Origin of the sequence: Streptomyces sp. NBRC 110028 (genome assembly GCF_001417735.1) — a bacterium.
GTDB lineage: Bacteria > Actinomycetota > Actinomycetes > Streptomycetales > Streptomycetaceae > Streptomyces.
The window spans coordinates 169,303-226,973 of record NZ_BBUZ01000031.1; the positions used below are offsets into that span (position 1 = coordinate 169,303).

General features: G+C 71.0%; 49 protein-coding genes (2 of these 49 only partly in view). 21 read left to right on the forward strand and 28 right to left on the reverse strand.

Annotated features, from left to right (window positions below; translation table 11 throughout):
- The 8 genes from pgk to ASC60_RS23975 form a co-directional block, all read right to left on the reverse strand.
- Positions 1–369 carry the beginning of a phosphoglycerate kinase gene (pgk, locus tag ASC60_RS23940; RefSeq protein ID WP_055554269.1) on the reverse strand. Its footprint begins 834 nt before the window's first position, so only the first 369 of its 1,203 coding nucleotides appear in the window; its start codon is at positions 367–369; its stop codon lies beyond the left edge, outside the window.
- A gap of 81 nt (positions 370–450) precedes the next feature.
- A complete protein-coding gene (gene gap, locus ASC60_RS23945; RefSeq protein ID WP_055554271.1) occupies positions 451–1,455 on the reverse strand; it encodes a type I glyceraldehyde-3-phosphate dehydrogenase in 1,005 nt (334 codons plus the stop codon).
- A 165-nt stretch (positions 1,456–1,620) separates the two neighbouring features.
- Positions 1,621–1,896, reverse strand: coding sequence for a hypothetical protein (locus ASC60_RS39565; RefSeq protein WP_199831032.1), 276 nt, complete (start codon positions 1,894–1,896; stop codon positions 1,621–1,623).
- Between the two features lie 222 nt (positions 1,897–2,118).
- Positions 2,119–3,108: a DNA-binding protein WhiA gene (whiA, locus tag ASC60_RS23955; RefSeq protein ID WP_055554275.1), complete on the reverse strand. Its 990-nt coding sequence runs from the start codon at positions 3,106–3,108 to the stop codon at positions 2,119–2,121.
- Positions 3,099–4,118, reverse strand: a complete 1,020-nt coding sequence (yvcK, locus tag ASC60_RS23960; protein ID WP_009718796.1) for a uridine diphosphate-N-acetylglucosamine-binding protein YvcK — start codon at positions 4,116–4,118, stop codon at positions 3,099–3,101. The genes whiA and yvcK overlap by 10 nt, the downstream gene beginning before the upstream one ends.
- Positions 4,115–5,050 (reverse strand): RNase adapter RapZ, encoded by a 936-nt coding sequence (gene rapZ / locus ASC60_RS23965; RefSeq protein ID WP_199831033.1) that lies wholly within the window; start codon positions 5,048–5,050, stop codon positions 4,115–4,117. Before rapZ ends, yvcK begins: the two co-directional genes overlap by 4 nt.
- Positions 5,047–7,173 carry an excinuclease ABC subunit UvrC gene (gene uvrC / locus ASC60_RS23970; RefSeq protein WP_055554439.1) on the reverse strand — a complete coding sequence of 709 codons (2,127 nt, stop codon included), beginning with the start codon at positions 7,171–7,173 and terminating at the stop codon, positions 5,047–5,049. Before uvrC ends, rapZ begins: the two co-directional genes overlap by 4 nt.
- Positions 7,174–7,213: 40 nt before the next feature.
- A complete protein-coding gene (locus ASC60_RS23975; protein ID WP_055554277.1) occupies positions 7,214–7,639 on the reverse strand; it encodes a Rieske (2Fe-2S) protein in 426 nt (141 codons plus the stop codon).
- Between the two features lie 199 nt (positions 7,640–7,838).
- Between ASC60_RS23975 and ASC60_RS23980 the strand changes: the two genes are divergently transcribed.
- The gene (locus ASC60_RS23980; protein ID WP_055554279.1) at positions 7,839–8,906 is read left to right on the forward strand and encodes a LacI family DNA-binding transcriptional regulator; all 1,068 of its coding nucleotides are present in this window, start codon (positions 7,839–7,841) and stop codon (positions 8,904–8,906) included.
- Complete coding sequence (locus tag ASC60_RS23985; RefSeq protein ID WP_055554281.1) at positions 8,903–9,868, forward strand: carbohydrate kinase; 966 nt, start codon at positions 8,903–8,905, stop codon at positions 9,866–9,868. The genes ASC60_RS23980 and ASC60_RS23985 overlap by 4 nt, the downstream gene beginning before the upstream one ends.
- A gap of 60 nt (positions 9,869–9,928) precedes the next feature.
- Here the strand turns inward: ASC60_RS23985 and uvrA are convergent, their stop codons facing one another.
- The gene (uvrA, locus tag ASC60_RS23990) at positions 9,929–12,952 is read right to left on the reverse strand and encodes an excinuclease ABC subunit UvrA (protein ID WP_055554440.1); all 3,024 of its coding nucleotides are present in this window, start codon (positions 12,950–12,952) and stop codon (positions 9,929–9,931) included.
- Between the two features lie 321 nt (positions 12,953–13,273).
- On the opposite strand from uvrA, the gene ASC60_RS23995 reads away from it, so the two are divergent.
- Positions 13,274–13,930, forward strand: a complete 657-nt coding sequence (locus ASC60_RS23995) for an MBL fold metallo-hydrolase (RefSeq protein WP_055554283.1) — start codon at positions 13,274–13,276, stop codon at positions 13,928–13,930.
- Positions 13,931–14,017: 87 nt separating this feature from the next.
- Here ASC60_RS23995 and ASC60_RS24000 read toward each other — a convergent pair whose 3' ends face one another.
- The 4 genes from ASC60_RS24000 to uvrB form a co-directional block, all read right to left on the reverse strand.
- The gene (locus ASC60_RS24000) at positions 14,018–15,022 is read right to left on the reverse strand and encodes a TerC family protein (RefSeq protein WP_055554285.1); all 1,005 of its coding nucleotides are present in this window, start codon (positions 15,020–15,022) and stop codon (positions 14,018–14,020) included.
- 293 nt (positions 15,023–15,315) lie between these two features.
- Positions 15,316–17,292 carry a TerD family protein gene (locus ASC60_RS24005; protein WP_055554287.1) on the reverse strand — a complete coding sequence of 659 codons (1,977 nt, stop codon included), beginning with the start codon at positions 17,290–17,292 and terminating at the stop codon, positions 15,316–15,318.
- Between the two features lie 128 nt (positions 17,293–17,420).
- Positions 17,421–17,999, reverse strand: a complete 579-nt coding sequence (locus ASC60_RS24010) for a TerD family protein (RefSeq protein ID WP_055554289.1) — start codon at positions 17,997–17,999, stop codon at positions 17,421–17,423.
- Positions 18,000–18,195: 196 nt separating this feature from the next.
- Positions 18,196–20,334: an excinuclease ABC subunit UvrB gene (gene uvrB / locus ASC60_RS24015; RefSeq protein WP_055554291.1), complete on the reverse strand. Its 2,139-nt coding sequence runs from the start codon at positions 20,332–20,334 to the stop codon at positions 18,196–18,198.
- Between the two features lie 216 nt (positions 20,335–20,550).
- Here uvrB and ASC60_RS24020 point away from each other — a divergent pair, with 216 nt between their 5' ends.
- The 4 genes from ASC60_RS24020 (at position 20,551) to ASC60_RS24035 (ending at position 23,696) form a co-directional block, all read left to right on the forward strand.
- Positions 20,551–21,429, forward strand: a complete 879-nt coding sequence (locus tag ASC60_RS24020; RefSeq protein WP_055554294.1) for a glycerophosphodiester phosphodiesterase family protein — start codon at positions 20,551–20,553, stop codon at positions 21,427–21,429.
- A 60-nt stretch (positions 21,430–21,489) separates the two neighbouring features.
- On the forward strand, positions 21,490–22,056 hold the full coding sequence (locus tag ASC60_RS24025) for a methylated-DNA--[protein]-cysteine S-methyltransferase (protein ID WP_055554296.1): 567 nt from the start codon (positions 21,490–21,492) through the stop codon (positions 22,054–22,056).
- A gap of 277 nt (positions 22,057–22,333) precedes the next feature.
- Positions 22,334–22,975: a DUF4360 domain-containing protein gene (locus tag ASC60_RS24030; protein WP_055554298.1), complete on the forward strand. Its 642-nt coding sequence runs from the start codon at positions 22,334–22,336 to the stop codon at positions 22,973–22,975.
- Positions 22,976–23,036: 61 nt separating this feature from the next.
- Positions 23,037–23,696: a DUF4360 domain-containing protein gene (locus ASC60_RS24035; RefSeq protein WP_055554300.1), complete on the forward strand. Its 660-nt coding sequence runs from the start codon at positions 23,037–23,039 to the stop codon at positions 23,694–23,696.
- Between the two features lie 20 nt (positions 23,697–23,716).
- Here ASC60_RS24035 and ASC60_RS24040 read toward each other — a convergent pair whose 3' ends face one another.
- On the reverse strand, positions 23,717–24,364 hold the full coding sequence (locus ASC60_RS24040) for a hypothetical protein (RefSeq protein WP_055554302.1): 648 nt from the start codon (positions 24,362–24,364) through the stop codon (positions 23,717–23,719).
- 90 nt (positions 24,365–24,454) lie between these two features.
- Here ASC60_RS24040 and ASC60_RS24045 point away from each other — a divergent pair, with 90 nt between their 5' ends.
- Entirely contained in the window at positions 24,455–24,997 is a 543-nt protein-coding gene (locus tag ASC60_RS24045) for a DUF1697 domain-containing protein (RefSeq protein WP_055554304.1), read from the forward strand.
- Between the two features lie 22 nt (positions 24,998–25,019).
- Here the strand turns inward: ASC60_RS24045 and ASC60_RS24050 are convergent, their stop codons facing one another.
- Positions 25,020–25,481 carry a type II toxin-antitoxin system PemK/MazF family toxin gene (locus ASC60_RS24050; protein ID WP_079038573.1) on the reverse strand — a complete coding sequence of 154 codons (462 nt, stop codon included), beginning with the start codon at positions 25,479–25,481 and terminating at the stop codon, positions 25,020–25,022.
- Positions 25,482–25,560: 79 nt separating this feature from the next.
- Between ASC60_RS24050 and ASC60_RS24055 the strand changes: the two genes are divergently transcribed.
- The gene (locus ASC60_RS24055) at positions 25,561–26,781 is read left to right on the forward strand and encodes an aromatic acid exporter family protein (protein WP_055554306.1); all 1,221 of its coding nucleotides are present in this window, start codon (positions 25,561–25,563) and stop codon (positions 26,779–26,781) included.
- On the opposite strand, the gene ASC60_RS24060 is transcribed toward ASC60_RS24055, so the two are convergent.
- Positions 26,766–27,899 carry an ADP-ribosylglycohydrolase family protein gene (locus ASC60_RS24060; RefSeq protein WP_055554308.1) on the reverse strand — a complete coding sequence of 378 codons (1,134 nt, stop codon included), beginning with the start codon at positions 27,897–27,899 and terminating at the stop codon, positions 26,766–26,768. The two genes, ASC60_RS24055 and ASC60_RS24060, sit on opposite strands and share 16 nt — an antisense overlap.
- A 115-nt stretch (positions 27,900–28,014) precedes the next feature.
- Here ASC60_RS24060 and ASC60_RS24065 point away from each other — a divergent pair, with 115 nt between their 5' ends.
- Positions 28,015–28,290 carry a DUF6343 family protein gene (locus tag ASC60_RS24065; protein ID WP_055554444.1) on the forward strand — a complete coding sequence of 92 codons (276 nt, stop codon included), beginning with the start codon at positions 28,015–28,017 and terminating at the stop codon, positions 28,288–28,290.
- Positions 28,291–28,512: 222 nt separating this feature from the next.
- Here ASC60_RS24065 and ASC60_RS24070 read toward each other — a convergent pair whose 3' ends face one another.
- From ASC60_RS24070 to rpsA, 4 genes are all read right to left on the reverse strand, one after another.
- Positions 28,513–28,881, reverse strand: coding sequence for a tetratricopeptide repeat protein (locus ASC60_RS24070; RefSeq protein WP_055554310.1), 369 nt, complete (start codon positions 28,879–28,881; stop codon positions 28,513–28,515).
- A 172-nt stretch (positions 28,882–29,053) separates the two neighbouring features.
- Positions 29,054–29,659 (reverse strand): dephospho-CoA kinase, encoded by a 606-nt coding sequence (coaE, locus tag ASC60_RS24075; RefSeq protein WP_055554312.1) that lies wholly within the window; start codon positions 29,657–29,659, stop codon positions 29,054–29,056.
- A gap of 26 nt (positions 29,660–29,685) precedes the next feature.
- Complete coding sequence (locus ASC60_RS24080) at positions 29,686–30,630, reverse strand: PAC2 family protein (protein ID WP_055554314.1); 945 nt, start codon at positions 30,628–30,630, stop codon at positions 29,686–29,688.
- 253 nt (positions 30,631–30,883) lie between these two features.
- Positions 30,884–32,395 carry a 30S ribosomal protein S1 gene (gene rpsA, locus ASC60_RS24085; protein WP_055554315.1) on the reverse strand — a complete coding sequence of 504 codons (1,512 nt, stop codon included), beginning with the start codon at positions 32,393–32,395 and terminating at the stop codon, positions 30,884–30,886.
- A 363-nt stretch (positions 32,396–32,758) separates the two neighbouring features.
- Here rpsA and ASC60_RS24090 point away from each other — a divergent pair, with 363 nt between their 5' ends.
- Both ASC60_RS24090 and hrpB read left to right on the forward strand, forming a co-directional pair.
- Positions 32,759–33,634: a class I SAM-dependent methyltransferase gene (locus tag ASC60_RS24090; RefSeq protein ID WP_055554317.1), complete on the forward strand. Its 876-nt coding sequence runs from the start codon at positions 32,759–32,761 to the stop codon at positions 33,632–33,634.
- A 13-nt stretch (positions 33,635–33,647) separates the two neighbouring features.
- A complete protein-coding gene (gene hrpB / locus ASC60_RS24095) occupies positions 33,648–36,230 on the forward strand; it encodes an ATP-dependent helicase HrpB (RefSeq protein ID WP_055554319.1) in 2,583 nt (860 codons plus the stop codon).
- A 15-nt stretch (positions 36,231–36,245) separates the two neighbouring features.
- On the opposite strand, the gene ASC60_RS24100 is transcribed toward hrpB, so the two are convergent.
- From ASC60_RS24100 to polA, 6 genes are all read right to left on the reverse strand, one after another.
- Positions 36,246–36,620 (reverse strand): hypothetical protein, encoded by a 375-nt coding sequence (locus ASC60_RS24100; protein WP_055554321.1) that lies wholly within the window; start codon positions 36,618–36,620, stop codon positions 36,246–36,248.
- Positions 36,617–36,835 (reverse strand): hypothetical protein, encoded by a 219-nt coding sequence (locus ASC60_RS24105; RefSeq protein WP_234357101.1) that lies wholly within the window; start codon positions 36,833–36,835, stop codon positions 36,617–36,619. Before ASC60_RS24105 ends, ASC60_RS24100 begins: the two co-directional genes overlap by 4 nt.
- Positions 36,836–36,884: 49 nt before the next feature.
- Positions 36,885–37,895, reverse strand: a complete 1,011-nt coding sequence (locus ASC60_RS24110; protein ID WP_055554325.1) for a DUF3068 domain-containing protein — start codon at positions 37,893–37,895, stop codon at positions 36,885–36,887.
- 17 nt (positions 37,896–37,912) lie between these two features.
- Positions 37,913–38,047: an SPW_0924 family protein gene (locus ASC60_RS40955; protein WP_107097146.1), complete on the reverse strand. Its 135-nt coding sequence runs from the start codon at positions 38,045–38,047 to the stop codon at positions 37,913–37,915.
- A gap of 386 nt (positions 38,048–38,433) precedes the next feature.
- The gene (locus ASC60_RS24115) at positions 38,434–40,245 is read right to left on the reverse strand and encodes a lytic transglycosylase domain-containing protein (protein WP_055554327.1); all 1,812 of its coding nucleotides are present in this window, start codon (positions 40,243–40,245) and stop codon (positions 38,434–38,436) included.
- Between the two features lie 159 nt (positions 40,246–40,404).
- Entirely contained in the window at positions 40,405–43,140 is a 2,736-nt protein-coding gene (gene polA / locus ASC60_RS24120) for a DNA polymerase I (RefSeq protein WP_055554329.1), read from the reverse strand.
- A 150-nt stretch (positions 43,141–43,290) separates the two neighbouring features.
- On the opposite strand from polA, the gene ASC60_RS24125 reads away from it, so the two are divergent.
- The 7 genes from ASC60_RS24125 to ASC60_RS24155 all read left to right on the forward strand — a co-directional run bounded on the left by ASC60_RS24125 (position 43,291) and on the right by ASC60_RS24155 (position 52,289).
- Entirely contained in the window at positions 43,291–45,585 is a 2,295-nt protein-coding gene (locus tag ASC60_RS24125) for an FdhF/YdeP family oxidoreductase (RefSeq protein ID WP_055554331.1), read from the forward strand.
- 116 nt (positions 45,586–45,701) lie between these two features.
- Positions 45,702–46,172 (forward strand): hotdog fold thioesterase, encoded by a 471-nt coding sequence (locus ASC60_RS24130; RefSeq protein ID WP_055554333.1) that lies wholly within the window; start codon positions 45,702–45,704, stop codon positions 46,170–46,172.
- A gap of 518 nt (positions 46,173–46,690) precedes the next feature.
- A complete protein-coding gene (locus ASC60_RS24135) occupies positions 46,691–47,920 on the forward strand; it encodes a branched-chain amino acid ABC transporter substrate-binding protein (RefSeq protein ID WP_055554335.1) in 1,230 nt (409 codons plus the stop codon).
- Between the two features lie 104 nt (positions 47,921–48,024).
- Positions 48,025–48,957: a branched-chain amino acid ABC transporter permease gene (locus ASC60_RS24140; protein WP_055554337.1), complete on the forward strand. Its 933-nt coding sequence runs from the start codon at positions 48,025–48,027 to the stop codon at positions 48,955–48,957.
- A gap of 13 nt (positions 48,958–48,970) precedes the next feature.
- On the forward strand, positions 48,971–50,707 hold the full coding sequence (locus tag ASC60_RS24145; RefSeq protein ID WP_055554339.1) for a branched-chain amino acid ABC transporter permease: 1,737 nt from the start codon (positions 48,971–48,973) through the stop codon (positions 50,705–50,707).
- Entirely contained in the window at positions 50,704–51,576 is an 873-nt protein-coding gene (locus ASC60_RS24150; protein WP_055554341.1) for an ABC transporter ATP-binding protein, read from the forward strand. Before ASC60_RS24145 ends, ASC60_RS24150 begins: the two co-directional genes overlap by 4 nt.
- Positions 51,573–52,289 (forward strand): ABC transporter ATP-binding protein, encoded by a 717-nt coding sequence (locus tag ASC60_RS24155; protein ID WP_055554343.1) that lies wholly within the window; start codon positions 51,573–51,575, stop codon positions 52,287–52,289. The genes ASC60_RS24150 and ASC60_RS24155 overlap by 4 nt, the downstream gene beginning before the upstream one ends.
- A 66-nt stretch (positions 52,290–52,355) precedes the next feature.
- Here ASC60_RS24155 and ASC60_RS24160 read toward each other — a convergent pair whose 3' ends face one another.
- On the reverse strand, positions 52,356–52,550 hold the full coding sequence (locus ASC60_RS24160; RefSeq protein WP_055554345.1) for a hypothetical protein: 195 nt from the start codon (positions 52,548–52,550) through the stop codon (positions 52,356–52,358).
- Between the two features lie 425 nt (positions 52,551–52,975).
- Here ASC60_RS24160 and ASC60_RS24165 point away from each other — a divergent pair, with 425 nt between their 5' ends.
- The gene (locus tag ASC60_RS24165) at positions 52,976–53,773 is read left to right on the forward strand and encodes a BTAD domain-containing putative transcriptional regulator (protein WP_055554347.1); all 798 of its coding nucleotides are present in this window, start codon (positions 52,976–52,978) and stop codon (positions 53,771–53,773) included.
- Complete coding sequence (locus ASC60_RS24170; RefSeq protein ID WP_079038575.1) at positions 53,770–57,417, forward strand: BTAD domain-containing putative transcriptional regulator; 3,648 nt, start codon at positions 53,770–53,772, stop codon at positions 57,415–57,417. Before ASC60_RS24165 ends, ASC60_RS24170 begins: the two co-directional genes overlap by 4 nt.
- Positions 57,418–57,447: 30 nt before the next feature.
- On the opposite strand, the gene ASC60_RS24175 is transcribed toward ASC60_RS24170, so the two are convergent.
- Positions 57,448–57,671, reverse strand: the end of a protein-coding gene (locus tag ASC60_RS24175; protein WP_055554349.1) for an ANTAR domain-containing response regulator. The gene runs 415 nt beyond the window's last position; the window shows 224 of its 639 coding nt (coding positions 416–639); its start codon lies off the right edge, out of view; it ends in the stop codon at positions 57,448–57,450.

The window sequence follows — 57,671 nt, forward strand, 5'->3', positions numbered from 1 at the left end:
GCTCGTCTCACCGGCGTTGAAGCGCAGGTTCTCCAGCAGCGCGACCTCGCCCGCGGCGAGCCCGTCGACGGCCGCCCGGGCGCTGTCGTCCACGGTGTCCGTCGCGAACGCGACCTGCTTGCCGAGGAGTTCGCCGAGCCGCTTGGCGACCGGGGCGAGCGAGAACTTCGGGTCGGGCTCACCCTTGGGGCGGCCGAGGTGCGAGGCGACGACCACCTTGGCGCCCCGCTCCAGGAGCGCGGCGATGGTCGGCGCGACGGCGCGGATCCGGCCGTCGTCGGTGATCGTCTCGCCGTCGAGCGGGACATTGAGGTCGGCGCGGACGAAGACCCGCTTCCCGTCGACCTGGAGATCGTCAATCGTCTTCACAGAGTGACTCCTTGATCATGGCACGGGGCCCGTTACGACGTGTGCCGTAGCGGGCCCCGTTCCTCGCTCATTGCGGCAGGTTCAGAGCTTGCCGCCGACGAAGACGGTCAGGTCGACGAGGCGGTTGGAGTAGCCCCACTCGTTGTCGTACCAGCCGACGACCTTGACCTGCTTGCCCTGGACCATGGTCAGGGAGGAGTCGAAGGTGCAGGACGCCGGCCAGTTGACGATGTCCGAGGAGACGATCGGGTCCTCGGTGTACTCCAGGACGCCCTTGAGCTGACCCTCGGCGGCCTTCTGGAAGGCGGTGTTGACCTCGTCCTTGGTGACCTCGCGGTCCAGCTCCAGCACCAGGTCGGTGACCGAGCCGGTCGGGACCGGGACGCGCATCGCGATGCCGTCCAGCTTGCCCTTCAGCTGCGGCAGGACCAGCGCGGTGGCCTTGGCGGCACCGGTGGAGGTCGGGATGATGTTCTCCGCGGCGGCGCGGGCGCGGCGCAGGTCCTTGTGCGGGAAGTCCAGGATGCGCTGGTCGTTGGTGTACGCGTGGACCGTCGTCATCATGCCCTTGACGATGCCGAAGCTCTCGTCGAGGACCTTGGCCATCGGCGCCACACAGTTGGTGGTGCAGGAGGCGTTGGAGATGACGTGGTGCTGGTCCGCGTCGTACTTGTCGTTGTTGACGCCCATCACGATCGTGATGTCCTCGTCCTTGGCGGGCGCGGAGATCAGGACCTTCTTGGCGCCCGCGGCCAGGTGCTTGGCCGCGTCGTCACGCTTGGTGAAGATACCGGTGGACTCGACGACGATGTCGGCCCCCAGCTCTCCCCACGGAAGGGCGGCCGGGTCACGCTCGGCCATCGTCTTGAAGGTCTGGTTGCCCACCGTGATGGTGTCCTCGGTGTGGCTGACCTCGTGCTTCAGCCGTCCGAGGATGGTGTCGTACTTCAGCAGGTGCACCAGGGTGGCATTGTCGGTCAGGTCGTTGACACCGACGATCTCGATGTCCGCGCCCTGCTCCAGGAGCGCGCGGAAATAGTTGCGACCGATGCGGCCAAAGCCGTTGATGCCTACGCGGATCGTCACGAACCGATCTCCTCGTTGGTGTGCCGGTCTGGACGCCGGCGAGCTGTATGGGATGTCCCCGACCGCCTCCGACCCTACCGCTATCACGGAACGTCCGTGACATTGGCGTCGGTGGCCCAAAGACCCCCGGAAAGGGGCATGGACCACCGATTGAGTCACGATTCGTCACACTCTGTCAACGGCGCAGCGCACGCAGCGCGCCCCCCACGAGCTTCGCGCGCTGGGCGGCGTCGTGGACGTGCTCCAGGCCGAAGCCGTCCCGTCCACGTCCGCCCTCAGCAGCAGCGGGACCTGGGCCCGGGTGACCTGGGCGGTCCATACGGACAGCGCCTCGCCGGCGGTGCCGGACGCCGGTCGTGCGTGGGCGGCGGGTGTGGCGGCCAGTCCCCCCAGTAACAGCGCGCTCGCCGCGAGGATCGATCTCGCCGTGCGTCTCTTCATGAGCCCCCCTGACTGTCGTTCCGACGTGTGGGTGCGCCGACGCATAAGCCTCATGTCGACCCATGACCATGTCAACACCGGCTCGCGGCGATGATCCGGCAATGTGACCATCTGTACGCACCGCGCCCCCGGCTCCGCACAGGAAACCGGGGGCGCGGAACGCGCGGGACGCGGGGTGTGGGGCGCGGGGTGTGGGACGCGGGGTGTGGGGCGGGCGGCCGGTCAGCCGACCATGCCCTCGGCCATCTCGTCGGTCAGGGTCGACTCCGTACCCGGAATGCCCAGGTCCTGGGCCCGCTTGTCGGCCATGGCGAGCAGTCTGCGGATACGGCCGGCGACGGCGTCCTTGGTCAGCGGCGGGTCGGCCAGCGCGCCCAGCTCCTCCAGGGAGGCCTGCTTGTGCTCCATGCGCAGCCGCCCGGCCGCGGCCAGGTGCTCGGGCACCTCCTCGCCGAGGATCTCCAGCGCGCGCTGCACCCGCGCCCCCGCGGCGACGGCGGCCCGGGCCGAGCGGCGCAGATTGGCGTCGTCGAAGTTGGCCAGCCGGTTGGCGGTGGCCCGCACCTCGCGGCGCATCCGCCGCTCCTCCCAGGCGAGCACCGACTCGTGCGCCCCCAGCCGCGTCAACAGCGCGCCGATGGCATCACCGTCCCGGACGACGACCCGGTCCACTCCGCGCACCTCGCGCGCCTTCGCGGCGATCTGCAGCCGGCGGGCGGCGCCGACCAGCGCCAGCGCGGCCTCCGGACCGGGGCAGGTCACCTCCAGGGAGGACGAGCGGCCGGGCTCGGTGAGCGAGCCGTGGGCGAGGAAGGCCCCGCGCCAGGCGGCCTCGGCGTCACAGGTGGCACCGGAGACGACCTGCGGCGGCAGCCCGCGGATCGGCCGGCCGCGGCCGTCGACCAGACCGGTCTGGCGGGCCAGCTGATCACCGCCCGCCACCACCCGCACCACGTACCGACTGCCGCGGCGCAAGCCCCCCGGGGCCATCACCACCAGATCGGAGGAGTGCCCGAAGATCTCCAGGATGTCCTTGCGGACTCTGCGGGCCGCGATGCCCGTATCCAGCTCCGCCTCGATCACGATGCGCCCGCTCACCAGGTGCAGGCCGCCCGCGAACCGCAGGATCGCCGAGACCTCCGCTTTCCGGCAGCAGGTGCGGGTGACGGGGAGCCGGGAGATTTCATCCTTCACCGCTGCCGTCATCGCCATGGGCCGATCCTTCCATGCATCCGAAAAATACGGTCGTACGCGGCCGCCAGTAGCTCCGGGTCGTGCTTCGGGGAACCGTCGGTCGCGGCCACCGGCGCCAGCTCGACCGTGCCGCCCAGTCGCTTCGCGGCATCGCACAGACTGCTCTGGTCGGGGACGGCGGCCTCGTCGGCCAGCACCACGTCGAAGGCGAGTTTAGGGGCGTGTCGGGCCAAAACCTCCAAATGACGCTGCGGGGAGAAGCCATCGGTTTCGCCGGGCTGCGGCGCGAGATTCAGCGAGAGCACCCGACGGGCCTTGGTGTCGGTGAGCGCCCGCAGCAGATCGGGCACCAGGAGGTGCGGGATGACGGAGGAGAACCAGGAGCCGGGGCCCAGCACCACCCAGTCCGCGTCCATCACCGCCTCGACCGCCTCGGGGACCGCCGGCGGGTCGTTCGGCACCAGGTGCACCGACTGCACCTCGCCGGGGGTGAGGGCGACGGTGGCCTGCCCGGCGACCGTCGACACCTCGTCCGGGCGCGCCGGGTCATGGCCCTTGACGTACGCCTGCAGCTCCAGCGGCACCGCCGACATCGGCAGCACCCGGCCGTGCGCGCCCAGCAGCTTGCCGACCAGGTCGAGCGCGGCCACATGGTCGCCCAGCTGCTCCCACAGGGCGACGATCAGCACATTGCCGACGGCGTGTCCGTGCAGCTCCCCCTCGCTGATGAAACGGTGCTGGATGACCCGGGCCCACGTCTGGCCCCAGTCGTCGTCGCCGCACAGGGCCGCCAGCGCCTTGCGCAGATCGCCGGGCGGCAGCACCCCCAGCTCGTCGCGCAGCCGCCCGCTGGAGCCGCCGTCGTCGGCCACCGTGACCACGGCGGTCAGATCACCGGTGATCCGGCGCAGCGCGGCGAGCGAGGCGGACAGGCCCATACCGCCGCCGAGCGCGACCACCTTGGGCTGGGCGCTACGGCCCGTACGGGCCCCGACGAGCCGCCGCAGCCGCCCGTTACGGATCGTCACTCGCGCCCCATGTCGCGGTGGACGATGACGGTCTCGACCCCTTCGGCGCCGAGCCGGGCGGCCAGCCGCTCGGACATCGCGACGCTGCGGTGCTTACCGCCGGTGCAGCCGACGGCGATCGTCACATAGCGCTTGCCCTCGCGGCGGTAGCCCGCGGCGATCAGCTGCAGCAGCTCGGCGTAGCGGTCCAGGAACTCCTTGGCGCCGGGCTGGTTGAAGACGTAGCCCGACACCTCCTCGTTGAGCCCGGTGAAGGGGCGCAGCTCGGGGACCCAGTGCGGATTGGGCAGGAAGCGGCAGTCCACCACCAGGTCGGCGTCGACGGGCAGCCCGTACTTGTAGCCGAAGGACATGACGGTGGCGCGCAGCTCCGGCTCCTCCTCACCGGCGAACTGGGCGTCCATCTTGGCGCGCAGCTCGTGCACGTTGAGGCTGGAGGTGTCGATCACCAGATCGGCGTCGCCGCGCAGCTCGCGCAGCAGATCGCGCTCGGCCGCGATGCCGTCGACGATCCGCCCGTCGCCCTGCAGCGGGTGCGGGCGGCGCACGGACTCGAAGCGGCGCACCAGGGCCTCGTCGGACGCCTCCAGGAACAGCACGCGCCGCTTGACGTTCTTGGCGGCCAGGTCCGCGAGGGATTCGCGGAGGTTGTCGAAGAAGCGGCGGCCGCGGACGTCCACCACCACCGCGATGCGGGCCACGTTGCCCTGGGAGCGGGCGCCGAGGTCCACCATGGTGGGGATCAGCGCGGGCGGCAGGTTGTCCACCACGAACCAGCCGAGGTCCTCCAGACATTTGGCGGCGGTACTGCGGCCCGCGCCGGACATGCCAGAGATGATCACCAGCTCGGGAATGGCTGCCGCCTCGGCGGACTCTCCCGTCGTGCCCGTATTCACCTGCGCTCCGTCTCCGTGGATCTCGTGCTCTGTCATGATCTCGTCCCCCGGTTCGCGGACGGCGCCGACGCTGCGGCCTCATCCTCAATGATCTCTCCTGTGGCGGTGTTCACCGCGGGGGCGGCCGGAGCCGCCCCGGCGAGCGCCGCCGCGACGGTCTCGGCCGTCTTCCGGCCCACGCCCGGCACCTCGCATATCTGCTCGACCGTGGCGGCGCGCAGCCGCTTGACGGAGCCGAAGTGCTTGAGCAGGGCCTGCTTACGGCTGTCACCGAGGCCGGGTACGGAGTCCAGCGGCCCGGCCTTCAGCGACTTGGCGCGCTTGCTGCGCTGGTAGGTGATGGCGAACCGGTGGGCCTCGTCGCGGACCCGCTGCAGCAGATACAGCCCCTCGCTGCTGCGGGGCAGCACCACCGGGTCGTCGTCGCCGGGCAGCCAGACCTCTTCCAGCCGCTTGGCGAGGCCGCAGACGGCCACGTCGTCGACGCCCAGCTCGTCCAGCGCCCGCTTGGCGGCGGCGACCTGCGGCTGTCCGCCGTCGACCACGACGAGCTGGGGCGGATACGCGAACCGCTTGGGCCTGCCGTCGTCGTCGAGGGGATTGCCGCTGCCCTCCACGGCCTCGTCGGGCCCGGCGGGGGGCTGCTGGGCGGGCTCGCCGAAGGCCTCCTGGGCGGGCTCGCCGGGCACCTCCTGGGCGGGCTCCACGGTCTCCTCCCACTCCCCCGTCTTCTGCTTCTCCTGCAGATAGCGGCGGAAGCGGCGGCCGACGACCTCGTGCATGGAGCGGACGTCGTCCTGCCCCGCGCCGTGCCAAATTTGCGCGTCTCCGACACGACCTTTGATCTGGAAGCGGCGGTACTCGCTCTTCCGCGCCAGCCCGTCTTCAAAGACCACCATGGACGCCACCACGTCATCGCCCTGGAGATGGGAGATGTCGAAGCACTCGATGCGCAGCGGGGCCGAGTCCAGACCGAGGGCCTCCGCGATCTCCTCCAGGGCGCGCGAGCGGGTGGTGAGGTCGGAGGCGCGCTTGGTCTTGTGCAGCGCCAGCGCCTGCTGGGCATTGCGCTGGACCGTCGCCATCAGGTCCTTCTTGTCGCCGCGCTGCGGGATGCGCAGATCGACCCGGGAGCCCCGGCGCTCAGTGAGCCACTGGGTGACCGGCTCGGCCGGGTCCGGTACGGCGGGCACCAGGACCTCCTTGGGCACGGCGTCGCCCCGCTCCTCCCCGTACAGCTGCTGCAGGGCGTGCTCGACCAGGTCGGCCGTGTCGACGGCCTCGACCTTGTCGGTGACCCAGCCGCGCTGGCCGCGCACCCGGCCGCCGCGGACGTGGAAGATCTGGACGGCGGCCTCCAGCTCGTCCTCGGCGACCGCTATCAGGTCGGCGTCGGTCGCGTCGGCGAGGACGACCGCGTTCTTCTCCATGGCGCGCTTGAGGGCCCCTATGTCGTCGCGCAGCCGGGCGGCCCGCTCGTACTCCATCTCCTCCGCGGCCTCCCGCATCCGCTGTTCGAGGCGGCGGATGTAGGTGCCGGTGCGACCGGCCATGAAGTCGCAGAACTCGTCGGCGAGTTCGCGGTGCTCCGCGGCGCTGACCCGGCCGACGCAGGGGGCCGAGCACTTGCCGATGTAGCCGAGCAGACAGGGGCGGCCGATCTGGGCGGAGCGCTTGAACACCCCGGCGGAGCAGGTGCGCACGGGGAAGACCCGCAGCATCAGGTCGACGGTCTCGCGGATCGCCCAGGCGTGTGCGTACGGGCCGAAGTAGCGCACGCCCTTCTTCTTGGGGCCGCGCATGACCTGGACCCGGGGGAACTCCTCGTTGAGGGTCACGGCGAGCGACGGATAGCTCTTGTCGTCGCGGTACTTGACGTTGAACCGGGGATCGAACTCCTTGATCCACGAATACTCGAGCTGCAGCGCCTCCACCTCGGTCGAGACCACGGTCCACTCGACGGCCGCGGCCGTGGTGACCATGGTCCGGGTGCGCGGGTGGAGGTTCGCCAGGTCCTGGAAGTACGAGGAGAGCCGCTGGCGCAGGCTCTTCGCCTTTCCGACGTAGATCACCCGGCCGTGCTCGTCACGGAACTTGTAGACCCCCGGCGACTCGGGGATCTGTCCCGGCTTGGGGCGGTAGCTGCTCGGGTCGGCCATGGTCACCACCCTACTGGCGGGCGGTGACAGTTCCGGGGTCTCAGGCGTCCGGCCCCGCGACGAGCTTTCCGCCCTTCGTCCTGACCGGCACGGACGGCAGCGGGGCGGTGGCGGGCCCCTGGAGGACCTTGCCGGTGCGGGCGTCGAAGACGCTGCCGTGGCAGGGGCAGCTGATCTTTCCGTCCTCGACGGCGTCCACGACGCAGCCCCGGTGGGTGCAGACCGCGCTGAACGCGGTGTAGCGGCCCTCGGCGGTCCGGGAGACGACCACCCGGTCCTCGCGGTAGATCTTCGCGCCCCCGGCCGGGACGGCGTCGGCCGCGCCGAGGTCGACGGGGGCGGTGGGGGTCGGGGACGCCTTCTTGCCCGATCCCGCCGGTGAGCAGGCCGCCGCCCCGAGCCCGGCGGCTCCGGCCAGCGCCGCTCCGCACAGCACGGTTCGTCGGGAGGCGGGCTGACCGGTCATGGGGGCTCCACGGGGCAGGGCGGTACGGATGCGTGCTGCCATACGACGATACCGGTACGGATCGGTCCGTTCGCGGGCGGATCCAGGGCGCGCGTAAACGCTTGCGCAAGCGTTTACGCGCGGTCGCCGATGCGATACGTTCCCCCACGTTCTTGCAGCACGCCGAGAAGAGCGGCACACCGAGGGGAGGGGCGGGCGGATGGCGACCATGGTCGACGTGGCCCGGCGCGCGGGTGTCTCCGTGGCCACCGTCTCGCACGTGGTCAACGAGACCCGCCGGGTGCGCCCGGACACCCGCCAGGCCGTCCTGGACGCCATCGACGACCTCGGCTACACCCCCAACACGCTCGCCCGCTCCCTCGTCACCGCCCGCACCCGCTCGATCGGGCTGGCCGTCTCGGCGATCAGCAATCCGTACTTCACCGAGATCCTGCGGGGCGTCGAGTCCAGCGCCCTCGAACACGGCTACAGCCTGCTGATCGCCGATCCGCACGACGATCCGGCCCATGAGCGGAAGGTCGTCCAGCTGCTCCACGAACGGCGGGTGGACGGAGTGATCGTCGCGCCGTCCACCGAGCCCGCCGAGCTGATCGGCTATCTGACCCGGCGCGGGGTCCCGTGCGTCTTCCTCGACCGGCTGATCGGCAACGGGCACGACCATCCGTACGACCAGGTCGGCGCCGAGAACGCGTTCCACCTCGAACAACTGGTGCGCCACCTCGCCGAGCTGGGCCACACCCGCATCGGCATGGTCGCGGGTCTACCGGGGCTGAGCACCACGGTCGAGCGGATCGACGGTTACCGCACCGGACTGCACCACAGCGGCCTGGCGTTCGACCCCGGGCTGCTGGCGGACGGCCACTCCGAGGCACGCGGCGCGGAGGACGCCACCCACCGGCTGCTGGCCTCCGACGAGCCGCCCACCGCGATCGTCACCGCCAACAACGCGATGACGATCGGCGCGCTGCGCGCCCTGCGGGCGGCGGGCCGCACCGTCCCGGGCGATCTGGCGCTCGTCTGCTTCGACGACTTCTCCTGGGCCGATGTCTTCTCCCCCGGGCTCACCGCGATCTCCCAGCCCAGCCGGGAGATCGGCAGCACCGCGGTCCGGCTGCTGCTGGACCGGCTGGAGCATCCGGAGCGACCGCCGCGCACCGTGCGGCTGCCCTGCGCCTTCGTCCACCGCACGTCCTGCGGCTGCGCCCCCGAACCCGCGCCCGAAACCGCCGGCCACCCCTCGCTCCCAGGAAAGGACCCCCTCCCGTGATCGTCGTCGCCGGAGAAGCCCTGATCGATCTCGTGCCCGACCACGCGGCCCCCGCCGCGACGGGCGACGAGCTGCCCGCGCTGCGTCCCGCACGCGGCGGCGGCCCCTACAACACCGCGATGGCGCTGGGGCGGCTCGGTGTGCCGACCGCGTTCTGCTCACGGGTCTCCACGGACGGCTTCGGCGAGGCGCTGCTGTCCCGGCTGCGGAAGGACGGGGTGGACACCACCCTGGTGCAGCGGGGCCCGGAGCCCACCACCCTCGCCGTCGCGTCGATCGGCGCCGACGGGTCGGCGGGCTTCGGCTTCTATGTGCAGGGCACCGCGGACCGGCTCTTCGAGCTGCCCCCGGCCCTGCCCGAGGGGACCACCGCGCTGTCCCTGGGGACCTGTTCGCTGGTGCTGGAGCCGGGCGCGAGCGCGTACGAGGCGCTGCTGCGGCGCGAGGCCGGGCGCGGCGTCTTCACCGCGCTCGACCCCAACATCCGCACCGGGCTCATCCCCGACGCGGACGCCTACCGGGCCCGCTTCCGCGGCTGGCTGCCGTACGTCGGGCTGCTCAAGCTGTCCGTCGAGGACGCGCGCTGGCTGGCCGGTTCCGGGGACGCCCCGGCGGAGTCCGACGAGGCCGTCGAAGCGGCGATACGGGAGTGGGCGGCGGCCGGACCGGCGGCCGTGGTCTGCACCCGGGGCGGGGACGGGCTGAGCGTGCTGTGCCAGGACGGATCCCGCTGGTCCGTGCCCGGGGAGCGGGTGGAGATCGTGGACACCATCGGGGCGGGCGACACCGTGAACGCCGCGCTGCTGCACCGGCTGGCGGCGCATGACGCGCTGTCGGCGCCTTCGGTGGCCAAGCTGGGCGAGGCGGCCTGGCGGGACGTCCTGGGTTTCGCCGCCCGCGCCGCCGCGATCACCTGCTCCCGGGCGGGCGCCGAACCGCCGTACGCCGCCGAGCTGGCGTAAGCGGGCGTAGGAGCACGTAAGAGTGCGCCGCGCCCGGTCCGGGCGCGGCGCATCGCGTGCCTACTTCGCGGCTGCCCGCTTCGAGGCGGTCTTCTTGGCCACGGTCTTCTTGGCGGCGCTCTTGTCGGCGGCGCTCTTGTTGGCAGCGGCCTTCTTGGCGGTCGCCTTGGCGGGGGCCTTCTTGGCGGACGCCTTCTTCGTGCCGCCGCCCGTGCGGGCCACCGGCACCGTCGCGTCGCTCACCCGCTCGCCCAGCATGTCCCGCAGGAACTTCCCGGTGTGGCTGGTCGGGACCGAGGCCACCTCCTCCGGGGTGCCCTCGGCGATGACCAGACCGCCGCCGCTGCCGCCCTCCGGGCCCATGTCGACGACCCAGTCCGCCGTCTTGATCACATCGAGGTTGTGCTCGATGACGATCACCGTGTTGCCCTTGTCGACCAGTCCGGACAGCACGTTGATCAGCTTGTTGATGTCCTCGAAGTGCAGACCGGTGGTCGGCTCGTCCAGCACATAGACCGTCCGCCCGGTGGACCGCTTCTGCAGCTCGCTCGCCAGCTTGACCCGCTGCGCCTCACCACCGGAGAGGGTCGGCGCGGGCTGGCCGAGCCGCACATACCCCAGGCCGACCTCGTTGAGGGTGCGCAGATGGCGGGCGATCGTCGGCACCGCCTCGAAGAAGTCCAGCGCCTCCTCGATGGGCATGTCCAGCACCTCGGCGATGGACTTGCCCTTGTAGTGCACCTCCAGGGTCTCCCGGTTGTAGCGCGCGCCGTGGCAGACCTCGCACGGCACATACACGTCCGGCAGGAAGTTCATCTCGATCTTGATGGTGCCGTCGCCGGAGCAGTTCTCACAGCGGCCGCCCTTGACGTTGAAGGAGAAGCGCCCGGGCATATAGCCGCGCACCTTCGCCTCCATCGTCTCGGCGAACAGCTTGCGCACATGGTCGAAGACCCCGGTGTACGTGGCCGGGTTGGACCGCGGCGTACGGCCGATGGGCGACTGGTCGACATGGACCACCTTGTCGACCAGGTCGTCGCCGGCGACCCGGGTGTGCCGCCCGGGGACGGTCTTCGCCCCGTTCAGCTCGCGGGCCAGATGGGTGTAGAGGATGTCGTTGACCAGCGTGGACTTCCCGGATCCGGAGACGCCGGTGACGGCGGTGAGCACACCGAGCGGGAAGGACACATCGATGTCCTGGAGGTTGTTCTCCCGGGCGCCGTGCACCGTCAGCTGCCGCGCCTGGTCCATGGGACGCCGTGCCCGCGGCAGGGGGATGACCTTCTTGCCCGACAGATAGTGGCCGGTCGCCGACTCCTCGTTGACCAGCAGCTCGCTCAGCGGCCCGCTGTGCACCACCTTGCCGCCGTGCTCACCCGCGCCCGGACCGATGTCCACCACCCAGTCCGAGGTCTTGATGGTGTCCTCGTCGTGCTCGACGACGATCAGGGTGTTGCCCAGGTCGCGCAGCCGCACCAGCGTCTCGATCAGCCGGTGGTTGTCCCGCTGGTGCAGGCCGATCGACGGCTCGTCCAGCACGTACAGCACGCCCACCAGACCGGAGCCGATCTGGGTGGCCAGCCGGATGCGCTGGGCCTCACCGCCGGACAGCGTGCCCGCCGCCCGGTTGAGCGAGAGATAGTCCAGGCCGACGTCGACCAGGAACCGCAACCGCTCGTTGACCTCCTTGAGGACGCGCTCGGCGATGGTCTTCTCGCGGGCGGTCAGCTCCATGTTCCGCAGGAACTCGGCGCATTCGCTGATCGACATCGCGGAGACATCCGCGATGGACCGCTCCTGCACGGTGACCGCGAGGACGATCGGCTTGAGGCGGGTGCCCTCACACGTGGGGCAGGGCACCTCGCGCATATAGCCCTCGAACCGCTCCCGGCTGCTGTCGCTCTCCGCCTCCGAGTGGCGCCGCTTGACGAACGGCACCGCGCCCTCGAACGCGGTGGTGTACGCGCGCTGGCGGCCGTACCGATTGCGGTAGCGGACGTCGATCTGGGTGCGGTGCCCGTTCAGCAGCGCCTTCTTGGCCCGCTGCGGGAGACCGGCCCAGGGGATGTCCGTGCGGAAGCCGAGCGCGTCGGCGAGCGCGCCGACCAGCCGCCCGAAGTAGTCCTTGGTGTGGCCGTGGGACCAGGGGTGGATGGCGCCCTCGTCGAGCGACTTCTCCTCGTCCGGAACGATCAGCTCCGGGTCGACCTCCATCCGGGTGCCGATCCCGGTGCACTCCGGGCAGGCGCCGAACGGCGAGTTGAAGGAGAAGGAGCGCGGCTCCAACTCCTCGAAGGACAGGTCGTCGTACGGGCAGTAGAGGTGCTCGGAGAACATCCGCTCGCGCTGCGGATCGTCCTCGTCGAGATCCACGAAGTCCAGGATGATCATGCCGCCGGAGAGACCGAGCGCGGTCTCCACCGAGTCGGTCAGCCGCCGCTTGGCGCTGTCCTTGACGGTGAGGCGGTCCACGACCACCTCGATGGTGTGCTTCTCCTGCTTCTTCAGCTTCGGCGGGTCGGACAGCTGGATCGTGGTGCCGTCCACCCGGGCCCGGCTGTAGCCCTTGGTCTGCAGATCGGAGAAGAGGTCGACGAACTCCCCCTTGCGCTCGCGCACCAGAGGGGAGAGCACCTGGAAGCGGCTGCCCTCGGGCAGCTCCAGCACCCGGTCCACGATCGCCTGCGGCGACTGGCGGGCGATCGGGCGCCCGCACTCCGGGCAGTGCGGCTTGCCGATGCGCGCGAACAGCAGCCGGAGGTAGTCGTAGACCTCGGTGATGGTGCCGACGGTCGAGCGCGGGTTGCGGGACGTCGACTTCTGGTCGATCGACACCGCCGGGGACAGGCCCTCGATGAAGTCCACATCGGGCTTGTCCATCTGGCCCAGGAACTGCCGGGCGTAGGAGGAGAGCGACTCCACGTAGCGGCGCTGCCCCTCGGCGAAGATCGTGTCGAACGCGAGGGACGACTTGCCCGACCCGGACAGCCCGGTGAAGACGATGAGGGAGTCGCGAGGGAGGTCGAGCGAGACGTTCTTGAGGTTGTGCTCACGAGCCCCACGGACGATGAGACGGTCGGCCACGCCGGTCGGCACCTTTCTTGAGGAGAGGTGGGTGCGCCGGGCCCGCTCCCGATTCCCCTCCCGCCGGATCTTCCGACGGACAGGACGGAGGCGGAGCGAAGCCCCCGACCCAGGGTATGGGGGCGCCACGGCGATGTCTTAAGGATGCAGCACACCGAGCCTATAGCACGCACATTCGATTTGCCGGGCCAGCGTGCCTGGTTCACCCGATCGTGTGGCGGGCGCTACGGGATAAAAGGCGCATCACGTCCCTGGTATTCCCCGCCCGCATCCTTGCCCCCGAGCCCACGCCGCCGGGCCTCCCGGCGCTAGGGTGAGGTCATGACCTATAGCGGAGTGGTGACGGTCGGCGGACCGGCGGACGTGCACGAACTGCCCGATCTGATGATTTCGAAGGTCGCGGTCGGCCCCATGAACAACAACGCGTATCTGCTGCGCTGCCGGGCCACCGATGAGCAGCTGCTGATCGACGCGGCCGCCGATCCGCACACCCTGCTGTCACTGATCGGCGAGAGCGGCATCGCGTCCGTCGTCACCACCCACCGCCACCAGGACCACTGGAACGCGCTGCGCGAGGTGGTGGACGCCACCGGCGCCCGCACCCTGGCGGGCCGGTACGACGCCGAGGGGATTCCGGTGCCCACCGATGTGACGGTCGAGGACGGCGACACGGTGCGGGTCGGCCGGGTCGAGCTGACCGCCCGCCATCTGGTGGGCCACACCCCGGGCAGCATCGCCCTGATCTACGACGACCCGCATGGCCATCCGCACGTGTTCACCGGCGACTGCCTCTTCCCGGGCGGCGTCGGCAACACCTGGAAGGACCCCGAGGCGTTCGAGAGTCTGATCAACGACGTCGAGACCAAGCTCTTCGACCGGCTCCCGGACGAGACCTGGGTCTACCCCGGCCACGGTGACGACACCACCCTCGGCGCCGAGCGCCCGCACCTCGCCGAATGGCGCGAGCGCGGCTGGTAGCACCGGCCGGCAGCACCCCCTCCGCGCCCGCACACGACGCCGACGGCCGACCATCCGGCAAGCGGACGGTCGGCCGTGGGGCGGGCGTCAGACGTCGGCGCCGTCCCTGTCCCGGCCCCGGCCCTTCTCGGCCTCGGCCTCCGCCAGAGCCTGCTTCTTCGAGGCGTAGAGGCTGGTGATCGTCGTGATCGCGAGCACCGCGCAGATCACGCCCAGCGACACCGGTATGGAGATCTGGGGGACGTGCACCCCGGACTCGTGCAGGGCGTGCAGCACCAGCTTGACGCCGATGAAGCCGAGGATGACCGACAGCCCGTACGACAGGTGGACCAGCTTCTTCAGCAGTCCGCCGATCAGGAAGTACAGCTGGCGCAGTCCCATCAGCGCGAAGGCGTTGGCGGTGAACACGATGTACGGGTCCTGGGTCAGACCGAAGATCGCGGGTATGGAGTCCAGCGCGAAGAGGATGTCCGTGGTGCCGATCGCCAGCATGACGATCAGCATCGGCGTCATCAGCCGCTTGCCGTTCTCCATGATGAACAGCTTGGTGCCGTGGTACTGGTCGGTGGACGGGACGCGCTTCTCGACCGCCTTGAGCAGGCGGTTCTCCTCGAACTCCTCTTCCTCCTCATCGGAGCGCGCCTCCTGGATGAGCTTCCAGGCGGTCCAGATGAGGAAGGCGCCGAAGATGTAGAAGACCCAGGCGAAGGTCGAGATGATCGCGGCGCCGGCGGCGATGAAGACCGCGCGCAGCACGAGCGCGATCAGCACGCCCACCATCAGCACCCGCTGCTGATAGATCGTCGGCACCGAGAACTTCGCCATGATCAGGACGAAGACGAAGAGGTTGTCGACGCTCAGCGACTTCTCGGTGATGAAGCCCGCGAAGAACTCGCCGGACGGCTGGCCGCCCGCGAAGACCAGCAGCCCCAGCCCGAAGAGCCCGGCGAGGACGATCCACACGGTGGTCCAGATACCGGCCTCCTTGAGGGAGACCTCATGCGGTTTGCGGCCACCGATGAAGAAGTCGACAGCGATCAGAGCGCAGAGACCGACAATCGTCAGCCCCCACATGGCCACGGAAACGTCCACGGATCCTCCGGCATTCGTACGGCAATTTCAGCGTCGTCGCTGCCGGAGGTCTCTTCCGCCCGGGCTCGCGCCACGGACCGGTACCCCGGGACCGCGCCCGACCCGACTCAAGGTGCTCGGGCGCGGCCCGTGATGACGGGAACACCGCTAAGGAGTACTCCCCTCCGCGTAAAGAAGAGTACAGGAAAACCCATGAAAGAGTAAAGAAAAAGGCAAATACCAAGCTCAGGCCGGGTTCTGACGGGGTGACGGGCGCTTGGTGATCTTCGGTCGGACGTAGACGATCTTCGCGATCAGCGTCCGTACGCCTGCCGGGCCCGCCCCACCTGATCCAGCACCTGCCGCAGTACCCCGCTGCCGGCCGGGACCAGCGACGGCTCGTACGTCCAGGCGTGGCCGACCCAGGGATCCGCGAGGTGATCGTCGGCGACCGGAGTGATCCGCAGCAGGGAGCGCCACAGCGGGTCCAGCACCGGCCCGTAGGCCTGCGCGTCCTCCCGGTCGGCGACCATCATCAGATGCACCCCGGCCGAGGGCCCCTCGTCGGCGAGATAGCGCAGCTGGGTCACGGCCCGGTCGTCGAACCCGTGCGGGAAGTCGTGGACGATCAGCAGCTGCTGGGCGAGGTCCAGGTCGGGCGGCAGCGCGTCGGTGGCCCCGCTGCGGATCGCCATCTGCACCAGGTCGACGCGCCGGATCAGCGCGGCGAGCACCGAGGACACCCCCGCCGCCCCGGCCGCGGGCGGCTCACGCAGCGCACCGGACGACAGCAGCGGGGCCAGCGACGCCGCGGCCGAGCCCGCCGGGTCGATCACCCGCACCGCGAACTCGTCCACCGGATGCACCGCCAGCAGCCGCGCCGCGTGCGCCACCGCCGTCTCGGCGGCCAGCCCGCGCAGCTCACCGGAGTCCAGCAGCGCGCCGCGGGCCGAGCCGGTGCGCCCCGCGTCGATCCACAGACCGCGCTCCAGCGGCAGCCGCACCAGCATGGGGATGCGCAGATCGGTGCGCTCCGGAAGGTGCAGATCCCCCAGGCGCAGTGCCATCGGGATCTCCATCGGCACCTGGTAGCCCTGCCAGACCGGGCTGTCCCAGCGGGCGTACGCGGGCGGCAGCGCGGGCTCGACCACCTCGGACTCGGCGGCCAGCTGCGCCAGGTCGCGGTCGAGGGCGGCCCGGGCCTGCTCCACCAGACCGGCCTGCTTGGCGCGGGCCTGCGCACGGGCGGCGTCGGCCGCGGGACCGACCCGGGTGCGGGGGTCGGAGAGCACCTTGTCCAGCTCCTGCTCCATCCGGGATTCGGCGAAGTCGACGGCGCTGCGATAGGCGGCCGCGGTGCGGGCCAGGTCCTCGAACATGCCCCAGACCTGGTTGTAGAGCCGCTCGTCCATGGTCCAGCCGGAGGCGTCACCCGCGACGGGCCTCGCGGGCTCCCCGGGCGGGGCGGGCGGCGCGGTGGGCGGGGGCGTGGGCGGCGCGGCGGTACGGCGCCGGGGGTGCCGGTAGTCGACCCGCCCGCCCGGAGCCGTGCCGCCCGCCGGGGACGGCGGCTGCGCGGCGGCCGGAGGCCCCGCCTGGGCCTGTGACGGGGTCTGGGGCGGGGCCTGTGACGGGGTCTGGGGCGGGGCGTCCGGTGCGGGCCCTGCGCCCGCCGTGGCCGTACGCATCCGGCCGTCGTCCCCGGCGGCACGCGGCGGGGGCTGGGCCACCGAGCGGGCCACGCCGCGCGCCACCGCGTCGTTGATCTCGGCGGCCAGCCCGGCGGCCCGGGACAGCCCCTGGTCCCGCAGCATCTCGGCCAGCCCGCCCGCGTACCCCTGGCCCACCGCGCGCACCTTCCAGACGCCCTGCCTGCGGTACAGCTCCAGGGCGATCACCGCGGACTCCGCGTCCAGGTCGGTGATGGTGTAACCGGCCACCCCGGTGCCATCCAGGCCGGTGACGACGACGGACGGCGCGGCCATGGCGCCGAACCGGGCCGGGCCACCGGACTCGCTCACCAGGGCGAGCAGCACATGCACCCGGTGGACGCCCTCGGGCAGCGCGTCGAGGTCGACGGCGAGCCGGTGGTCGGCCGCCGCCTGTTTGGACACTTCGACGCCGGGCAGCTGCGGCGAGGCGGGGTGCGCGACCCACTCGGCGCCCCGCACCGTGCCCCGCTCGTCCCCGAGTGTCGCCCCGGCCACGATCGGATTGCCCGCCGAGATCCGGATCTCCAAACGGGTCTGGGGCAGCGGGTGGTTCTGCCCACGGACCAGCTCGGCCGTCATCGTGCGTCCCCCTCGTTGTGTTCCGTTGTGCGTTCCGTTGTGCGCGTGGTGGTGTGCGGACCGTGCCGCGTGAGCGCGTCGGCCCGGTGGGCATGCGCACCACCGGGCCGACGGGAGAACCGCTCCGCTTACAGGTGCGGCACCATGTGCGGCATCAGGTCCTGGAAGGTGCGCCCGTTGGCGGGCTCGCCCACGGCCTTCATCTGCCAGGCGCCGCCCGCGCGCTGCACGATGGCCATGATCTGTGCGGTGTACTGCCCGCCGCCGGTGAGGGTGTAGCGGGCCAGCTCCTGGCCGTTGGTCTCGTCGACGAGCCGGCAGAACGCGTTCTGCACCTCGGCGAAGGTCTGGCCGGTGAAGGAGTTCACGGTGAAGACGATCTGGTCGATGTGCACCGGCACCCGCTGCAGGTCGACGAGGATCGCCTCGTCGTCGCCGCCCTGCCCGGCGCCGCCGACCAGGTTGTCGCCGGTGTGGCGCACCGAGCCGTCGTCGCTCACCAGATGACGGAAGAAGACGACGTCGGTCGGTTGCTTGTCGGCGAAGAGCACCGCCGACGCGTCGAGGTCGATCTCACGGGTGCGGGAGCCGAACAGTCCGCGGCGGGGCGCCGCCTGCCAGCCCAGTCCCATCCGCACCGCGGTCAGGGTGCCCCCGTCGGCCTTCTGCAGGCTGATGGCCTGTCCCTTGGACATGTTGACCGTCACGCGCTGTCCCTACTCTCGTCTCTCGGTTTCCCCGTGGCCACCGACGCGGCGCGGCCGCGGCCGCGCCGTGTGCACGGCCCTCCCGAAACCCTATGCACGGCCGCGGGGACTCCGGCCAGGCGAGCGGGCTTTTGTGTCGGTGTTGCAACACAGCGGGACCACAGCGGAACCTCAGCGAGCCCAACCGCCCCAGGAGTCAGGACAGCCCGGCCTCCCTCATCTGCCGCAGCTCCTTCTTCAGCTCCCCGACCTCGTCCCGCAGCCGGGCCGCGACCTCGAACTGGAGCTCCGCCGCCGCGGCCCTCATCCGGGCGGTCATCTCCTCGATCAGCTCGGCCAGTTCGGCGGCCGGACGGTCGGTCAGCGCGCCGTCCCCGGCTCCCTTCGCGGCCTTGCCGCCCGGCTTGTGGGAGGCCAGGGCGGGCACCGGCGCCTTCGCCTGCCCCTTGCCCTTGTCCGCCGACTTGCGGTAGCCGGTTTCCAGCAGCTCCTTGGTGTCGATCTCCTCGCGCGCGAGGGTCGCCACGATGTCGCCGATCTTCTTACGGAGGGGCTGCGGGTCGATCCCGTTCTTCTCGTTGAACGCGATCTGCTTCTCCCGGCGGCGGTTGGTCTCGTCGATGGCCTTCTCCATCGCCGGGGTGACCTTGTCGGCGTACATGTGCACCTGGCCCGAGACGTTACGGGCGGCGCGGCCGATGGTCTGGATCAGGGAGGTACCGGAGCGCAGGAAGCCCTCCTTGTCCGCGTCGAGGATGGCGACCAGGGAGACCTCCGGCAGGTCCAGGCCCTCCCGCAGCAGGTTGATGCCGACCAGGACGTCGTACTCGCCGGCGCGCAGCTCGCGCAGCAGCTCCACCCGGCGCAGGGTGTCCACGTCGCTGTGCAGATAGCGCACCTGGATGCCCAGTTCGAGCATGTAGTCGGTCAGGTCCTCGGCCATCTTCTTGGTGAGGGTGGTGACGAGGACCCGCTCGTCCTTCTCGGTGCGGGTGCGGATCTCATGGATCAGATCGTCGATCTGGCCGTCGGTGGGCTTGACCACGACCTCGGGGTCGACCAGGCCGGTCGGCCGGATGATCTGCTCCACGAAGCCGTCGCCGCGGGACATCTCGTACGGCCCGGGGGTCGCGGAGAGGTAGACGGTTTGGTCGACCCGCTCCAGGAACTCCTCCCACTTCAGCGGGCGGTTATCGAGCGCGGAGGGCAGCCGGAAGCCGTGCTCGATCAGCGTGCGCTTGCGGGACGCGTCGCCCTCGTACATCGCGCCGATCTGCGGCACGGTGACGTGCGACTCGTCGATGACCAGGAGGAAGTCTTCCGGGAAGTAGTCGAGGAGGGTGTGCGGCGGGGATCCGGTCTCGCGGCCGTCGATGTGCAGCGAGTAGTTCTCGATGCCCGAGCAGGTGCCGATCTGCCGCATCATCTCGATGTCGTACGTGGTGCGCATCCGCAGCCGCTGGGCCTCCAGCAGCTTGCCCTGCTTCTCCAGCCGGGCCAGGGTCTGCTCCAGCTCGGACTCGATCCCGGCGATGGCCTTCTCCATGCGCTCGGGCCCGGCCACGTAGTGGCTGGCCGGGAACACATACAGCTCCTGGTCGTCGCTGATCACCTCGCCGGTGAGCGGGTGGAGTGTCGACAGCGCCTCGATCTCGTCGCCGAACATCTCGATCCGGACCGCCAGCTCCTCGTAGACCGGGAAGATCTCGATGGTGTCGCCGCGGACCCGGAAGGTGCCCCGGGTGAACGCCATGTCGTTGCGGGCGTACTGGATGTCCACGAAGCGGCGCAGCAACTGGTCGCGGTCGATCTCCTCGCCGACCTTGAGCGGCACCATGCGGTCCACGTACTCCTGCGGGGTGCCCAGGCCGTAGATGCAGGAGACGGACGCCACCACGACCACATCGCGCCGGGTGAGCAGCGAATTCGTCGCGGAGTGGCGCAGCCGCTCGACCTCCTCGTTGATCGAGGAGTCCTTCTCGATGTAGGTGTCCGACTGCGGTACGTACGCCTCGGGCTGGTAGTAGTCGTAGTACGAGACGAAGTACTCGACGGCGTTGTTCGGCATCAGCTCGCGGAACTCGTTGGCGAGCTGGGCCGCCAGCGTCTTGTTCGGCGCCATGACGAGCGTGGGCCGCTGCAGCTTCTCGATCATCCACGCGGTGGTCGCGGACTTGCCGGTGCCGGTCGCGCCGAGGAGCACGACGTCCTTCTCACCGCCACGGATGCGCCGGTCCAGGTCGGCGATGGCCGTCGGCTGGTCGCCGCTGGGCTGGTACGGGCTGACGACCTCGAAGGGCGCCACCTTGCGTTCGATCTGAGTCACGGGCCGCATGAGACCCACCGTACGACTCGCCACCGACAACGACCGGACGACCGGGTCCCGGGCTCCCTCCCCCGCCGTCCCGCGCCCGTTCCGCGGCCCGTGCCATGGTCCGGATCCGGGAGGGGTACGGAATGGATCAATGTACGGCTTTTCTGTGACTGTCCTCCGTACGGCGGGTCTGGCACGCTTCGGCCGTCCGCGAGTCAGACGACGCGAGGAGTCCGTATGCAGATCCGCCCCGCCGCCGCCTTATCCGGCACTCTCCTGGGGGTCTCCGCGCTCTTGCTCCCCACGGCGGCGCAGGCCGCCCCCGGCATGTCGCACCACCACACCGTCACGGTGGCGCACCGGGGAGCCTCCGGCTACGCCCCCGAGAACACCCTGGCGGCCGTCGACGCCGCCGATGACCTGGGCATCGACTGGGTGGAGAACGATGTGCAGCGCACCCGGGACGGCGAGCTGATCGTCATGCACGACACGACACTGAACCGGACCACCGACGCCGAGGAGGTCTTCCCGGACCGCGCCCCCTGGAACATCTCCGACTTCACCCTGGACGAGATCGAGAAACTGGACGCCGGCAGCTGGTTCGGGCCGAAGTTCGCGGGCGAGCCGGTGCCGACCCTGGAGGAGTACCTGGACCGGGTTTCGGACAACCACCAGAAGCTGCTCATGGAGGTCAAGGCGCCGGAACTGTACCCGGGCATCGAGCGGCAGGCGCTGCGCGAGCTGCGCCGGGAGGGCTGGCTCGACCGCAAGCACCTCAAGCGGCTGATCGTGCAGAGCTTCAGCGCCGACTCCGTCCAGACCGTCCACCGGCTGCGGCGGGACGTCAAGACCGGTTTCCTGGGCACCCCGGCCGTCGCCGATCTGCCGCGGTACGCGGAGTTCGCCGACCAGATCAACCCGAGCCACACGACGATCGACGCCTCGTACGTGAAGGAGATCCAGGCGGTGCGCGGTGCGCACGGGCGTCCGCTGGAGGTCTACACCTGGACGGTGAACGACGGCCCGACGGCGGTCAAGGTCGCGGACATGGGGGTGAACGGGATCATCACCAACAAGCCCGACGTGGTGCGGGAGGCGCTGGACGACGCCCGCTGACGCCCACCGACGGCGATGGGACGGCGGGGCGCTGTCGGACCCCCCGCCTAGGCTGAGGGTGTGACGAACGAGCAGCGGCGGCCGGAGCGGCAGGAGACCCACGAGTGGTCCTGGGCGGTGTCCGACACGCCCATCGGTCCCCTGCTGCTCGCGGCCACCGGCCAGGGGCTGGTCCACGTGGTCTTCCACGCCGATCGCACGACGGCGGCCGGGGCCGTCGACCGGCTCACCCGCCGTCTCGGCACCGGTCCCGCGCCGGAGCCCGGTGCGCGTCTCACCGAGGCGACAGGTCAGGTGGAGAGCTACTTCGCCGGGAGGATCCGCGCGTTCACCCTGCCGCTGGACTGGTCCCTGTCCGCGGGATTCAACCGCCGGGTGCTGCGCGAGCTGGCCGCCCACGTTCCGTACGGCACGGTCGTCGGCTACCAGGACCTGGCCCGCCGGGTCGGCGAGCCGGCCGCCGCCCGCGCGGTCGGGGTGGCCATGGGCAGCAATCCGCTGCCGGTGGTGGTTCCCTGCCATCGCGTCGTGGAGAGCGGCGGCGGTATAGGCGGCTTCGGCGGCGGACTGGAGACCAAGCGGACCCTCCTGGCTCTGGAAGGGGTACTTCCGCAACCGCTTTTCTGACCGGACGGGTTCTCCGGTTACCGGTTTGGAAGATATTTTGCCGATGAAATGCGTCGCCATCTTGTCATGACCACCCTCCCCCCTTACCTTGGGAGCGCTCGCGGGCCCCACCCCGGCGAGAATGTAACGCAAGCACATTCCGGTACGCGGTGAAGCTCTTTCGTTCTTCCGCTCTTCCTCCGCTCTTCCTCGCTCGCGCCTTCCCCGCTCACACCCGAAAGACGAACGCGTTCCTTCACGGCTCAACCACGTCCCCCGATGATCGAATTGGAGAGCCATGTCCGGTGTTCTGCTCGCCGGCGGCGCGGCCGCGGCGTTATTCGCCTCGGCCTTTTCCGCTCAAGGTGTTTCCTCGGCCCCCGATGCTCCGCCGGAAAAGATCCAGATAAGCGTCAAGACCGTGAACGGCTCGGGCTGCCCGAAAGGGACCGCCGCGGTGGCCGTCGCCGGTGACAACACGGCCTTCACCGTGACCTACAGCGACTATCTCGCGCAGGTCGGACCCAGCTCGGACCCCACCGACATCCGTAAGAACTGCCAGCTCAACCTGGGCGTTCACGTACCGCAGGGGTTCACCTACGCCATCGCCCAGGTCGACTACCGCGGCTACGGCTCGCTGCAAAAGGGCGCGAAGGGCACCGAGAAGGCGAGTTACTACTTCCAGGGGTCGTCGGACACGGCATCGCGTACCCATGAGTTCGGCGGCCCGTACAACGACAACTGGCAGACCACCGACGCCACGGAATACAGCGCGCTGGTATGGGCGCCGTGCGGCCAGGACCGCAACTTCAACATCAACACCGAACTCCGGGTGAACGCGGGAACGTCCGCGAACGGCACCACCAGCTTCATGGCCATGGACTCGACGGACGGCGGAGCCAACACCATTTACCACCTGGCCTGGAAGGAATGCCCGTAGTCCTTCCGGCGAGGCGGTCCTCCCCAGCAGCGCGGGGAAATCCACCATCGAATGGAGAATCATGCCCGGTGTTCTGTACGCGGGCGGTGTGGCCGCGGCGTTATTCGCCTCGACGCTCACCTCCCAGGCATACGCGCAACCACCGTTCGAGACCGTGCCACCCGACAAGATCGTGATCACCGTCGCGACCGTCAACGGATCGGGCTGTCCGGCGGGAACGGCGGCGGTGGCGGTCTCTCCCGACAACACCGCGTTCACGGTGACGTACAGCGACTACCTGGCCCAGGTGGGCAAGGGGGCCAAGCCGACCGACTTCAGGAAGAACTGTCAGCTGAATCTGGTCACGCATGTGCCCCAGGGCTTCTCCTACGCCATCGCCAGCGTCGACTACCGGGGCTACGCCCATCTGGAGAAGGGCGCGTCCGCCACCGAGAAGGCCTCGTACTACTTCCAGGGGCAGTCGCAGACGACATCGGCCTCGCATGACTTCGCCGGCGCCTACGACGACAACTGGCAGGTCACCGACAAGGCGGACATCGCCACCGTGGTCTGGTCCCCCTGTGGCGAGCTGCGGAACTTCAACATCAACACCGAGCTGCGGGTCAACGCCGGATCGTCCAACACCAAGGACACGACGAGCTTCATGACCATGGACTCGACGGACGGCGACGTGAGCACCACCTACCACTTCGCCTGGAAGGAATGCCCGCAGAAGAAGTAGCGCGCGGGCGGGCGGACGGCCTACGGTCCCGGGCGGTGCCAGGCCGGATGCCGCGGGTCGTCCGCCCGCACCACCACGTCCGCGCTGTCCACGGGCCGCACCTCCTCCTCGTACCGCGCGAAGGCGGGCAGCGTCCAGCGCTCGTCCTCCTCGGTGCGGCGGCCGAGGGCGCCCGGCGTCAGCCACAGATGCACCGACAGGTCGAACGGGAACCAGTGCCCCAGCAGCAGCGCGCCGTGCAGCAGCAGCACCCCGCCCGGCGGCAGTTCGGCGTAGGGGCTGCGGGTGGCCCGGTCGGTCGCCGGGTCCCACAGGTCGGGCAGCACCCGCCCGGTGCCGCCCGGCCCCGGCTCCAGCGGGGTGAACACCTCGCGCCACAGGGCCCCGGTGTCCAGCCAGCGGTCGTAGTACGCGTCGGCGTCCCGCTTCCCGTACTCGTAGCGCAGCGACGCGGGCCGCAAAAACCCCGCCGCCGCGACCACGAGCACCGGGCGCCCACGCATCCGCAGCGCCTCCGCCAGGTCCCGGGCCAGCTCCCCGGGACGCGCCGCGGGCGCGCCGTCGACCGCCACCCTGAGCCAGGGGCCGCCGTCCGCCGCCGTCATCCCGGCGATGCGGTCGGCGGTCGCGTCGGTCAGCCGTTCCCAGGTGATCGCTTCCAGCCGCACGCCCCCATGATGCCGTGCCGCTCCCGGTGCGGTGCGGGTACGCTCCCCTCAGGCCCACCGCACCGGCCACAGGCGTCAGGAGTTCCGCCCATGTCATCCCGGATAGCGCTGCTGCGCGGCATCAACGTAGGCGGCAACAACACGTTCCCGATGGCGCGGCAGCGCACGCTGATGGCCGAGCTGGGGTTCGAGGGCGTCACCGTCCACCTGCAGAGCGGCAACATCGTCTTCGCCGACCCCGGCACCCCGCCCGACCAGACGGCCCGCGCGCTCGAGGACGCCTTCGCCGCCGACCTGGGCTTCTCGGTACCCGTGATGGTGCGGACCCGCGACGAGCTGGCCGCCGTCGTCGACGCCAACCCGTACCCCGCGGCCGCGGCCGAGCCCAAGACCCTGCATGTGATCTTCCTGTCGGACGCGCCCACCGACACCTCGGCGCTGGACGCGCTGGACCCGGCCGCGTACGCGCCGGAGGAGTTCCGGCTCATCGGGCGGGAGATCTACCTCTTCTGCCCGTACGGAATCGGCCGCTCCAAGCTGGCCGCGAAGCTCACCAACTCCCGGCTCGGGGTGACGGCCACCGCCCGCAACTGGAACACCGTCACCAAGCTGCTGGCGCTGGCCGACACCTGACCCGGGCCTCGCCGGCAGGAGCTCAAGTCCAGCCGTACCGCTGCCGCAGCCGCATCACGACCAGGTCGAAGCGCGGCCGGTCCAGCGCACACGCCTCGCGCCGCATGCCCTCCGGATGCACCCGCAGCACGCGGTCCAGGTTGACCCAGGAGTCGCGCCCGGCCCGGTCCCACGGCCCGGCGCCGATCCCCACCCATTCGCGGTCGTCGTCATGCCGCTTGCTCGACAGCTGTACGGCCAGCAGCGTGCCGCCGCGCTCCCGCGCGACGACCACCACCGGCCGGTCCTTGCCGCGGCCGTCGTTCTCCTCGTACGGAACCCACGTCCAGACGATCTCCCCCGGGTCGGGGTCCCCGTCCGGATCCGGTGCGTACTCGGTCCGTACCCGCCCGACCTGGCGCGGCTCGGCTTCGACGGTGGCGGCGGGGCCGGTGCTCCCGGGCAGCGCCTCGTCGTCTTCGGTTCCCTTGAATGGCCTGATCACGCCGCACACGTTAACCCGTCCGAGGTGGCCGGGCGGCGGCGCGGTGGCCGTTCCGGGCGCAGCGGGAAGGGACAAGCATGTGCCTGATGCCCTCGACCCGGTGGCGGACCTCGTCAAGCGCCGCAACGACCCCGTCGTCGTCCAGACCCTGCGTTCCGCGGCGGCCGCGACCATCGCCTACGTCGTCGCCCTCCAGCTGAGCAACGAATCGGCCCCGCTGACCGCCCCGCTCACCGCGCTGCTCGTGGTACAGGTGACCCTCTTCGCGACCCTCACCACCGGAATCCGCCGGGTGAACGCCGTGGTGGTGGGCGTCTTGCTCGCCATCGCCTTCTCCATCCTGGTCGGGCTGACCTGGTGGAGCCTGGGTCTGATCATTCTCGCCGCGCTGACGGCCGGGCATTTCGCACGGGTGAGCGAGTTCGTCCCCGAGGTGGCGATCAGCGCCATGCTCGTCCTCGGCGTGAGCCAGGTGACCACCACCGCCTGGGACCGGGTGCTGGAAACCCTGATCGGGGCCGTCGTCGGACTGGGTTTCAACTTCCTGTTCGCACCGCCCGTCTGGGTCCGCACCGCCGGCGAGTCCATCGTGGACCTCGCCCGCCGGATGCGTCAGCTCCTGCTGCACATGGGCGAGGAGCTGGGCAGCCACACCCCGGTCGAACGCGCCGCCGCCCGCCTCCACGAGGCCCGCCGCCTCGACCACGACATCTCCCAGGTCGACGCCGCTCTCCGGCAGGCCGAGGACAGCGTCCGCCTCAACCCCCGGGTCAAGGAGGGCCTGCTGCACCGGGTGGTGCTGCGCACCGGACTGGACACCCTGGAGATCTGCACGGTCGTCCTGCGCGTCCTGACCCGCACCCTCACCGACCTCGCCAAGAAGCGGACGGACGAACCCCTCTTCCCCGCGGACGTGGCCGAGGCGCTGGAGGACCTCTTCCGCTCCACCGCCGCCGCCGTCGAAAGCTTCGCCATCCTGGTCACCAGCCCGATCAGCGCCAACGCCGAGGAGGCCGAATCCCACCTGGCCACCGAGCTGTCCCGGGCCCACACCAGCCGCGACAAGGCCGCCCACCTCCTCCTCCGCCGCGTCCAGCGCCACCCGGGCCAATGGCAGCTCCACGGCGCCCTGCTCGCCGAGGTCGACCGCATCCTCGCCGAACTGGACATGGAGCAGCGCTCCCGCCGCCTCATGGAAGAACTCGACCGCAGCACCCGCGAGAACCGCGAGCGCTTCCCCGCCCTCCACAAACTCCGGCGCCGCATCGGCGGCGACCGGCGCGGTCAGTTGAGCGGGTAGCGGTCGCGGGGGAAGACCGTGTCGTCGTGCGGCTCGGCGGAGGGGTGGAAGGCGAAGGCGAGGTCGTCGGCCAGCTCGGCTATCGTGCCGCGGCCCTCCACCCGCGCCAGCCAGGAGGGTGGCAGGCGCAGGTCGCCGTGGTGGACGCCGAGCAGGTTGCCGCAGATCGAGCCCGTCGAGTCGCTGTCGCCCGAGTGGTTGACGGACAGCAGCAGCGACGCCTCGGGCGAGGTGTGGGCCAGGGCGGCGTAGACCCCGATGGCCAGCGCCTCCTCGGCGATCCACCCGCCGCCGAGCGACTCGGCCTTCTCCGCGGTCGGGTCGCCGTCGGCGGCCAGGTCGAGCGCGCGGCGCAGGGCGGTGGTGGTCTCCTCGTGACGCGGGTAGGTCCGCAGCAGCTCCAGGGTGCGCAGAGCCGCGCCCTCCAGGGAGTCGCCCTCCAGGAGGTACGCGACCATCGCGGCCAGGGCACCCGCCGCGAGGTAGCCGGTGGGGTGGCCGTGGGTGATCTGGGCACAGCGGGCGGCGAGTTCGAAGCATTCGCGGGCGGGCAGGCCGGTGAGGCCGAACGGGGCCGATCGCATCACGGTGCCGCAGCCCTTGGAGCCGGAGTTCACCGGGCCCGGGGCGCCGTGGAGGGGGTGGTCCGCGGCGGGGACGTGGCCCTCGTGGAGGCCGGAGAGGCACGCGCTGCCCGGCGCACGGCGGGCGTACAGCCACGGGTGGGTGCGCAGCCAGCCGGTGCGGCGGATGTCGTCCGCGGTCCTCGGGGGCGGCGGCTCGGGGTAGTTCTGGGTGTCGAGCCAGCGCAGATACGCCTGGCGGACGACGGCGATCTCGGTGCCCCCGCTGCCCTCGACGGACGCGCGGGCGTGCGCCCGGATCAGCCCCTCGGCCGTGAACAGGGTCATCTGGGTGTCGTCGGTGATCCGGCCCGCGGTGCCGCTCCCGTCCGGGACGAGGCCGGTGACGCCCGCCTCGCCGTGGGCCGCCCGGATCCCCTGCAGGGAGCTGAACTCGATCGGATTGCCGAGGGCGTCGCCGATCGCGCCGCCCAGCAGACAGCCGCGGATACGGGACCGCCGGGCGGCCGACTCGTCCCAGGACTGGTGGATCACGTGCGGCTCCTCGTCGTGCGCGGTGGGTGCACACCTCCTGTGCTCAGCACATGATCGCAGGCCGCACCGACAGCGCTGTCGCGGTAGCGTCGAAGAGGGAGACGGTGCGATGTCGATGCGATTCATCCGGACGGGCGATGAGCCCGCCCATGCGCGCACTCCGCTGCGGGCGCGGCTGTGGCTGGCGTCCTGGGGGCTGCTGTGGACCGTCGGCGGCACGGTGGCCTTCGTGCTGGCGGGCAGACCGGGCTGGGCGGCCGCCTGCGCGGCGCTCGCCGCCATCACGGTGATCGACCTGGCCCTGGTCATCCGGCACATCCGGCAAGGGCCGCACTACCAGCCGGGGCGGGACGTGCCCCCGTACGCACCGGTCAGGGGGCGGCGGCGCTAGGCCCTGACCGGCGGATCTTCGCGGGCTCGCGACGCCTGGCGCGGCGCCTCGCCGCGTTGTCGGGATCGCCCGAGTACGACCCGGTACGAGGGCGACCCTCCGCCTCGCGATGCTCCCCCGGCTACCGCTGGGAGGTGCCCCCTGCACCAGACGCCGCGGGCTGACCCACGAAGATCCGCCGGACAGGACCCAGTGGCGCCACGCCACCACCCCCGGGCGGGCTCAGGCCTGCTCGTCGAACCGCGCCGCCTCCACGAAGTCCGGGCGCGGATCGAGCGCCGCGGCGAGGCGGAAGTGGCGGGTGGCCTCGTCCCGGCGGTCGGCGCGCTCCAGCGTACGGGCGAGGGCGAAGTGGGCGAACGCGTTGTCCGGCTCGCGCTCCAGAACGATGTGGAATTCGAGTTCCGCGGCACGGAGCTGGGCCGATCCGAAGAACGCGCGGGCCCGCAGCAGCCGGGCCGCGGTGTTCTCGGGGTGGGCGGTGATGACCGAGTCGAGCAGCTTGACGGCGCCTCGCGGATCTCGGGCGGCGAGCAGCTGCTCCGCGGCGCGGTAGTCGATGACATGGGTCTCGGGCGTGGGCTCGGACACGGCCGCTTCCTTCCCCGGGCTTACGTGATCATAGGTCCCGTGTGCGGTGATCCCTCGGTGGTGATCGGGTGGTGATCGGTGGTACGGGCGGCACAACAACCACCCGGTGCGCCACATTCCCGCTCGGCCCGCCCGGCAAGCACGGTCCGCCCGGCAAGCACGGCCCGCCCCCTCAGTCCGTGGCGGCCGCCCGCTCCACCAGCTCCGCCCAGACCTTCCGGACCTGCGGCTCCAGCCGCTCCAGCGGGCCATCGTTGTCGATCACGACGTCGGCGACGGCCAGCCGCTCCTCGCGGGTCGCCTGGGCCGCCATCCGGGCCCGCGCCTCGTCCTCGGTCATGCCGCGCAGCCGGACCAGCCGGTCGAGCTGGGTCTCGGGCGTGGCGTCGACGACCAGTACCAGGTCGTACAGGGACCCCAGACCGTTCTCGGCGAGCAGCGGGACGTCGTGGACGACCACCGCCCCCGGACCGGCGTCCGCCTGCAGCTCGGCGGAGCGGTCGCGGACCAGGGGATGGACGATGGCGTTCAGGGCGCGCAGCCGCTCGGGGTCGTTGAAGACGATGCCGCCGAGCTTCGGCCGGTCGAGCCGGCCGTCGTCCATCAGCACTTCGGGGCCGAACTCGGCGACGACGGCGGCGAGGCCAGGAGTTCCCGGCTCGACCACCTCACGGGCGATCCGATCGGAATCGATCAGCACCGCGCCGTAAGAGACCAAGATCCGCGAGACTTCGCTCTTGCCCGCGCCGATACCGCCCGTGAGCCCCAGCTTCAGCATGGGGCCCACGCTATACGGACCGCCGCTCAGGCGCCGCTCTCGCCCTCCCGCTCGGCCAGGAAGCGCTCGAACTCGGCGCCCAGCTCGTCCGCCGACGGCAGCTCGGCCGACTCCGCGACCAGGTTGCCGCGGCTCTCGGCCCCGGCCACCGCGTCGTACTGGTGCTCAAGGCCCCGGACGAGCGCGACCAGTTCGTCGTCCCCCTCGGAGACCTGCCGCTCGATCTCCTCCTGCGTCTTCAGCGCCTCGTTGCGCAGCGCGTGGGCGGCGCCCGGCAGCACCAGGCCGGTGGCCGCGGTGACCGCCTCCAGCACGGTGAGCGCCGCGTCGGGGTAGGCGGATCGGGCCAGATAGTGGGGGACGTGGGCGGCGACCCCGAGAACGTCGTGGCCCGCCTCGCCGAGCCGGTACTCGATCAGCGACTCGGCGCTGCCGGGCACCTGGGCCTCGTCGAAGTAGCCTCGATGGCCGGGCATCAGATCGGTGCGGTTGCCGTGTGGGGTGAGGCCCACCGGCCGGGTGTGCGGAACGCCCATCGGGATGCCGTGGAAGTTCACGGCGAGCCGCACGCCGAGCCGCTCGACGATCTGCCGCACCGCCGCCGCGAAGCGCTCCCACTCCACGTCGGGTTCGGGCCCGCACAGCAGCAGGAAGGGTGCCGCGGTCGCGTCCCGCACCAGGTGGAGTTCGATCGCCGGGGTCTCGTAATCCGTCCAGTGGTCGCGCTGGAAGGTGAGCAGGGGGCGCCGGGCCCGGTAGTCGACGAGCCGGTCGTGATCGAAGCGGGCGACGACCTGCCGCGGCAGCCCGTCGAGCAGCCGCTCCACGATCTGGTCGCCGGTCTCCCCCGCGTCGATGTAACCGTCGAAGTGGTAGAGCAGCACCAGCCCGGCCGAATCCCGGGAGGCTATCGCGTCGACTTCCGCGAGTCCGCTCGGTTCCCACGCGTACAAATCCTGCGGATCAAGCACTGTGACCGCTCCTCCTTGTGTTCCGTACGCGAAAACACCGCGCGGGGGCGGGCGCATTCCCGGACCCCGGCCACAACTCCTGTGCGCATCATGGCCGTCCGCGCCCCGGAACATGCGAGGACATGCAAGGACAGGCGAGGACAGGCGCGAGGACAGCCGCGAGGAACGCGTGAGGCCCGCTCCCCCTGAGGGGAGCGGGCCTCACACTCGATCTAGCCTGCGCCGCCGGCGATCAAGTCAGCGGCACAGTGGTTCAGCTCTGGCCACCGGCCAGCTTCTCGCGGAGCGCGGCCAGCGCCTCGTCCGACGCCAGGGCGCCGGAGTTGTCGGCCGACTCCGAGGAGTACGAACCGCCGCCGCCACCGGAAGCCTGCCCGCCGGGCGCCGGGGCAGCGCTGCCCGCACCCTCGGCAGCGGCCTGCTCGTCGGCCTCGCGGGACTTGATGACCTGCGCCTGGTGCTGCTCGAAGCGGGTCTGCGCGTCGGCGTACTGACGCTCCCACTCCTCGCGCTGCTTCTCGTAGCCCTCGAGCCAGTCGTTGGCCTCGGGGTCGAAGCCCTCGGGGTAGATGTAGTTGCCCTGGTCGTCGTAGGACGCGGCCATGCCGTACAGGGTCGGGTCGAACTCGACCGCGGACGGGTCGGCACCGAAGGCCTCATTGGCCTGCTTCAGCGAGAGGCTGATGCGGCGGCGCTCGAGGTCGATGTCGATGACCTTGACGAAGATCTCGTCGTTGACCTGGACGACCTGCTCCGGGATCTCCACGTGGCGCTCGGCCAGCTCGGAGATGTGGACCAGACCCTCGATGCCCTCGTCCACGCGGACGAACGCACCGAACGGCACGAGCTTCGTGACCTTACCCGGGACCACCTGACCGATCTGGTGGGTCCGGGCGAACTGCTGCCACGGGTCTTCCTGGGTCGCCTTGAGCGACAGGGAGACGCGCTCGCGGTCCATGTCGACGTCGAGGACCTCGACCGTGACCTCCTGGCCGACCTCGACGACCTCGGACGGGTGGTCGATGTGCTTCCAGGACAGCTCGGAGACGTGGACCAGACCGTCGACGCCACCCAGGTCCACGAAGGCACCGAAGTTGACGATGGAGGAGACGACGCCGGAGCGCACCTGACCCTTCTGGAGGGTGGTGAGGAAGGTCTGACGGACCTCGCTCTGGGTCTGCTCCAGCCAGGCGCGGCGGGACAGGACCACGTTGTTGCGGTTCTTGTCCAGCTCGATGATCTTCGCCTCGAGCTCCTTGCCCACATAGGGCTGGAGGTCGCGGACACGGCGCATCTCGACCAGGGAGGCGGGGAGGAAGCCGCGGAGGCCGATGTCGAGGATGAGACCACCCTTGACGACCTCGATGACGGTACCGGTGACGATCCCGTCCTCTTCCTTGATCTTCTCGATGGTGCCCCAGGCACGCTCGTACTGGGCGCGCTTCTTCGAGAGGATCAGGCGGCCTTCCTTGTCCTCCTTCTGGAGAACCAGGGCCTCGATCTCATCGCCGACGGCCACGACCTCGTTCGGGTCGACGTCGTGCTTGATCGAAAGCTCGCGGGAAGGGATGACGCCTTCGGTCTTGTAACCAATGTCGAGCAGGACCTCGTCCCGGTCGACCTTCACGATGACGCCGTCGACGATGTCGCCGTCGTTGAAGTACTTGATCGTCTCGTCGATCGCGGCGAGGAAGGCTTCCTCGGAACCGATGTCGTTTACCGCCACCTGCGGGGTGGTGCGGGTTGCCTCGGTGCTGCTCGTCATGTGGGAAAGGGCTCCGGTACGGACATTGAGTCGTAGGTACTGCTACGCCGAGGACCCTTTATCGCACCGCCGAAGCCGGACAGCCTGCGAGGCGTGATCTTCCGGAACCTTCTGAGAGACCGAAAACGCCTCGACAACCGAGGGGACATACAACAGATGCGAGCGCGGCCTGCTCCGTCTGAGTCGCACAGGCCCGCAGCGCAACTTGTAGCATACGGGGGCGGCCGGGCATGGTCAATGCACGAAGAGCGCACGTGGGGCTTAACGCCCCGAACCCGGCAATGTGCAAGTCACTGCTGCGACGCGGTCCCTTGCCGTGCCCCGCGGCCACAGGTCGATACAGAGAGTACGACGACGCGCCCCATGGTCCAAGAACACGAGCCCAACGGTGCCTTCGAGGCCCCCCAGAGCGCCGACGAGGCCCTCGAACCCACCGCCACCCGCCGGATCGCCGACGACACCGAGAGCAGCCGGGCCAGCCGCGGCTGGTGGGACCGCAACGCGGACGAGTACCAGGAGGAACACGGCGCCTTCCTCGGCGACGACCGCTTCATATGGGGCCCGGAGGGGCTGGACGAGGAGGAGGCCGGGCTGCTCGGCCCCGCGGACCGGCTGAAGGGCCGCGACGTGCTGGAGGTGGGCGCGGGCGCGGCGCAGTGCTCGCGCTGGCTCGCGGCGCGCGGGGCCCGCCCCGTGGCCCTCGACATCTCCCACCGGCAGCTGCGGCACGCCCAGCGGATCGACACCGGGGCCCCTGCCCCCGGCTCGTCCGGGATCGCGCTGGTCCAGGCCGACGCGACCGCGCTCCCCTTCCGCGACGGTTCGTTCGACCTCGCCTGCTCGGCGTACGGGGCGGTGCCCTTCGTGGCGGAGCCGGTACGGGTGATGCGCGAGGTGCGCCGGGTGCTGCGGCCGGGTGGCCGGTGGGTGTTCTCGGTGACACATCCGGTGCGGTGGGCGTTCCCCGACGAGCCGGGGCCCGAGGGGCTGAGCGTCTCCGGCTCGTACTTCGACCGCACCCCCTATGTGGAACAGGACGACGCGGGCCGTGCCGTCTATGTCGAGCACCATCGGACCCTCGGTGACCGGGTACGGGACGTCGTGGCCGGAGGCTTCCGGCTTATCGACCTCGTGGAACCGGAATGGCCCTCCTGGAACCGTCAGGAGTGGGGCGGCTGGTCCCCGCTGCGCGGGGGCCTCATCCCCGGCACGGCCGTCTTCGTCTGCGAGCAGGACTGAGCGGGGGGCGGGCATGCGTACGGACGTCCTCGGGCAGCTCCCCGTCCGCGAAGCCGTGCCCGAGCTGCTGAGCGCGCTCGACCGGCGGGGGTCGGCGGTGCTGTGCGCACCGCCCGGGACCGGTAAGACCACGCTGGTGCCGCTCGTCCTGGCCGGGCTGCTGGACGGCGCCGGACCGCCGGTGGATGGCGGCGGCGCGCCGGTGCGGCGGCGGGTCCTGGTGGCCGAGCCGCGCCGGATCGCGGCGCGGGCCGCCGCGCGGCGCATGGCGTGGCTGCTCGGCGAGCGGACCGGCGAACGGGTCGGCTTCACCGTACGCGGGGAGCGGCAGGCCGGGCCCCGCACCGTGGTCGAGGTGGTCACCACCGGTGTGCTGGTGCAGCGGCTGCAGCGGGACCAGGAGCTGGCCGGGGTCGACGCCGTCGTGCTGGACGAATGCCATGAGCGGCACCTGGACGCCGACACGGCGGCCGCCTTCCTGCTGGACGTCCGGGCCACGCTGCGCCCGGAGCTGCGGCTGATCGCCGCGTCGGCGACGACCGACGCGGAGGGGTGGGCGCGGCTGCTGGGCGAGGGGGGTGACAGCGGGCAGCCCGCGCCGGTCGTCTCGGCCCCGGGCGTGTCGCACCCCGTCGAGGTGGTGTGGACGCCGCCCGTACGCCCCGTACGCCCGCCGCACGGAATGCGCGTCGACCCGGCCCTGCTCGACCACGTCGCGGACGTGGTGCGGCGTGCGCTGCGGGAGCGGTCCGGCGACGTCCTGTGCTTCCTGCCCGGCGTCGGCGAGATCGGCCGGGTGGCGAGGCTGCTGGGCGGCGTCGGTGCCGAGGTCCTCCAGGTCCACGGCCGGGCCCCCGCCGCCGTACAGGAAGCGGTGCTCGCGGGCGCGGACGGCGGCCGGCGGCGGGTGGTGCTGGCGACCTCGGTCGCCGAGTCGAGCCTGACCGTGCCGGGCGTACGGGTCGTCGTCGACAGCGGTCTCGCCCGTGAGCCGCGCATGGACCACGCGCGGGGGCTGAGCGCGCTGACGACCGTACGGGCATCACGGGCCGCGGCCCGGCAGCGCGCGGGCCGGGCCGGGCGCGAGGCGCCGGGGACGGTCTACCGCTGCTGGCCGGAGGCCGAGGACGCCCGGCTGCCGCGCTTCCCGTCCCCGGAGATCGCCGAGGCCGACCTGACGGCCTTCGCGCTCCAGGCCGCGTGCTGGGGCGACCCGGACGCGTCCGGCCTCGCCCTGCTCGACCCGCCGCCCGGCGGGGCCATGACGGCCGCGCGGGAGGTGCTGACGGCGATCGGCGCCGTCGACGCGGGCGGCCGCGCGACCGGGCGCGGCCGCCGCATGTCCCGGCTCGGCCTCCACCCCCGCCTCGCCCGCGCCCTCATCGACGGCGCGCCCGAGGTCGGCGCCCGCCGGGCGGCCGAGGTGGTGGCCCTGCTGAGCGAGGAGCCGCCACGGGACTACGGCGACGACCTGGCCGCCGCCTGGCGCACCGCCCGCCGCGCCGGCGACCCGTACGCGACCCGCTGGCGCCAGGAGGCCCGCCGCCTGGAGCGCGCGGTGGCCGGGAACGACGCCGCCCCTGCCGGCACCGGCCGGCCGGACCGCGGCGGCTCGGCGCGGGGCGATGACGCTGTCGCCGGGCTGGTCGTCGCGCTGGCGTTCCCCGAGCGGGTGGCTCGGCTGCGGGGCGGGCGGGCCTACCTCATGGCGGCCGGGACCGGGGCCGAGCTGGGCGACGGGTCGCGGCTGGGCGGTGCGCCGTGGCTGGCCGTGGCGGTCGCCGACCGGCCGGTGTCCGCCGCGTCGGCGCGGGTCCGGCTCGCCGCCGTCACCGACGAGGAGACGGCCCGTACGGCGGCCGCGGCGCTGGGGTCGGACGGCGAGGAGGTGCACTGGGCCGACGGGGACGTCGTCGCCCGCCGGGTGGCGCGGCTCGGGGCGATCGAGCTGGTGGCCCGGCCGCTGGCCGCGCCCGACCCGGCGCTCGTGCACGCGGCGCTGCTGGAGGGGCTGCGCCGGGAGGGGACGGGGCTGCTGCGCTGGTCCGGGCAGGCCACGGCGGCACGGCAGCGGATGGCGTTCCTGCACCGGGAGCTGGGGGCGCCCTGGCCGGACGTGTCGGAGGCGGCGCTGCTGGCGGACCCGGACGCGTGGCTGGGCGTGGAGCTGGGCCGGGCCCGGCGGCGGGCGGATCTGGAGCGGGTGGACGCCGGTCAGGCGCTGGCCCGGCTGCTGCCGTGGGCGACGGGCGACGCCGCGCGCTTCGAGGAGCTGGCGCCGGAGCGGGTCGAGGTGCCGAGCGGGTCCCGGGTGCGGGTGGAGTACGGGGACGGGCAGCCGGTGCTGGCGGTGAAGCTGCAGGAGCTGTTCGGCTGGCAGGAGTCGCCGCGGATCGCGGGCGGGCGGGTGCCGCTGCTGGTGCACCTGCTGTCACCGGCGGGGCGTCCGGCCGCGGTCACGGCCGATCTGGCGTCGTTCTGGCGGGACGGCTACCGGTCCGTACGGGCCGAGCTGCGCGGCCGCTACCCCAAGCATCCGTGGCCGGAGGACCCGACGAGGGCCGAGCCGACGCGGCGCACCAACGCCCGCCGCTGAACCACCGCCCCTGGCTCATACGGCCCAGGCGCGCAGCCGCCGGGCGGTCTCGCTGAGGCGGAACCGGTTGTCCCGTATGTCGCGGATGAGCCCCACCATCGCGCCGGGCGGCGGGGCGATCGCCTCGCCGGACTCCTCCAGGTACATCTGGGCGCAGGCCGCGCCGATCACCGCGTTGTAGTCGGAGAAGGGTTCCAGGATCAGCGAGGTGTGGAGGAAGGTCGCGGCGCGCGCCGCGGCCTCCTCGTAGTACGGCTCGCCCGCGAACCGCTCGTAACGGTGCCGTTCGCTCATGCAGTGGAGTGCGCCCCAGTCACGCACGGGGGTGTTCACCGGGGAAACATCGACCTGGACGTTGAGCACCCAGCCGGCGTCGACGTACAGGATCAACGCAGCCCTTCCGGGAACTCCCGCTCGAACTCGGCCTTGTAGCCCATGGCGAAGCGCACGGCGCCCTCGACGAAGCGCTGCTTCTGACGCCGCCGCACGACGTCCTCGGTCAGTATGTCGTGCGCGAGGCGCTTGATGGCAACGCCCTTCTCCTTCGCCTCCGCGCGCAGCTCGGCCAGTTCCTGCTCGGTGAATTCGATCGTGATACCCGGCATGGAGCGCATGCTAGCCAGCCAACTACCGAGAGTACTACCGGCGTCACTATCAGGAGGGAACGCGGGGACGGAGGTTGACGAGCCGTCGCCGCCCGCCCCTCGACGGCACCCCGGACGACGAGGACCGGCCGCGCGCCTCCAGCAGCAGCGCGAGCGCGAGCAGTCCGGTGCCCAGCGCGCCGAAGCCCCAGGGCACGTACGTCGTGAAGGCCAGGACCAGCTGCCGCTGGGAGGTGACCATGTCGACCGTGTGGGCGATGTAGTCCTCGCGCATCTTCACGTGGCCGGAGAAGACGGTCACCCGGTCCCGGCCGCCCAGCAGGGTGCCGCCGCGCAGTTCCTCGCGGTGGATCTCCTGCCCGTTGACGGGCGCTCCGGTGGTGGGTTCGACCCAGAACATGCGCTTGGTGGTGTACCAGCGGGAGGTTCCGGCCTTGCGGACGGTCTCGGGGGTGATGCCGGCGACCGGCATGGTCTTGGGCAGCGGGACCCTGGTCCAGGGAATGGTCTGCTCGAAGTAGTACACCGTCAGGCCGCGGAAGTTCCGGGTGCCCTTGTAGTGGATGGGCGCGGAGGTGCGGGTCTGGGCGTCGAAGTAGCGGTAGTCGCGCTTCTCGGTGAGGAAGGGCCACTTGTACTCGATGCCCTCGCGGCGCACCGCGTCGCCGTCGACGTGTTCGCCGCCCGCGTGGACCGGGTCCTGGGAGTGGGCGTCGAAGACGTAGCGCTCGGGGATGCGGGAGACCATCGCGCCGTCGGGGCCCTGGATGTACGACAGGGCGTCCCAGACGACGACGTCGCGCCCGGTCTCCTTCCCGACCTTCTTCGCGGCCGGCACGTTCCCGCGCAGGGTCTGCACGATGCTGATCCCGGGGACCGTGCGGGGCTTCATGGTGGCGTAGTCGAGCAGGGTGGCGGGGCGGGCCTCCAGGACGGCCGTCTGGTACTCGCTGGGCGGGATCTTGGCGAGCCGGGGGAAGGCGTACCAGCGCACCAGCGGGGCGAGGGCGGCGAAGAAGACGGCGAAGGCGAGCAGTACCAGGCTGGCTTTGCGGCGCATGGCGGGGCGTCCCTCCCTCAGGGGTGCTCGGGGACGGTGGTGAGCAGCGGCTTGGGGGAGGTGGTGCCGTCGGGGGCGCCGATGGCCGTCACCGTGAGGACGAGGGCGAGGGCGGCGGCGAGTCCGATCGCGGCGGCGACGAGGGCGCGCATGCGGGCCTCCCGTGGTTCCGGTACGAGACGGCCTGAACCTGACGCGACGTCAGCTCGGCCGGGGCTGGGGCACCGTAGCAACGGGGGGCGCAGATGAGAACACGCAAGCCCGAAACGCGAACGCGCGCCGCCCGGGCACACAACAGCGCCGCCCCCGGGCCCGGTGGGGCTCGGGGGCGGCGCGAAGTGTGCCCGGGGGCGGCGGCCCGCTAGGGCGTGTTTCGAAAGTAGCGCCGTCCGCCCGGAGGGCGGGCCCCGCGGCGTCTGGTGCGTGCGATCGCAAGGCGGAGGGTCGTCCTCGTAGTGGGCCTACTCGGACGATCCCGACAACGCAGCGAGCGTGCGTGCCAGGCGTCGCGGGGCAGGCGGGGCTTTCGAAACACGCCCTAGGAGGCGGCGGCCGGGGTGACCGTCAGCTCGACGTCCAGGACGGTGCCGTTCGCCGTGGTGAGGCGGAGCAGATAGGTGCCCGCGTGCTCATCGGTGAGGATCTTCGGAAGCGTCAGCCGGCCGAGGGCGTCGGTCTTCAGACCGGTCAGGGTGCGGACCGGCTTGCCCTTGGCGTCGAGGAAGTACGGGCCCTTGTCGTTCGGCTCGGGCTTCTTGGCGTCGGTGATCATGGTCGCGGTGACCGGGACACCCGCCGCGACCTTGCCCTTGTTGGTCGCCTTGACGGTGAGGAGATCGGCGAACGAGCCGCCGGTCCCGGCCTTCAGGACGCCGTCCCCGAGGCGGGCCAGGGCGTCGGCCCGCGGTACGGGACGGGCCTTGACGGACGCGGCGAAGTCGACCGGGGCCACCTGCTCGCGCCCGACGGCCGTGGCGCGCAGGGTGAAGGAGCCGGTCTGCTCGCCCGCGAGCAGCTTGGGGGCGGTGGCGGTGCCGTCCGCGCCGGTGAGCACGGTGACGGAGCGGACGAGGCCGAGGAAGCGGGCGCCCGTCTCGCCGCGGATCTCGTACTTCACGCGCGCCGCGGCCACCGGCTTGCCCTCGGCGTTCACCGCGTGGACCTTGGGAGTGCCGGTGAACGTCCCACCGGCGGTGGCGGTGAACCGCTTGGCGCCGACCGCGGTCAGCTTGGCGGTGCCGGTGGGCTTGGGGGCGGGCGTGGTGGGCGGTGTGGTCGGCGGCTTGGGGAGCTGCGGGACGGGCGTCTGCCCCGGGTCGCCGTCCGGGTCGGTCGAGGGGGGAGTGGTGGAGCCGTCGGGCTTGTCGTCGGACTTGGGCAGGGTGTGCGCACCGCCGTCGCCCCGGCCGGAGCCGTTGCCCCGGTGGGAATCCTTGCCCGTGTCCTTGCCGGAACCGTTGCCCTTGCCGGATCCCTTGGAGCCGGACTTCGAGCCGTCACCCGACGGGCCGCTCCTCTCCGAGGGCAGCACGCCCGTGCCGTCGGGCACCTCGTGGGTGCCGCGCTTGTAGTACTCGAACCACGACAGGACGGTGTTCAGATACTCCCGCGAGTGGTTGTAGCCCAGGATCGCCTTGTCGATGTCCTCCTGGACGGACAGATCACGGTTGTTGGCGCACAGGTAGAAGCCCGCGGCGAGCGCCGCGTCATAGATGTTGTTCGGGTCCGAACGGCCGTCGCCGTTGCCGTCCTGGCTCCAGTTCGCCCAGGTCGACGGGATGAACTGCATGGGCCCGACGGCGCGGTCGTGGGTGGTGTCCCCGTCGAACTCGCCCCCGTCGGTGTCCTTGATCATGGCGAACCCGTTGCCGTTGAGGGCCGGGCCGAGGATGGGACTGACGGTCGTCCCCTCGCGGTCCACGCTGCCGCCGCGGGCCTGGCCGGACTCGACCTTGCCGATCGCGGCCAGCAGCTGCCACGGCAGGTTGCAGCCGGGCTTGGCTTCCCGGAGCGCCGCCTCCGCCTTCTTGTACGCGGCGAGCACGCTCGCCGGTATCCCCGCCTCGGCCTTGGTGCTGCTGCCCGGGAACCCCGGCAGGTCGATCGAGGAGCCCGGCTTGTCCGGCTTGATCAGGGGCGGCAGATCGGTGTGGTACGAAGAGCCGCCGTCGATCGGCGTATCGGGCGACGGCGCCCCACTGGCCCGGTCCCGGTCCCGGTGGTCCCGGTCACCGTGGTCCTGGGTCCCGAACCCGGGCGCCTGAGATGCGGTGAGGGCGGCCATCGCGGCCGCCGCCACCGCCGTCGTGGCCGCCCCCTTACGCAAACGTCGGCCGATAAGCGGTGCCATCCGTGTGTCCCTCCCGTCGAACACGATGCGCTCCCCCCGCGCGTCAACCTTGGTGACACTACGACAACTTCGGGCCCGCGACCACCGCTGCCTACCGCCTGTCAGCCGCTATTCGGGGGTGAACATTTGGCCGGTTCCGCCGGTTCCACCGGCCGCCCCTCAGTGCGCGGCCGACTCCCAGTCGGCGCCGACGCCCACCGACACATCCAGCGGAGCACGCAGGTGGAAAGCACCGGCCATCTCGCGCCGCACCAGCTCCTCGACCCGCTCCCGTTCCCCCGGCGCGATCTCCAGCACGATTTCGTCGTGCACCTGGAGCAGCATCCGCGACGAGAATTCGCCCGCCGTCAACGCGGCGTCCACCTTCAGCATCGCGATCTTGACGATGTCGGCGGCGGTGCCCTGGATCGGGGCGTTGAGCGCCATCCGCTCGGCCATCTCACGGCGCTGCCGGTTGTCGCTGTTGAGATCGGGGAGGTAGCGGCGGCGGCCGAGCATGGTCTCCGTGTAGCCGGTGGCGCGCGCCTCCTCCACGACCCGCTGCAGATAGTCGCGGACGCCGCCGAACCGCTCGAAGAAATTGTCCATCAGCCGCCGCGCCTCGTCCGCGCCGATGCCCAGCTGCTGGGAGAGGCCGAACGCCGACAGCCCGTACGCCAGGCCGTACGACATGGCCTTGATCTTGCGCCGCATCTCCGGGTCGACCTCGGAGGTGTCGACGGAGAACACCTGGGAGGCAACCGTGGTGTGCAGGTCCTCACCGGAGGTGAACGCCTCGATCAGGCCCTCGTCCTCGGAGAGATGGGCCATCACACGCAGCTCGATCTGGCTGTAGTCGGCGGTCATCAGCGACTCGAAGCCCTCACCGACGACGAAGCCGCGCCGGATCGCCCGGCCCTCGTCCGTGCGCACCGGGATGTTCTGCAGGTTGGGGTCGGTCGACGACAGCCGGCCGGTCGCCGCCACGGTCTGGTTGAAGGTGGTGTGGATGCGGCCACTTGGGGAGATCGTCTTGATCAGCCCCTCCACGGTGGAGCGCAGCCGGGCCTGCTCCCGGTGGCGCAGCATGATCACCGGAAGCTCGTGGTCGGTCTGCGCGGCCAGCCACGCGAGCGCGTCGGCGTCCGTGGTGTACCCGGTCTTGGTCTTCTTGGTCTTGGGCAGGCCCAGCTCACCGAAGAGCACTTCCTGGAGCTGCTTGGGCGAGCCGAGGTTGAACTCGTGGCCCACCGCGGCGTGCGCCTCCTTCACCGCCTGCTGGACCGCGCCCGCGAACTGCTGCTCCATACGGTCCAGCCAGCCGCGGTCGGCGGCGATGCCGGAGCGCTCCAGCCGGGCCAGCAGCTCGGAGGTGGGCAGCTCCACATCGCTCAGCAGCCCGGCGGCGCCGACCTCCTCCAGCCGCCCCCGGAACGCCTCGCCGAGGTCGAGCACCGTACGCGCCTTGATCATCAGGGCGTCCTGCTCGGCCTCTTCGTCGGCGCCGAAGGCGAGCTGCCCGCTGTCCGCTGCCGCCGCCGGGGACAGCTCACGGCCCAGGTACTCGACCGACAGCGCGTCCAGCTCGAAGGAACGGCGGCCCGGCTTGACCAGATAGGCGGCCAGCGCGGTGTCCATCGAGACGCCCGCGACGGACCAGCCGTGCTCGGCGAAGACCCGCATGGTGCCCTTGGCGTTGTGCAGCACCTTCGGCCGGTCCGGGTCCGCGATCCAGGCCGCGAAGGCCCGCTCGTCGGCCTCGTCCAGCTCCGAGGGGTCGAAGCAGACGGCGGGCCCGCCCGCGGTGGCCAGCGCGATCTCGCTGACGCTGCCGCTGCCCAGCGCCCAGGTGTCCACGGCGGCCAGGCCCAGCGGCTCGGCGCCGCGCTCCGCCAGCCAGGGCGCCAGCCCGCCCGCGCCCAGCGTCACCCCGTCGACCTCGACGCCGGGGGCCGCGGCGGCCGGCTCCTCGTCGGCCGCGCCGGGGTCGACGGCCAGGATGCGGTCGCGGAAGTTCTGGTGGCGGAACTCCAGCGCGTCCAGGACCACCGCCATCGCGGCCCGGTCGTACGGAACGCGCTTGAGACCCTCCGGGCCGACGCCCAGCTCCACGTCCCTGACCAGCTCGGTCAGCTGCCGGTTGAGCTTCACGGCCTCCAGGTGGTCGCGCAGCTTCTCGCCGACCTTGCCCTTGACCTCGTCGACCCGCTCCACCAGCTCCTGGAACGACCCGAACTGATTGATCCACTTCGCGGCGGTCTTCTCACCGACCCCCGGGATGCCGGGCAGGTTGTCCGACGGATCGCCGCGCAGCGCCGCGAAGTCGGGGTACTGGCGCGGGGTGAGGCCGTACTTCTCCTGCACCTTCTCCGGGGTGAACCGGGTCAGCTCGGAGACGCCCTTGGTCGGGTAGAGGACCGTGACATGGTCGCTGACCAGCTGGAACGAATCGCGGTCACCAGTGACGATCAGCACCTCGAAACCCTCGGCCTCGGCCTGGGTGGCAAGGGTGGCGATCACATCGTCCGCCTCGAAGCCGTCCACCGCGAAGCGCGTGACGTTCATCGTGTCCAGCAGCTCGCCGATCAGCTCGACCTGCCCCTTGAACTCGTCCGGGGTCGAGGAGCGGTTCGCCTTGTACTCCGTGAACTGCTCGGAGCGCCAGGTCTTGCGCGAGACGTCGAACGCCACCGCCAGATGCGTGGGCTGCTCGTCACGCAGCGTGTTCGCCAGCATCGAGGTGAAGCCGTAGATCGCGTTGGTCGTCTGGCCGGTGGTCGTGCTGAAATTTTCCGCCGGCAGCGCGAAGAACGCCCGGTATGCCAGGGAATGCCCATCCAGCAGGAGCAGGCGGGGACGGTCCCCCGTGCGGTCGGGCGCGGGCGCTGCGGTCTTCTTCGATGCTTTCTCTGCCACGACCCCGATCCTGCCACGCCCCACCGACAACGCCTCCCGCCTCCCGCCCACCCGCACCGGCCCACCGCACCGGGTGGTCCCAAAGTCCGTGACTCATGAAAGGATCGAGAGGAGAAAGGCACCCAACCACGGCGGAAAAAGGGGAGCGACATGGCAGCCAAGCCACCCGCAGGCGATCCGGTCCAGGACGCGCCCGAGGTCGTACCCCCGAAACACGCCGCCGCCGGGTTCCCCGCGGTCGGTCACTCGCTGCGCATCGCCCATCAGCAGATGGGAGTGCGCCGCACCGCGCTCACCCTCCTCCAGGTCAACCAGAAGAAGGGCTTCGACTGCCCGGGCTGCGCCTGGCCCGAGCCGGACAAGCGGCACACGGCCGAGTTCTGCGAGAACGGCGCGAAGGCCGTCGCCGAGGAGGCGACCCTGCGCCGGGTCACCCCCGACTTCTTCGCCGCCCACCCGGTGGCCGACCTCGCCACCCGCAGCGGCTACTGGCTCGGCCAGCAGGGCCGGCTCACCCAGCCCATGTACCTTCCCGAAGGCGCCGAGGGCTACGAGCCGGTCAGCTGGGACCGCGCGTTCGACATCATCGCCGACGAACTCCAGGCCCTGGCCTCCCCCGACGAGGCCGTCTTCTACACCTCCGGCCGCACCAGCAACGAGGCCGCCTTCCTCTACCAGCTCTTCGCCCGCGAGTTCGGCACCAACAACCTGCCCGACTGCTCCAACATGTGCCACGAGTCCTCGGGCTCGGCGCTCACCGAGACCCTGGGCGTCGGCAAGGGCAGCGTGCTGCTGGAAGACCTCTACAAGGCCGACCTGATCATCGTCGCCGGGCAGAACCCGGGCACCAACCATCCGCGCATGCTCTCCGCGCTGGAGAAGGCGAAGACCAACGGCGCGAAGATCATCTCCGTCAACCCGCTGCCCGAGGCAGGTCTGGAGCGGTTCAAGAACCCGCAGAACGCCAAGGGGCTCGCGGGCGGCGGCACCTCGCTCACCGACCTCTTCCTGCAGATCCGGATCGGCGGCGACCAGGCACTCTTCCGCCTCCTCAACAAGTTGATCCTGGAGGCTTCCGACAACGCCCCGGGCGTCATCGACGAGGACTTCATCGCCCAGCACACCCACGGCTTCGAGGACTTCGCCGCCGCCGCCCGCGCCGCCGACTGGGACGAGACGCTGCGCGCCACCGGCCTGGAGCGGGCCGACATCGACCGCGCGCTGAGCATGGTCCTCGCCTCGAAGCGCACCATCGTCTGCTGGGCCATGGGCCTGACCCAGCACAAGCACTCGGTGCCCACCATCCGGGAGGTCGTGAACTTCCTGCTGCTGCGCGGCAACGTCGGCCGCCCCGGCGCCGGGGTGTGCCCGGTGCGCGGCCACAGCAACGTGCAGGGCGACCGCACCATGGGCATCTTCGAGCGGCCCGCCCCCGCCTTCCTGGACGCCCTGGAGAAGGAGTTCGGCTTCGCCCCGCCGCGCGAGCACGGCTTCGACGTCGTCCGCGCCATCCGCGCGATGCGCGACGGCCAGGCCAAGGTCTTCTTCGCCATGGGCGGCAACTTCGTGGCCGCCTCCCCCGACACCGACGTCACCGAGGCCGCGATGCGCGCCGCCCGGCTGACCGTCCACGTCTCCACCAAGCTCAACCGCTCCCACGTGGTCACCGGCGCCCGCGCCCTGATCCTGCCCACCCTCGGCCGCACCGAGCGGGACGTCCAGGACGGCGGACCGCAGTTCGTCACCGTCGAGGACTCGATGGGCATGGTGCACGCCTCGCGCGGACGCCTGGAGCCCGCGAGCCCCCACCTGCTCTCCGAACCGGCCATCGTCGCCCGGCTGGCCCGGCGGGTGCTCGGCCCCGGGAGCGCCACCCCGTGGGAGGAGTTCGCCAAGGACTACGCCACGATCCGGGACCGCATCGCGGCCGTCATCCCCGGCTTCGAGGACTTCAACGCCAAGGTGAGCAACCCGTCCGGGTTCGCCCTGCCGCACGCCCCCCGGGACAGCCGCAGCTTCCCCACCACCACCGGCAAGGCCAACTTCACCGACGCCCCCGTGGAGTACCCGACGGCCCCCGAGGGCCGGCTGCTGCTGCAGACCCTCCGCTCCCACGACCAGTACAACACCACCATCTACGGGCTGGACGACCGCTACCGCGGCATCAAGAACGGCCGCCGGGTGGTCCTGGTGCACCCCGAGGACGCCCGCGCGCTGGGGCTCGCCGACGGCTCGTACGCCGACCTGGTCAGCGAGTGGACGGACGGCGTGGAGCGCCGCGCCCCCGGCTTCCGGGTGGTCCACTACCCGACCGCGCGCGGCTGCGCCGCCTCCTACTACCCCGAGACCAACGTGCTGGTCCCGCTGGACGCCACCGCCGACACCAGCAACACCCCGGCCAGCAAGTCCGTGGTGGTCCGGCTGGAACAGACCCGCCCCGCCTGACGGCCCACCCCGTCTAAGCGTTCGCTCAGTCGCCTGATATGAAGGTGGCCATCACCAGCAGGTGGCCACCGTCAGCGCGGGCGGTCACCGTCAGCAGACGAACGGAGCGGGTCCCGATGGGCGAGCAGGCCAGCGTGAAGTTCCCCCAAGAGGTCATCGACGAGTACGCGGCACTCGGCGTCGACCTCCTCGCGCTGTTCTCCGCGGGTCACCTCGGCACCCGCATGGGCGTGCAGATCCTCGAGGCCTCCGCGGAGCGAGTCGTGGGCACCATGCCCGTGGAGGGCAACACCCAGCCGTACGGGCTGCTGCACGGCGGCGCCTCCGCCGTGCTGGCGGAAACCCTGGGCTCGGTCGGCTCGATGCTGCACGGCGGCAGCGGCCGGATCGCGGTGGGCGTCGACCTCAACTGCACCCACCACCGCGGGGTGCGCTCCGGCCTGGTCACCGGCGTCGCCACGCCCGTCCACCGGGGGCGTTCGACCGCCACGTACGAGATCGTCATCAGCGACGAGCAGGACCGCCGGGTGTGCACCGCCCGGCTGACCTGCCTGCTGCGCGACGCGGAGGGGCTGCCCAAGCCGTAACACCCCGCCCCACTCAGCAGAAGCGGCACCCCCGGATCCGGGGGTGCCGCTTCTGTTTGCACATCGCCCTGAGTACATGCGGCTGGAATTGCTCGCTCTATTTGTAACACTCCGTAATGCGCATGCAATCGAAGATCGGACACGCTCACTCGGTGACGTCATCCATGACGACCTCTCGCCGTCGCCGTGGGTACGCGTCTCCACGCTTCGTCCACACGTTCCTTCGACTCCTTAGCGGAACTGCAGCTTCTCACTATCCGGACTTCACGGATCGCCCGTAAACACCCTCTTTGTCCATTCCGTTCCGCTACACCGATACAGGAACGTGATCTGGGTCATAACAAGACAGTCACATCATGGCCCGCACCTCTGCCCTCTGTTGCGCCCCGCGCTTACATTCACAGCCAGTGACGACCCCCGTCAGGTGTTCGCCAGCACCTGTACGGCTGTAACAGGTCCAGCGGCGCGGACACGGCGCCCCATCCCGAGGGGCGGCCGGGCCAGGGAAAGGATTCTTCGTGCGACAGCGTTCCTTGCTCATCCTGACGACCACGATCACCGCGGGAGCCCTCACCCTCAGCGCCTGCGGTTCGCGCGGCCAGACCGACAGCGGCGACAAGAACAAGAAGACCACCGTCGTCATCGGCGTCGACGCCCCCCTCACCGGCTCGCTGTCGGCACTCGGCCAGGGCATCAAGAACTCCGTGGACCTCGCCGCCAAGGTGGCCAACCAGCAGAAGGAGGTCCCCGGCGTCACCTTCAAGATCAAGTCCTATGACGACCAGGCGGTGCCGTCCTCCGGCAAGCAGAACGCCACCTCGATGGTGGACGAGGACGCCATCCTCGGCACGGTCGGCCCGCTGAACTCCGGCGTCGCCCAGTCCATGCAGGGCGTCTTCGCCAAGGCGGACCTGGCCGAGGTCTCCCCCGCCAACACCAACCCGGCGCTGAGCCAGGGCGACGCCTGGGCCTCGGGCAAGAAGTCCCGCCCGTTCAAGACCTACTTCCGCACCGCGACCACCGACATCATCCAGGGCCGCTTCGCCGCGCAGTACTACTACAAGGACGCGAAGAAGCGGAAGGTCTTCGTCGTCGACGACAAGCAGACCTACGGCGCCGGACTCGCCAAGATCTTCGCCCAGGAGTTCAAGCGCCTCGGCGGCACGGTCGTCGGCACCGATCACCTCACCGTCAAGGAGACCGACTTCTCCGGCATCGCGGGCAAGGTCAGATCCTCCGGCGCCGACTCCGTCTACTTCGGCGGCCAGTACCCCGAGGGCGGACTGCTGTCCGACCAGATCAAGCAGGCCGGTGCGCAGGTCCCGGTGATGGGCGGCGACGGCATCTACGACCCCGCCTTCATCAAGGCGTCCGGCACCAGCAACGACGGCGACCTCGCGACCTCCGTCGGCTACCCCGTCGAAGACCTGCCCTCCGCCAAGTCGTTCGTCAAGAACTACACGGCCCAGAAGTACCCGGACCCGTACGGGGCGTACGGCGGCTACTCCTACGACGCCGCCTGGGCCATCATCCAGGCCGTCAAGGCCGTCGTCGCCGACAACGACGGCAAGCTCCCCGACAACGCCCGCGCCAAGGTCACCGAGGCACTGAACAAGGTCTCCTTCGACGGCGTCACCGGCAAGGTCTCCTTCGACGGTTACGGCGACACCACCAACAAGCAGCTGACCGTCTACCAGGTGAAGAACGGCGTCTGGAAGGACGTGACGAGCAGAACCTTCAAGGACTGATCCCAGGGCAACACCCCGCCCATCCACGCAAGACAACCGCGCGAGGGCGCACACCGGCGCCCTCGCGCGGCGTCATATCCGACCCGCTCATCGGAGGCCCTGCGGTGCACGAACTGCCGCAAACGCTGGTCAACGGCCTGACCCTCGGCGCCCTCTACGGTCTGATCGCCATCGGGTACACCATGGTCTACGGCATCGTCCAGCTCATCAACTTCGCCCACGGCGAGATCTTCATGATCGGGGGCTTCGGCGCCCTCACCGTCTATGTCTGGCTGCCCAGCGGCACCGCGCTCGCCCTGGCCCTGCCGCTCATGCTCATCGGCGGCATCCTCGCCTCGGTCGCCATCGCCACGGCCGCCGAACGCTTCGCCTACCGGCCCCTGCGCGGCGGCCCCCGGCTGGCGCCCCTGATCACCGCGATCGGCCTGTCCATCGCACTCCAGCAGGCCGTCTGGGCCTTCTACCCCGACGCGAAGAAGGCCCGCAGCTTCCCCCAGTTCGAGGGCAGCTCATTCGAGATCACCGGCAGCCTGCACATCCAGCGCGGCGACGCGTTCCTGCTCATAGCCGCCCCGCTGTGCATGCTCGCCCTGGGGCTGTTCGTCTCCAGGAGCCGGGCCGGGCGCGCCATGCAGGCCACCGCGCAGGACCCCGACACCGCCAAGCTGATGGGCATCAACACCGACCGCATCATCGTGATGGCCTTCGCCATCGGCGGCGCGTTCGCCGCCGTCGCCGCCCTCTCCCACGGCCTGAAGTACGGCCAGATCAACTTCGAGATGGGCTTCATCGCCGGACTCAAGGCCTTCACCGCCGCCGTCCTCGGCGGCATCGGCAACATCTACGGCGCCATGCTCGGCGGCGTCGTCCTCGGCATCGCCGAGGCCCTGGCCATCAAATACATCCAGGACATCCCCGGAATGGACCAACTCGGCGGCGGGGCCTGGAAGGACGTCTGGGCCTTCACCCTGCTCATCGTCGTCCTGCTGGTCAGACCCCAGGGGCTGCTCGGCGAACGCGTAGCGGACCGGGCCTGAAGGGAGTGAACCGATGACCACCGACCTCGGCACGACCGCGGCGAGCACCCCGGCCCCGCGCACCACCACGCTCCGGGCGCTCACCGCGGCCGGCGGCCTCGCCGCCATGGCCTCCACCTTCCTCGCCTGGACCTGGACCTCCGACTTCCCCGGCGACCTCACCGTCTACGGCTACCCCGGCGGCCTCCAGGTCCTCACCCTCGTCCTGGGCCTGGCCACCCTGCTGTTCGCACTCGCCGCCCTGGACGTCCGGGGCTTGCGCTGGCTCACCCCCGCCGGCTCCACCCGGGCCCTGCGGCTACTGGCCCTCGGCACCTTCGCCACCACCTGGTTCACCCTCATCGCCATCGCCGTCGACCAAGGCGGCCTGGTCAACCTGGAACCGGGCGGCTGGGCCGCCGCCGTCGCCTCGGCCGCGCCCGTCGCCACCGCGTATCTGCTCACCGACGACACCCGGCCCGTCCGCCGCCCCCGGCAGCTCCCCTCCTGGGCCGACATCCTCATCATCGCGGCCGTCTTCACCCTCGGCCTCTACGTCGTCAACTACGGCATCCAGACCGACGAGAACAACCCCGAACCGTTCCTCGGCTACCTCATCGCGCTCTGCTTCGCCACCACCGCGCTCCTCAAAGCCGGACTCATCACCCGGCTCAGCGGACTCACCAGCGCCTACCGCTCCCTCACCCTGGTCGCGGCCCTGGTCACCGCGCTGGTCTTCCCCTTCACCCAGGACAAGGCCAGCTACACCGAACTCGGCGTCAACATCGCCATCTTCGCGACCGTCGCCCTCGGCCTGAACATCGTCGTCGGACTCGCCGGACTCCTCGACCTCGGCTACGTCGCCTTCCTCGGCGTCGGCGCCTACACCGCCGCCCTGGTCTCCGGAACCGCCGCCTCCACCATCCACGTCACCTTCCCGTTCTGGGCCGCCATGCTCGCCGGGGCCGCGGTCTCCCTCATCTTCGGCGTCGTCATCGGCGCCCCCACCCTGCGGCTGCGCGGCGACTACCTCGCCATCGTCACCCTCGGCTTCGGAGAGATCTTCCGCATCGCCGTCAGCAACCTCGACGGCACCTCGGGCCCCTCCGTCACCAACGGCCCCAACGGCGTCCCCAACATCCCGGCCCTGGAGATCTTCGGCTTCAACTTCGACGACGACCACAGCTTCGCCGGACTCACCCTCGACTCCAACAGCAACTACTACCTGCTGATGCTGCTCGTCACCGTCATCGTCGTCCTCATCTTCAGCCGGGCCGGAAACTCCCGCATCGGCCGCGCCTGGGTCGCCATCCGCGAGGACGAGACCGCCGCCACCGCCATGGGCATCAACGGCTTCCGCGTCAAGCTCATCGCCTTCGCCCTCGGCGCCACCCTCGCCGGAGTCGCCGGCACCATCTGGGCCCACGTCCAGACCACCGTCGTCCCCGAGCAGTACGTCTTCGCCGGGCCCGTCCCGCCCAACTCCACCTTCCTGCTCGCCGCCGTCATCCTCGGCGGCATGGGCACCATCGGCGGCCCCCTGCTGGGCGCGGCCCTGCTCTTCCTCATCCCCGAGAAGCTGGAATTCCTCCAGGACTACCAGCTCCTCGCCTTCGGCATCGCGCTCATCCTGCTGATGCGCTTCCGCCCCGAAGGGATCATCCCCAACCGGCGGCAGCAGCTCGAATACCACGAGACGGGACAGCTCGACGTGCCCGACCAGACCGCCCTCAGCGGCAGCGCCGTCGGCGTCACCAAGGCGGAGGCATGACAGACATGACCACGACCACCGTGGCGCAGGCCGCCCCCGTCCTCACCGCGACCGGCGTCACCATGCGCTTCGGCGGCCTCACCGCCGTACGCTCCGTCGACCTCGACGTCCACCCCAGCGAGATCGTCGGCCTCATCGGCCCCAACGGCGCGGGCAAGACCACCTTCTTCAACTGCCTCACCGGCCTCTACGTCCCCACCGAGGGCCGCGTCTCCTACCGGGGCACCGTCCTGCCGCCCAAACCCCATCTGGTCACCCAGGCCGGCATCGCCCGCACCTTCCAGAACATCCGCCTCTTCGCCAACATGACCGTCCTGGAAAACGTCCTGGTCGGCCGGCACACCCGCACCAAGGAAGGACTGTGGTCCGCCCTCCTGCGCGGCCCCGGCTTCACACGCGCCGAAGCCGCCTCCAAGGCCCGTGCCATGGAACTCCTGGAGTTCACCGGCCTCGCCGCCAAGGCCGACCACCTCTCCCGCAACCTCCCCTACGGCGAACAGCGCAAGCTGGAGATCGCCCGCGCCCTGGCCAGCGACCCAGGACTGCTGCTCCTCGACGAGCCGACCGCGGGCATGAACCCCCAGGAGACCCGGGTCACCGAGGAACTCGTCTTCGCCATCCGCGACACCGGCACCGCCGTCCTCGTCATCGAGCACGACATGCGCTTCATCTTCCACCTGTGCGACCGGGTCGCGGTACTCGTCCAGGGCCAGAAGCTGATCGAGGGCACCTCCGACGTCGTCCAGCGCGACGAACGCGTCATCGCCGCCTACCTCGGCACCCCCTTCGAAGGCGAACCCGGCGCCGAGGAGGCCGCGGCGGTCGAGGCGGCCGAGGGCCACCACGTACGGACGGAGGACGGACAGTGACCGCACTGCTCGAGGTCGAGGACCTGAGGGTCGCCTACGGCAAGATCGAGGCCGTCAAGGGGATCTCGTTCAGCGTCGAGGCCGGCCAGGTCGTCACCCTCATCGGCACCAACGGCGCGGGCAAGACGACCACCCTGCGCACCCTCTCCGGCCTGCTCGCCCCGCTCGGCGGCACCATCCGCTTCAACGGCAAGCCCCTGAGCGGGGTCCCCGCGCACAAGATCGTCGCCCTGGGCCTGGCCCACTCCCCCGAGGGACGCCATATCTTCCCCCGGCTGACGATCGCCGAGAACCTGCAGCTCGGCGCGTTCCTCCGCAAGGACGCCGACGCGATCGCCGCCGACGTACGGAAGGTGTACGACCTCTTCCCCATCCTCGGCGAACGCCGCACCCAGGCGGCCGGCACCCTCTCCGGCGGCGAACAGCAGATGCTCGCCATGGGCCGCGCCCTGATGTCCCGCCCCAAGCTGCTGATGCTCGACGAGCCCTCGATGGGCCTCTCGCCGATCATGATGCAGAAGATCATGCAGACCATCGCCGAGCTGAAGGCGCAGGGCACCACGATTCTGCTGGTCGAACAGAACGCCCAGGCGGCGCTGTCCCTCGCCGATCACGGCCATGTGATGGAGATCGGCAAGATCGTGCTGTCGGGGACGGGGGAGGCGCTGCTGCACGACGAGTCCGTGCGGAAGGCGTACCTCGGCGAGGACTGAGGAGTACACAGCCCGAGGTCCTGTCCGCACCGCCGTGGTACGGGCAGGACCTCCGCCGTCACCGGCTCAGACCACGCCGGCCACGTGATACATCGCGTAGAGGATGGCCGGCAGAACGCCGACCAGCGTCCCAAGGGCAATGATCACCCCGGGCAGACGCCGTGCCGCCCGCAACACCCTGGCCAGATAGCCCACCAAAACGAAAAAGGCCAAGATCACCACGACCCCGGCCAGCAGCCACACCACAGAACCCGCGTACACGGCAGCACTCTCCTTCGACTATGCCTAGTCCAGCTCGGCCCTCCGCGCACGTGGAAGAAGACTCCACACAGGCCTTGGTAGGAGGCCCGGATCGCTGCGATCGCACGGCGAGTCAGAAATGACGGTAGCCGAAGTAGCCTGAGTTAGGCCAGAGTTAGCGAGAAAGCACGACAAGGCAGGGCTCCCGGGCTACCACCCCCGGAAGGCCCTGCCTGAACGCACGCTGGACTAGGCAAGTCGTCAGTGCGCCGTTAGACCAGAGTGCCCTCGCTTTGTGGACGATTGATGAACGCTCAGACGCGACAGCATCTTCCGCGCTCCCCTCCACTCGCCCTCTGTTTACGCTCTGAATCTGCTCTGCACTCACTTAACGCCGACTAAGTGTACTGCTAGGCTGGCCTTCATCAATCGCCAATCAAGAGGAAGTGAAGGCGATTTCACTCCGCTTCGGACTCCTGGGACCGGTGGAGGCACACCACGACGGCGCCCCCCTCACCATCGGCCCCCCTCAGCGCCGCGCCGTCCTCGCCGTCCTCCTCCTGTCACCACGCCAGGCCGTCACCGTCGCCACTCTCCGCGAGCGCATCTGGACCAGCACCCCTCCGGCCTCCGCCACCCAGGCGCTGCATGTGCACATCCACCATCTGCGCCAGATGCTCCGGCAGCCCATGCCCGACAGCGGACCGACCCGCCTGGTCACCCACCCCGGCCACCCCCCGGACCAGGTGAGCTACGTCCTGCACACCGCCCCGGACGCCGTCGACGTGACCGGCTTCCGCGCCCTGCTGGACGACGGCGAAACCGCCCAGCACGCCGGCGACGCTCGCACCGCCCTCACGCACTACGCCACCGCGCTGAAGCTGTGGCGCGGCCAGCCGCTCGCCGGCCTCCAGCCCTCCCCGTACATCCTGAGCACCCGCCAAGCGCTCGCCGAGATCCGGCTCGACCTCGGCAAACGCCACGCCGCCAGCCTGCTGGAACTCGGCTCCGCCGCCCGGGCCATCGCCGAACTCCAGGACCTCCGCACCCAGTACCCGGGCGACGAGAGCCTCGTCGTCCTCCTCGCCCGCGCCCTGTGCCGCACCGGAGCGGAAACCCGCGCCCTGCGGCTCGTCACCGACGAACTCGCCCGCTGCGAACGCGAATACGGACTACGCCCCGCCGCCCTGCTCCACCAACGGAACGCCATCGTCCAGGGCACCGGGACCGGAGCGGCCTCATGAAGACAGAGGCACGTCTGCTGGGCCCCGTCGAACTCACCGTGAATGACACCGACGTCACGCCGACATCGGTACGCGCTCGCGTCTTCCTCGCCTCACTCCTGCTGCGCTGCGGACAGCCCGTCCCCATCGAAACCCTCACCGAAGAACTCTGGGCCGACTCCCCACCCGCCTCCGCGCGCGCCCAACTCCACACCCACGCCAGTCACCTGCGCCGACGGATCGACCACGCGGGCGGAACCGGCGCCGGACGCCAGCTGCTCGCGACCCACCCCATCGGCTACACCCTCCTGGTGCCGCCACAGGACCTGGACCTCACCCGCTTCGCCGGACTCCTCGACGAGGCCAGAAGCCAGTCGGAGAAGGGCCGTCACGAACGCGTCAGCGAACTGCTGCGCACAGCGGACACACTGTGGCGCGGCCCCGCTCTCGCGGGCGTCACCACCGCCCCGCGGCTGGCCGCCCAGGCACAGCGCCTGGAGGATCAGCACCGGGAAGCAGCGACCCTGTGCCTCGACGCCGAGCTGCGTCTGGGACGGCACGCCCGGGTCATCTCCGAGCTGCGCGCCCTCGTCCAGGAACACCCCGACCACCAGCCGTTCCGCGCCCTCCTGAGCCGGGCCCTGCACGAGACCAGCCGCACCACGGAAGCCCTGGACATCAGGCGCCAGCCACCCCCCTCCTCTGTCCCGCCGGATGAACCCCCACCCCACCCCGAACCGCTCGCCGCGCCGGTCCAGCGCCCCGCCAAGGCTCCACAGCCGCTGCGCTTCACCGTCCTGGGCCCCATCCGCGCCTGGCGTGGCGAGGAACCGATCAGCGCCGGTTCGCCGCAGCAGCGCGCCCTGCTCGCCGCCCTGTTGCTGCGCAGGGGGCGCACCGCGACCGCCTCCGAACTGATCGACGCCCTATGGGGCGAAGAACCGCCCGAGGCGGCGATCGCCGCGCTGCGCACCTACGCCTCCCGGCTGCGCAAGGCCCTCGGCCCTGACTCCGAGATCCTGGTGAACGAATCGGGCGGCTACGCCCTCCGGATCGAGCCGGACGCCCTGGACATCGACATGGCCGCGCGGTACGCGGCGGAAGCCGAAAAGGCACAACACCACGGAGACCGCCTCCGGGCACGCGACCTGTTCAACGAGGCGCTGACGCTCTTCCAAGGCGAGCCGCTGGCCGGAGTGCCGGGTCCGTACGCGGAGACCCAGCGCACCCGGCTGGAGGAGTGGCACCTCTCCCTGATCGAGACCCGGCTCGACCTGGACCTGGAGCTGGGTCACCACTCCGAGGCGGTCTCCGAACTGACCGCGCTGACCGCCTCGTACCCGCTGCGCGAGCGGCTGCGGGAGCTGCTGATGCTGGCGCTGTACCGCAGCGGACGGCAGGCGGAGGCCCTGGCCGTCTACGCCGACACCCGGCGGCTGCTCGCCGACGAGCTGGGCGTGGACCCCCGCCCCGAACTGTCCGACCTCCAGCAGCGCATCCTTCAGGCAGATATCGAACTGGCCGTCCCCACCCCGGCTCCAGCGGAACGCGACCGACTCACCAGACCGGCCCAACTCCCGGCGACCGTACCGGACTTCACCGGCCGCGCCGTGTTCGTCGAGGAGCTGAGCAGTCAGCTCACCACGGCCGAAGGACGCGCCATGGCCGTATCAGCCATCGCCGGAATCGGCGGCATCGGCAAGACCACCCTCGCCGTCCACGTGGCACACGCCGCCCGCCCCTCCTTCCCCGACGGACAGCTCTACGTCGATCTTCAGGGCGGGGCGCCCACCGCCGCCGACCCCGAAGCCGTACTGGGCTCCTTCCTCCGCGCCCTCGACACCCCCGACGCCGCCATCCCCGACGGCATCGAGGAACGCGCCGCCCTCTACCGGTCCCTGCTCGACGGCCGCCGCGTACTGGTCCTCCTCGACAACGCCCGCGACGCCGCCCAAGTACGGCCGCTCCTCCCCGGCATCGAAGGCTGCGCCACCCTGGTCACCAGCCGCACCCGCCTGGTCGACCTGGCAGGCGCCCACCTCGTCGACCTCGATGTGATGAGCCCCGACGAGGCGCTGGCCCTCTTCACCCGCATCGTGGGCGAAGAGCGGGTCGCCGGGGAGCGCGACGCCGCGATGGACGTCGTGGCAGCCTGCGGCTTCCTCCCTCTGGCCATCCGCATCGCCGCCGCACGGCTGGCCGCGCGGCGCACCTGGACCGTGTCCAGCCTGGCGCAGCGGCTCGCCGACGGCCGTCACCGACTGGACGAACTGCGCGCGGGCGACCTGGGGGTCAAGGCCACCTTCGAGATGGGCTACGGCCAGCTCGCGCCGGGGCAGGCGAGGGCCTTCCGGCTCTTGGCCCTGGCGGACGGACCGGACATCTCCCTCACCGCGGCGGCCACCCTCCTCGGCACGGACACGTTCGCAACCGAAGAGCTGCTGGAGTCCCTGGTCGACGCCTCCCTGCTGGAATCCGCTGTTCCCGGCCGCTACCGCTACCAAGAGCTCGTACGCCTCTTCGCCCGCGACTGCGCCGAGCGCGACGAGCCCCCTTCCGACCGGGACACGGCGCTCTCCCGGCTCCTCGACTTCTACCTCGCCACAGCGGCACGGATATACGCGCGGGAACGGCCGGGTGACCGGCTCGTCGAGCATCTGACACCCACCGCCCACCCGGGCCTCGACTTCCCGGACCGCGACGCCGCGCTCGACTGGCTCTTCGACGAGGGCGACTGCCTCTTGGCATGCACCACCCAGGCAGCCACCGGCGTGGACCCGGGCCGGGCAGCGGACATCCTCCTCGCCGCCTCCGACCTTGCCGAGTCCGGATCCCATACTCGACGGTACGAGGCCGTGGCCGCGACCCTCAGCACGGCCGCGCACACCGCAGGGGATCTCCGGGCCGAAAGCCGCGCCAGGGCAGCCCTGGCCCATGCCCTCCACCTCCGCGGTCAGGCCGAAACGGCCCATGAGCAAGCACAGCGCGCCCTGAGCCTCGGCCTCGCCGCGGAAGACCCGGCCGTCAGCGGCCGTCTCCCCAACCAGTGCGGCATCACGGCGATCCTTCTGCGGCGGTACGCCGAGGCGGAGGAACACTTCCGCCAGGCCATCGACGCCTTCCGCGCCGACCGGGACCGGCCCGGCGAAGCCGCGGCGTTGTGCCATCTGTCACGGGTCCGATCCGCGCTCGGCCGCACGGCCGATGCCGTCGAGCTGGCCGGGCAGGGCGTGGCGCTCTACGAAAGCCTCGGCCTCACCCTGCGTCTGGCCAACGGGAGGTACGCGCTCGGCCTGGCGCTGGCCGCGGCCGGGCGTCTCAGGGAAGCGGCCGACCAGCTCACCGAGGCGGTCGACAGCTTCCGCGAGAACCGCCAGCGCCTGTGGGAGGGAACAGCCCACCACCGGCTGGCGGACATCGAGCTGGCCCTGCACCGACCGGGCGAGGCCGCCGCGCACGCCGAGGAAGCCCTCACCCTGGGCCTCGTCGGCGGCGACCGGCGCCGCGCCTCCACCCTGACGGTGCTCGGCAAGGCCCTCGCGGAACTCGGGCAGGTCGACCGCGCCTCGGCCTGCTGGCGTGAGGCGATCGCCCTCTACGATCAGCTCGGAACGGCCGAGGGCGACGAGGTACGGGAGCTGCTGGACCCGGTCCAGGCGTTCTGAAGCCCCACCCCGATGGCCCCTGCCCCGGGCCTACTGCTCGGACTGTTTCTTCTTCTCCGCCGCGTCCTCGATGACCGCCTCCGCCACCTGCTGCATCGACAGCCGCCGGTCCATCGACGTCTTCTGGATCCAGCGGAACGCGGCCGGCTCGGTCAGCCCGTACTCCGTCTGCAGGACACTTTTGGCCCGGTCCACCAGCTTGCGGGTCTCCAGCCGCTGGGAGAGGTCGGCGACCTCCTGCTCCAGGGTCTTCA

Excerpts from the sequence above, each read along its gene's own strand:
- ASC60_RS39565 (WP_199831032.1), bottom strand. The coding sequence starts at position 1,896 with ATGAAGAGACGCACGGCGAGATCGATCCTCGCGGCGAGCGCGCTGTTA.
- whiA (WP_055554275.1), bottom strand. The coding sequence starts at position 3,108 with ATGGCGATGACGGCAGCGGTGAAGGATGAAATCTCCCGGCTCCCCGTC.
- rapZ (WP_199831033.1), bottom strand. The coding sequence starts at position 5,050 with ATGACAGAGCACGAGATCCACGGAGACGGAGCGCAGGTGAATACGGGC.
- uvrC (WP_055554439.1), bottom strand. The coding sequence starts at position 7,173 with ATGGCCGACCCGAGCAGCTACCGCCCCAAGCCGGGACAGATCCCCGAG.
- ASC60_RS23975 (WP_055554277.1), bottom strand. The coding sequence starts at position 7,639 with ATGACCGGTCAGCCCGCCTCCCGACGAACCGTGCTGTGCGGAGCGGCG.
- ASC60_RS23980 (WP_055554279.1), top strand. The coding sequence starts at position 7,839 with ATGGCGACCATGGTCGACGTGGCCCGGCGCGCGGGTGTCTCCGTGGCC.
- ASC60_RS23995 (WP_055554283.1), top strand. The coding sequence starts at position 13,274 with ATGACCTATAGCGGAGTGGTGACGGTCGGCGGACCGGCGGACGTGCAC.
- ASC60_RS24005 (WP_055554287.1), bottom strand. The coding sequence starts at position 17,292 with ATGACGGCCGAGCTGGTCCGTGGGCAGAACCACCCGCTGCCCCAGACC.
- uvrB (WP_055554291.1), bottom strand. The coding sequence starts at position 20,334 with ATGCGGCCCGTGACTCAGATCGAACGCAAGGTGGCGCCCTTCGAGGTC.
- ASC60_RS24020 (WP_055554294.1), top strand. The coding sequence starts at position 20,551 with ATGCAGATCCGCCCCGCCGCCGCCTTATCCGGCACTCTCCTGGGGGTC.
- ASC60_RS24030 (WP_055554298.1), top strand. The coding sequence starts at position 22,334 with ATGTCCGGTGTTCTGCTCGCCGGCGGCGCGGCCGCGGCGTTATTCGCC.
- ASC60_RS24035 (WP_055554300.1), top strand. The coding sequence starts at position 23,037 with ATGCCCGGTGTTCTGTACGCGGGCGGTGTGGCCGCGGCGTTATTCGCC.
- ASC60_RS24045 (WP_055554304.1), top strand. The coding sequence starts at position 24,455 with ATGTCATCCCGGATAGCGCTGCTGCGCGGCATCAACGTAGGCGGCAAC.
- ASC60_RS24065 (WP_055554444.1), top strand. The coding sequence starts at position 28,015 with ATGCGATTCATCCGGACGGGCGATGAGCCCGCCCATGCGCGCACTCCG.
- coaE (WP_055554312.1), bottom strand. The coding sequence starts at position 29,659 with ATGCTGAAGCTGGGGCTCACGGGCGGTATCGGCGCGGGCAAGAGCGAA.
- rpsA (WP_055554315.1), bottom strand. The coding sequence starts at position 32,395 with ATGACGAGCAGCACCGAGGCAACCCGCACCACCCCGCAGGTGGCGGTA.
- ASC60_RS24090 (WP_055554317.1), top strand. The coding sequence starts at position 32,759 with ATGGTCCAAGAACACGAGCCCAACGGTGCCTTCGAGGCCCCCCAGAGC.
- hrpB (WP_055554319.1), top strand. The coding sequence starts at position 33,648 with ATGCGTACGGACGTCCTCGGGCAGCTCCCCGTCCGCGAAGCCGTGCCC.
- ASC60_RS24105 (WP_234357101.1), bottom strand. The coding sequence starts at position 36,835 with ATGCCGGGTATCACGATCGAATTCACCGAGCAGGAACTGGCCGAGCTG.
- ASC60_RS24110 (WP_055554325.1), bottom strand. The coding sequence starts at position 37,895 with ATGCGCCGCAAAGCCAGCCTGGTACTGCTCGCCTTCGCCGTCTTCTTC.
- ASC60_RS40955 (WP_107097146.1), bottom strand. The coding sequence starts at position 38,047 with ATGCGCGCCCTCGTCGCCGCCGCGATCGGACTCGCCGCCGCCCTCGCC.
- ASC60_RS24115 (WP_055554327.1), bottom strand. The coding sequence starts at position 40,245 with ATGGCACCGCTTATCGGCCGACGTTTGCGTAAGGGGGCGGCCACGACG.
- ASC60_RS24125 (WP_055554331.1), top strand. The coding sequence starts at position 43,291 with ATGGCAGCCAAGCCACCCGCAGGCGATCCGGTCCAGGACGCGCCCGAG.
- ASC60_RS24130 (WP_055554333.1), top strand. The coding sequence starts at position 45,702 with ATGGGCGAGCAGGCCAGCGTGAAGTTCCCCCAAGAGGTCATCGACGAG.
- ASC60_RS24145 (WP_055554339.1), top strand. The coding sequence starts at position 48,971 with ATGACCACCGACCTCGGCACGACCGCGGCGAGCACCCCGGCCCCGCGC.
- ASC60_RS24150 (WP_055554341.1), top strand. The coding sequence starts at position 50,704 with ATGACAGACATGACCACGACCACCGTGGCGCAGGCCGCCCCCGTCCTC.
- ASC60_RS24170 (WP_079038575.1), top strand. The coding sequence starts at position 53,770 with ATGAAGACAGAGGCACGTCTGCTGGGCCCCGTCGAACTCACCGTGAAT.